The organism is Streptomyces sp. NPDC006309, assembly GCF_040613095.1.
GTDB lineage: Bacteria > Actinomycetota > Actinomycetes > Streptomycetales > Streptomycetaceae > Streptomyces.
This window is the reverse complement of the sequence record NZ_JBEXRO010000003.1, coordinates 70,680-128,350: the sequence shown is the minus strand read 5'-3', so window position 1 is coordinate 128,350 and position 57,671 is coordinate 70,680. Positions and strand designations below refer to the sequence as shown.

47 protein-coding genes, 1 tRNA gene and 1 riboswitch (2 of these 49 cut by a window edge) are annotated in these 57,671 nt (G+C 72.3%); of the genes, 29 read left to right on the top strand and 19 right to left on the bottom strand.

Translation table 11 applies throughout. From position 1 onward, the window contains the following. Together ABZ117_RS05345 and ABZ117_RS05340 are read right to left on the bottom strand one after the other, a co-directional pair. A protein-coding gene (locus tag ABZ117_RS05345) for a hypothetical protein (RefSeq protein WP_356817593.1) crosses the window boundary here: on the bottom strand, nucleotides 1–124 show its beginning. The gene continues 215 nt to the left of window position 1, outside the view; the window shows 124 of its 339 coding nt (coding positions 1–124); its start codon is at nucleotides 122–124; the stop codon falls past the left edge of the window. Between the two features lie 21 nt (nucleotides 125–145). Continuing rightward, nucleotides 146–1,837 carry a sodium:solute symporter family protein gene (locus ABZ117_RS05340; RefSeq protein ID WP_356817592.1) on the bottom strand — a complete coding sequence of 564 codons (1,692 nt, stop codon included), beginning with the start codon at nucleotides 1,835–1,837 and terminating at the stop codon, nucleotides 146–148. A gap of 197 nt (nucleotides 1,838–2,034) precedes the next feature. Here ABZ117_RS05340 and galT point away from each other — a divergent pair, with 197 nt between their 5' ends. Genes galT through galK form a run of 3 tightly spaced genes read left to right on the top strand, consistent with a single transcriptional unit; the run spans nucleotide 2,035 to nucleotide 5,209 of the window. Then, nucleotides 2,035–3,096: a galactose-1-phosphate uridylyltransferase gene (gene galT / locus ABZ117_RS05335; RefSeq protein WP_356817590.1), complete on the top strand. Its 1,062-nt coding sequence runs from the start codon at nucleotides 2,035–2,037 to the stop codon at nucleotides 3,094–3,096. Beyond that, nucleotides 3,093–4,055, top strand: coding sequence for a UDP-glucose 4-epimerase GalE (galE, locus tag ABZ117_RS05330; protein ID WP_356817588.1), 963 nt, complete (start codon nucleotides 3,093–3,095; stop codon nucleotides 4,053–4,055). Before galT ends, galE begins: the two co-directional genes overlap by 4 nt. Next, nucleotides 4,055–5,209 (top strand): galactokinase, encoded by a 1,155-nt coding sequence (galK, locus tag ABZ117_RS05325; protein WP_356817586.1) that lies wholly within the window; start codon nucleotides 4,055–4,057, stop codon nucleotides 5,207–5,209. The genes galE and galK overlap by 1 nt, the downstream gene beginning before the upstream one ends. A 153-nt stretch (nucleotides 5,210–5,362) precedes the next feature. On the opposite strand, the gene ABZ117_RS05320 is transcribed toward galK, so the two are convergent. Together ABZ117_RS05320 and ABZ117_RS05315 are read right to left on the bottom strand one after the other, a co-directional pair. After that, a complete protein-coding gene (locus ABZ117_RS05320; RefSeq protein WP_356817584.1) occupies nucleotides 5,363–5,806 on the bottom strand; it encodes an N-acetyltransferase in 444 nt (147 codons plus the stop codon). Between the two features lie 104 nt (nucleotides 5,807–5,910). Beyond that, nucleotides 5,911–6,063: a hypothetical protein gene (locus tag ABZ117_RS05315; protein ID WP_356817582.1), complete on the bottom strand. Its 153-nt coding sequence runs from the start codon at nucleotides 6,061–6,063 to the stop codon at nucleotides 5,911–5,913. 60 nt (nucleotides 6,064–6,123) lie between these two features. Between ABZ117_RS05315 and ABZ117_RS05310 the strand changes: the two genes are divergently transcribed. Then, nucleotides 6,124–6,891: a response regulator transcription factor gene (locus ABZ117_RS05310; RefSeq protein WP_356817580.1), complete on the top strand. Its 768-nt coding sequence runs from the start codon at nucleotides 6,124–6,126 to the stop codon at nucleotides 6,889–6,891. Here the strand turns inward: ABZ117_RS05310 and tamR are convergent. Next, on the bottom strand, nucleotides 6,850–7,347 hold the full coding sequence (gene tamR / locus ABZ117_RS05305) for a MarR family transcriptional regulator TamR (RefSeq protein ID WP_356817578.1): 498 nt from the start codon (nucleotides 7,345–7,347) through the stop codon (nucleotides 6,850–6,852). The two genes, ABZ117_RS05310 and tamR, sit on opposite strands and share 42 nt — an antisense overlap. 89 nt (nucleotides 7,348–7,436) lie before the next feature. Between tamR and ABZ117_RS05300 the strand changes: the two genes are divergently transcribed. Continuing rightward, nucleotides 7,437–8,249, top strand: coding sequence for a trans-aconitate 2-methyltransferase (locus tag ABZ117_RS05300; RefSeq protein ID WP_356817576.1), 813 nt, complete (start codon nucleotides 7,437–7,439; stop codon nucleotides 8,247–8,249). A gap of 43 nt (nucleotides 8,250–8,292) precedes the next feature. Here the strand turns inward: ABZ117_RS05300 and ABZ117_RS05295 are convergent, their stop codons facing one another. Then, nucleotides 8,293–8,979: a TetR/AcrR family transcriptional regulator gene (locus ABZ117_RS05295; protein ID WP_356817574.1), complete on the bottom strand. Its 687-nt coding sequence runs from the start codon at nucleotides 8,977–8,979 to the stop codon at nucleotides 8,293–8,295. After that, nucleotides 8,976–9,983, bottom strand: a complete 1,008-nt coding sequence (locus ABZ117_RS05290; RefSeq protein WP_356817572.1) for a fatty acid desaturase — start codon at nucleotides 9,981–9,983, stop codon at nucleotides 8,976–8,978. The genes ABZ117_RS05295 and ABZ117_RS05290 overlap by 4 nt, the downstream gene beginning before the upstream one ends. Nucleotides 9,984–10,285: 302 nt before the next feature. Between ABZ117_RS05290 and ppc the strand changes: the two genes are divergently transcribed. Then, nucleotides 10,286–13,018 carry a phosphoenolpyruvate carboxylase gene (ppc, locus tag ABZ117_RS05285; protein ID WP_356817570.1) on the top strand — a complete coding sequence of 911 codons (2,733 nt, stop codon included), beginning with the start codon at nucleotides 10,286–10,288 and terminating at the stop codon, nucleotides 13,016–13,018. A gap of 260 nt (nucleotides 13,019–13,278) precedes the next feature. Here ppc and pth read toward each other — a convergent pair whose 3' ends face one another. The 6 genes from pth to ABZ117_RS05255 form a co-directional block, all read right to left on the bottom strand. Further along, nucleotides 13,279–13,881, bottom strand: a complete 603-nt coding sequence (gene pth, locus ABZ117_RS05280; protein WP_356817568.1) for an aminoacyl-tRNA hydrolase — start codon at nucleotides 13,879–13,881, stop codon at nucleotides 13,279–13,281. 75 nt (nucleotides 13,882–13,956) lie between these two features. Beyond that, a complete protein-coding gene (locus ABZ117_RS05275) occupies nucleotides 13,957–14,547 on the bottom strand; it encodes a 50S ribosomal protein L25/general stress protein Ctc (protein WP_356817566.1) in 591 nt (196 codons plus the stop codon). Nucleotides 14,548–14,752: 205 nt separating this feature from the next. Then, entirely contained in the window at nucleotides 14,753–15,733 is a 981-nt protein-coding gene (locus ABZ117_RS05270; protein ID WP_356817564.1) for a ribose-phosphate diphosphokinase, read from the bottom strand. 152 nt (nucleotides 15,734–15,885) lie between these two features. After that, complete coding sequence (gene glmU, locus ABZ117_RS05265; protein ID WP_356817562.1) at nucleotides 15,886–17,334, bottom strand: bifunctional UDP-N-acetylglucosamine diphosphorylase/glucosamine-1-phosphate N-acetyltransferase GlmU; 1,449 nt, start codon at nucleotides 17,332–17,334, stop codon at nucleotides 15,886–15,888. Between the two features lie 112 nt (nucleotides 17,335–17,446). Next, nucleotides 17,447–17,521 (bottom strand) — tRNA-Gln (locus ABZ117_RS05260). Between the two features lie 29 nt (nucleotides 17,522–17,550). Beyond that, nucleotides 17,551–18,408: a helix-turn-helix domain-containing protein gene (locus tag ABZ117_RS05255; RefSeq protein ID WP_356817560.1), complete on the bottom strand. Its 858-nt coding sequence runs from the start codon at nucleotides 18,406–18,408 to the stop codon at nucleotides 17,551–17,553. Between the two features lie 167 nt (nucleotides 18,409–18,575). Here ABZ117_RS05255 and ABZ117_RS05250 point away from each other — a divergent pair, with 167 nt between their 5' ends. Further along, complete coding sequence (locus ABZ117_RS05250; RefSeq protein ID WP_356817558.1) at nucleotides 18,576–19,889, top strand: histidine kinase; 1,314 nt, start codon at nucleotides 18,576–18,578, stop codon at nucleotides 19,887–19,889. 112 nt (nucleotides 19,890–20,001) lie between these two features. Here ABZ117_RS05250 and ABZ117_RS05245 read toward each other — a convergent pair whose 3' ends face one another. Both ABZ117_RS05245 and ABZ117_RS05240 read right to left on the bottom strand, forming a co-directional pair. Continuing rightward, nucleotides 20,002–20,535: an SUKH-3 domain-containing protein gene (locus ABZ117_RS05245; protein WP_356817556.1), complete on the bottom strand. Its 534-nt coding sequence runs from the start codon at nucleotides 20,533–20,535 to the stop codon at nucleotides 20,002–20,004. Nucleotides 20,536–20,665: 130 nt separating this feature from the next. After that, nucleotides 20,666–21,181, bottom strand: coding sequence for a YwqJ-related putative deaminase (locus ABZ117_RS05240; protein WP_356817554.1), 516 nt, complete (start codon nucleotides 21,179–21,181; stop codon nucleotides 20,666–20,668). Nucleotides 21,182–21,468: 287 nt separating this feature from the next. Here ABZ117_RS05240 and ABZ117_RS05235 point away from each other — a divergent pair, with 287 nt between their 5' ends. From ABZ117_RS05235 to ABZ117_RS05225, 3 genes are all read left to right on the top strand, one after another. Further along, nucleotides 21,469–22,509: an HNH endonuclease gene (locus ABZ117_RS05235; RefSeq protein ID WP_356817552.1), complete on the top strand. Its 1,041-nt coding sequence runs from the start codon at nucleotides 21,469–21,471 to the stop codon at nucleotides 22,507–22,509. 10 nt (nucleotides 22,510–22,519) lie between these two features. Beyond that, nucleotides 22,520–25,312 (top strand): SUKH-4 family immunity protein, encoded by a 2,793-nt coding sequence (locus ABZ117_RS05230; protein WP_356817550.1) that lies wholly within the window; start codon nucleotides 22,520–22,522, stop codon nucleotides 25,310–25,312. A gap of 216 nt (nucleotides 25,313–25,528) precedes the next feature. After that, complete coding sequence (locus ABZ117_RS05225) at nucleotides 25,529–26,416, top strand: cellulose-binding protein (RefSeq protein ID WP_356817549.1); 888 nt, start codon at nucleotides 25,529–25,531, stop codon at nucleotides 26,414–26,416. A 17-nt stretch (nucleotides 26,417–26,433) separates the two neighbouring features. Here ABZ117_RS05225 and ABZ117_RS05220 read toward each other — a convergent pair whose 3' ends face one another. The 3 genes from ABZ117_RS05220 to ABZ117_RS05210 all read right to left on the bottom strand — a co-directional run bounded on the left by ABZ117_RS05220 (nucleotide 26,434) and on the right by ABZ117_RS05210 (nucleotide 30,150). Continuing rightward, complete coding sequence (locus ABZ117_RS05220; RefSeq protein WP_356817547.1) at nucleotides 26,434–28,071, bottom strand: cation acetate symporter; 1,638 nt, start codon at nucleotides 28,069–28,071, stop codon at nucleotides 26,434–26,436. Continuing rightward, on the bottom strand, nucleotides 28,068–28,475 hold the full coding sequence (locus ABZ117_RS05215; RefSeq protein ID WP_356817545.1) for a DUF485 domain-containing protein: 408 nt from the start codon (nucleotides 28,473–28,475) through the stop codon (nucleotides 28,068–28,070). The genes ABZ117_RS05220 and ABZ117_RS05215 overlap by 4 nt, the downstream gene beginning before the upstream one ends. A gap of 178 nt (nucleotides 28,476–28,653) precedes the next feature. Continuing rightward, the gene (locus tag ABZ117_RS05210; RefSeq protein WP_356817543.1) at nucleotides 28,654–30,150 is read right to left on the bottom strand and encodes an MFS transporter; all 1,497 of its coding nucleotides are present in this window, start codon (nucleotides 30,148–30,150) and stop codon (nucleotides 28,654–28,656) included. Between the two features lie 445 nt (nucleotides 30,151–30,595). Here ABZ117_RS05210 and ABZ117_RS05205 point away from each other — a divergent pair, with 445 nt between their 5' ends. The 4 genes from ABZ117_RS05205 to ABZ117_RS05190 all read left to right on the top strand — a co-directional run bounded on the left by ABZ117_RS05205 (nucleotide 30,596) and on the right by ABZ117_RS05190 (nucleotide 38,687). Further along, nucleotides 30,596–31,384 carry an ABC transporter ATP-binding protein gene (locus ABZ117_RS05205; protein ID WP_356817541.1) on the top strand — a complete coding sequence of 263 codons (789 nt, stop codon included), beginning with the start codon at nucleotides 30,596–30,598 and terminating at the stop codon, nucleotides 31,382–31,384. After that, the gene (locus tag ABZ117_RS05200) at nucleotides 31,381–33,960 is read left to right on the top strand and encodes an FtsX-like permease family protein (protein WP_356817539.1); all 2,580 of its coding nucleotides are present in this window, start codon (nucleotides 31,381–31,383) and stop codon (nucleotides 33,958–33,960) included. The genes ABZ117_RS05205 and ABZ117_RS05200 overlap by 4 nt, the downstream gene beginning before the upstream one ends. Nucleotides 33,961–34,259: 299 nt before the next feature. Then, nucleotides 34,260–37,790: a transcription-repair coupling factor gene (gene mfd, locus ABZ117_RS05195; protein WP_356817538.1), complete on the top strand. Its 3,531-nt coding sequence runs from the start codon at nucleotides 34,260–34,262 to the stop codon at nucleotides 37,788–37,790. Between the two features lie 180 nt (nucleotides 37,791–37,970). Further along, nucleotides 37,971–38,687 carry an HNH endonuclease family protein gene (locus tag ABZ117_RS05190; protein WP_356817536.1) on the top strand — a complete coding sequence of 239 codons (717 nt, stop codon included), beginning with the start codon at nucleotides 37,971–37,973 and terminating at the stop codon, nucleotides 38,685–38,687. Nucleotides 38,688–38,739: 52 nt separating this feature from the next. Here ABZ117_RS05190 and ABZ117_RS05185 read toward each other — a convergent pair whose 3' ends face one another. After that, nucleotides 38,740–39,453 (bottom strand): hypothetical protein, encoded by a 714-nt coding sequence (locus tag ABZ117_RS05185; protein ID WP_356817534.1) that lies wholly within the window; start codon nucleotides 39,451–39,453, stop codon nucleotides 38,740–38,742. A gap of 220 nt (nucleotides 39,454–39,673) precedes the next feature. Here ABZ117_RS05185 and ABZ117_RS05180 point away from each other — a divergent pair, with 220 nt between their 5' ends. From ABZ117_RS05180 to ABZ117_RS05110, 15 genes are all read left to right on the top strand, one after another. Beyond that, nucleotides 39,674–42,274, top strand: a complete 2,601-nt coding sequence (locus ABZ117_RS05180) for an N-6 DNA methylase (RefSeq protein ID WP_356817532.1) — start codon at nucleotides 39,674–39,676, stop codon at nucleotides 42,272–42,274. 162 nt (nucleotides 42,275–42,436) lie between these two features. Beyond that, nucleotides 42,437–43,111: a hypothetical protein gene (locus ABZ117_RS05175; protein WP_356817530.1), complete on the top strand. Its 675-nt coding sequence runs from the start codon at nucleotides 42,437–42,439 to the stop codon at nucleotides 43,109–43,111. A 38-nt stretch (nucleotides 43,112–43,149) separates the two neighbouring features. Next, the gene (locus ABZ117_RS05170; RefSeq protein ID WP_356818138.1) at nucleotides 43,150–44,643 is read left to right on the top strand and encodes a protein kinase; all 1,494 of its coding nucleotides are present in this window, start codon (nucleotides 43,150–43,152) and stop codon (nucleotides 44,641–44,643) included. A 131-nt stretch (nucleotides 44,644–44,774) separates the two neighbouring features. Next, a complete protein-coding gene (locus tag ABZ117_RS05165; protein WP_356817528.1) occupies nucleotides 44,775–45,602 on the top strand; it encodes a glycoside hydrolase domain-containing protein in 828 nt (275 codons plus the stop codon). Nucleotides 45,603–45,736: 134 nt separating this feature from the next. Further along, entirely contained in the window at nucleotides 45,737–46,390 is a 654-nt protein-coding gene (locus tag ABZ117_RS05160) for a SurA N-terminal domain-containing protein (protein ID WP_356817526.1), read from the top strand. Between the two features lie 213 nt (nucleotides 46,391–46,603). Continuing rightward, nucleotides 46,604–47,587, top strand: coding sequence for a nucleoside triphosphate pyrophosphohydrolase (locus ABZ117_RS05155; protein ID WP_356817525.1), 984 nt, complete (start codon nucleotides 46,604–46,606; stop codon nucleotides 47,585–47,587). A 298-nt stretch (nucleotides 47,588–47,885) separates the two neighbouring features. Beyond that, nucleotides 47,886–49,157, top strand: coding sequence for a cytochrome P450 (locus ABZ117_RS05150; RefSeq protein ID WP_356817523.1), 1,272 nt, complete (start codon nucleotides 47,886–47,888; stop codon nucleotides 49,155–49,157). Between the two features lie 162 nt (nucleotides 49,158–49,319). Continuing rightward, nucleotides 49,320–50,402, top strand: coding sequence for a transglycosylase family protein (locus tag ABZ117_RS05145; RefSeq protein WP_356817521.1), 1,083 nt, complete (start codon nucleotides 49,320–49,322; stop codon nucleotides 50,400–50,402). Nucleotides 50,403–50,584: 182 nt separating this feature from the next. Continuing rightward, a riboswitch (cyclic di-AMP (ydaO/yuaA leader) is annotated at nucleotides 50,585–50,764 on the top strand. 4 nt (nucleotides 50,765–50,768) lie between these two features. Further along, nucleotides 50,769–51,488 carry a transglycosylase family protein gene (locus tag ABZ117_RS05140; protein WP_356817520.1) on the top strand — a complete coding sequence of 240 codons (720 nt, stop codon included), beginning with the start codon at nucleotides 50,769–50,771 and terminating at the stop codon, nucleotides 51,486–51,488. A gap of 334 nt (nucleotides 51,489–51,822) precedes the next feature. After that, nucleotides 51,823–53,112 carry a phosphopyruvate hydratase gene (gene eno / locus ABZ117_RS05135; protein ID WP_356817518.1) on the top strand — a complete coding sequence of 430 codons (1,290 nt, stop codon included), beginning with the start codon at nucleotides 51,823–51,825 and terminating at the stop codon, nucleotides 53,110–53,112. A 141-nt stretch (nucleotides 53,113–53,253) separates the two neighbouring features. Next, nucleotides 53,254–53,730: a septum formation initiator family protein gene (locus ABZ117_RS05130; RefSeq protein ID WP_356817516.1), complete on the top strand. Its 477-nt coding sequence runs from the start codon at nucleotides 53,254–53,256 to the stop codon at nucleotides 53,728–53,730. Nucleotides 53,731–53,780: 50 nt separating this feature from the next. Continuing rightward, nucleotides 53,781–54,317 carry a DUF501 domain-containing protein gene (locus ABZ117_RS05125; RefSeq protein ID WP_356817514.1) on the top strand — a complete coding sequence of 179 codons (537 nt, stop codon included), beginning with the start codon at nucleotides 53,781–53,783 and terminating at the stop codon, nucleotides 54,315–54,317. After that, the gene (locus ABZ117_RS05120; RefSeq protein ID WP_356817512.1) at nucleotides 54,314–55,282 is read left to right on the top strand and encodes a Ppx/GppA phosphatase family protein; all 969 of its coding nucleotides are present in this window, start codon (nucleotides 54,314–54,316) and stop codon (nucleotides 55,280–55,282) included. The genes ABZ117_RS05125 and ABZ117_RS05120 overlap by 4 nt, the downstream gene beginning before the upstream one ends. 444 nt (nucleotides 55,283–55,726) lie before the next feature. Then, complete coding sequence (locus tag ABZ117_RS05115) at nucleotides 55,727–57,106, top strand: NAD(P)/FAD-dependent oxidoreductase (protein ID WP_356817510.1); 1,380 nt, start codon at nucleotides 55,727–55,729, stop codon at nucleotides 57,104–57,106. Nucleotides 57,107–57,334: 228 nt separating this feature from the next. Next, a protein-coding gene (locus ABZ117_RS05110) for a hypothetical protein (RefSeq protein WP_356817508.1) crosses the window boundary here: on the top strand, nucleotides 57,335–57,671 show its 5' portion. Its footprint extends 431 nt past the window's final position; the window shows 337 of its 768 coding nt (coding positions 1–337); the start codon lies at nucleotides 57,335–57,337; its stop codon lies off the right edge, out of view.

Genomic DNA, 57,671 nt, shown 5'->3' with positions numbered 1-57,671 from the left:
TGCGGCGCAGGTCGAAGATGCGGGCCGCCGTGGCGGACTTGCCCTCCAGCTCGGTGACTTCCCGCTGGACGTCCTCCTCCGAGAAGCCGGGGCGCTCGGGGTGACGGTCGGAGTGCTCGGTCATGGTTTCCTCGATCCTCCCGCGTCAGAACGAGAACGGGATGTAGCAGGCGGCGGCCAGGACGACCGCGCCCCAGCCCAGCAGGGCCGGCCTGCGGTACCAGGCGTCGTCGCCCGCGGCGGGCGGTTCGGACATGCCGGGGGAGCGGGTGCCGTAGACCAGGCCCTGGAGCTGCTCCGCCGGCTTCGGCTCGGTGAACAGGGACACCGCGACCATCACGACCGCGCCGGCGACGAAGCCCGCGATCGCGGAGACGAAGTTGGCGCCCTGGTCGGTGGGGATGGAGATGATGCCCTTCTTGTAGAGGATGAAGTAGTTGACCATCGCCGTCACGGTGCCGGCCAGCAGGCCCCAGAACCCGGACTTGGCGGACGCGCGCTTCCAGAACATGCCGACGATGAAGACGACGAACATCGGCACGTTGAAGAAGGAGAACAGCGTCTGGAGGTAGCTCATGATGTTCGAGAACGACGACGCCAGGAAGGCCGTGCCGACGGACGCGGCCACGCCCACCGCGGTGATCAGGCGGCCGAAGCGGACGTAGTAGGCGTCCTCACGGCCGCGCACCACGTACTTGGCCCAGATGTCGTTGGTGAACACCGTGTTGAAAGACGACACGTTCGCGGCCATACCGGCCATGAAGGCCGCCAGCAGGCCGGTCACGGCGATGCCGAGCACGCCGTTGGGCAGCAGCTCCTGCATCAGGTAGGGGATGGCGTCGTTGTACTGGTAGCCGGAGGCGGCGGACCCGAAGTTCGGGATGAGCGCGGCGGCGACCAGGCCCGGGATCATCACCAGGAAGACGATGAAGATCTTCGGGTAGGCGGCGATCAGCGGGGTCCGCTGCCCGGCGGAGAGGTTCTTCGCGGACAGGGCGCGCTGCACCTCGGCGAAGTTGGTGGTCCAGTAGCCGAAGGAGAGCACGAAGCCGAGGCCGAGGACGATGGTGAGCCAGTTGGCACCCAGCGGGTTGGTGCTGCCGATGCCGGTGCCGCCCCAGGCCGTGGTGAAGTTGCCGCCGTGGGTGGCGGTCAGCTTGTCGGTCAGCCCGCCCCAGCCGCCGACCTTCTTGAGGCCGAGGATGGTGATCGGGATGAGGGCGGCGAGGATCACGAAGAACTGGAGCACCTCGTTGTAGATCGCCGAGGACAGGCCGCCCAGGGTGATGTACGCGAGCACGAAGGCGCCGGCGACGACGATGGCGACCCACTGCGGCCAGCCGAGCAGGGCCTGGACGACGATCGCGAGCGCGTAGAGGTTGACGCCCGCGATCAGGATGGCGGCGAACGCGAACAGGATCGAGCTGAGCAGATGGGCGGCCCGGTCGAAGCGCAGCAGCAGGAACTCGGGGACCGAGCGGACCTTGCTGCCGTAGTAGAAGGGCATCATCACCAGGCCGAGGAAGACCATGGCGGGGATGGCGCCCACCCAGTACCAGTGCACGGTGTAGGCGCCGTACTGGGCGCTGTTGGCGGCCATGCCGAGGATCTCGGTGGCGGCCAGGTTCGCGGAGATGAAGGCCAGGCCCGTGATCCAGGCGGGCAGCGAGCGGCCGGAGAGGAAGAAGTCGAGGCTGGTCTTCACGGACCGGCGGGCGGCGAAGCCGATGCCGAGGACGACGACGAAGTAGATCGCCAGGATCGTGTAGTCCAGCCAGTTGGTGGGGAGCCGTAGCTCCGCCGCCAGGTAGGTGGGGGACTCTGTGGGGGTTTGCATGAGAACTCGCTTCGTTGCGCGAACTGATCCAGAGCGGAACCTACGCCGCCGTGTTCAGTATTTGAACACTTCGACTGGTGTTCTTTGTTTGATTGTGATCGAGCCGAGAGATGTCGAGTTGTGATCTGTTATGTTTGATTGTGTTGAGTCATTGGGTGCGGGCACGCCCCGGCGGGGCGTCGAGCAAGGAGTCCGGCGTGAAGAAGACCTCGACCCGGCTGGCCGACGGTCGTGAGCTGATCTACTACGACCTCGGTGACGACACCGTGCGCGACGCGGCCGACCGCCGCCCGCTGGACCGTACGGTCACCACCTCCGAGATCCGCCGCGACCCGCTGCTCGGCGACGCGGTCGCCGTGGCCTCCCACCGCCAGGGCCGCATCTACCACCCGCCGGCCGACGAGTGCCCGCTGTGCCCGACCCGGGGCGAGCGGCTCAGCGAGATCCCGGACTCCTCGTACGACGTCGTCGTCTTCGAGAACCGCTTCCCGTCCCTCGCCGGCGACTCCGGCCGCTGCGAGGTCGTCTGCTTCACCTCCGACCACGACGCCTCCTTCGCGGCCCTGACCGAGGAGCAGGCGCGCCTGGTGCTGGACGCGTGGACGGACCGCACCTCGGAGCTGTCGCATCTGCCCTCCGTCGAGCAGGTGTTCTGTTTCGAGAACCGTGGCGCCGAGATCGGTGTGACCCTCGGTCACCCGCACGGACAGATCTACGCCTACCCCTTCACCACCCCGCGCACCGCGCTGATGCTCCGCTCGCTCGCCGCGCACAAGGAGGCGACCGGCGGGGAGAACCTCTTCGACGCGGTCCTGGAGCGGGAACTCGCCGGGGAGCGGGTCGTCCTCGAGGGTGAACACTGGGCGGCCTTCGTGCCGTACGCGGCGCACTGGCCGTACGAGGTCCACCTGTACCCCAAGCGCCGCGTCCCCGATCTGCTCGCGCTCGACGAGGCCGCGCGCACAGAGTTCCCCCAGGTCTATCTGGAACTCTTGAGGCGCTTCGACCGGATCTTCGGCGAGGGTGAGCCTCCGACGCCGTACATCGCGGCCTGGCACCAGGCCCCCTTCGGCGCGCTGGAGGAGTTCGACGGTGTCACGCGCGACGACTTCGCGCTCCACCTCGAGCTTTTCACCATCCGCCGCACTTCCGGCAAGCTGAAGTTCCTCGCGGGTTCCGAGTCCGGCATGAACGTGTTCATCAACGACGTGCCGCCGGAGCGCGCGGCCGAGCGACTGCGAGAGGTAGCGAGTTCATGAAGTACCTGGTGACGGGTGGCGCGGGATACGTCGGCGGGGTCGTGGCCCGGCATCTGCTGGAGGCCGGGCACGAGGTCACCGTCCTGGACAACCTCTCCACCGGCTTCCGCGAGGGCGTGCCCGCCGGCGCCGCCTTCGTCGAGGGCGACATCCGCGACGCCGCCAAGTGGCTCGACCCCTCCTACGACGGCGTGCTGCACTTCGCCGCGTCCTCGCAGGTCGGCGAGTCGGTGGTGAAGCCGGAGAAGTACTGGGACAACAACGTCGGCGGCAGCATGGCCCTGCTCGCCGCGATGCGCGACGCGGGCGTGCGCTCGCTGGTCTTCTCCTCCACGGCGGCCACCTACGGCGAGCCGGAGCAGGTCCCGATCACGGAGGACGCGCCGACGCGGCCGACCAACCCCTACGGCGCCTCCAAGCTCGCCGTCGACCACATGATCACCAGCGAGGCGCACGCCCACGGCCTGGCCGCGGTCTCGCTGCGCTACTTCAACGTCGCCGGCGCCTACGGCACCCAGGGCGAGCGCCACGACCCCGAGTCGCACCTGATCCCGCTGGTCCTCCAGGTCGCCCAGGGCCGCCGCGAGGCGATCTCCGTCTACGGCGACGACTACGCGACCCCCGACGGCACCTGCGTGCGCGACTACATCCACGTCGCCGACCTCGCCGAGGCCCACCTGCTGGCCCTGACGGCGGCCCGGCCGGGCGAGCACCTGATCTGCAACCTCGGCAACGGCAACGGCTTCTCCGTCCGCGAGGTCATCGAGACCGTCCGCCGGGTCACCGGCCACCCGATCCCCGAGGTGGCCGCCCCGCGCCGGGGCGGCGACCCCGCGGTCCTGGTCGCCTCGGCGGACACGGCCCGCGAGAAACTGGGCTGGAACCCGTCCCGCGCGGACCTCGCGGGCATCGTCGCGGACGCGTGGGAGTTCGCGCAGAGCATCACGAGGGAGCACTAGTGGGGGCACAGCAGGTCGCGCAGCGCTACGCCGAGCTGTACGGGGCGCCGCCGGAGGGCGTGTGGGCGGCCCCCGGCCGGGTCAACCTGATCGGTGAGCACACCGACTACAACGACGGTTTCGTCATGCCGTTCGCACTGCCGCACCAGGCGCTCGCGGCGGTCTCCCGCCGGGACGACGGGCTGCTGCGCCTGCACTCGGCGGACGTCGGGGGCGGCGTCGTCGAACTGCGGCTGGACGCCCTCGCGCCCGGCGGCGACGAGAACTGGACGGCGTACCCGGCGGGCGTGGTCTGGGCGCTGCGCGAGGCGGGCCACGAGATCACCGGCGCCGACGTCCACCTGTCGTCCACCGTGCCGACGGGCGCCGGCCTGTCCTCGTCCGCCGCGCTGGAGGTCGTCATCGCCCTGGCGCTCAACGACCTGTACGGCCTCGGCCTGAAGCGCTGGAAACTGGCCCGCCTGTGCCAGCGCGCCGAGAACGTCTACGTCGGCGCCCCCACCGGCATCATGGACCAGACGGCGTCGGCGTGCTGCGAGCAGGGCCACGCGCTCTTCCTCGACACCCGTGACCTGTCCCAGCAGCAGATCCCCTTCGACCTCGCGGCCGAGGGCCTGCGCCTGCTGGTCGTGGACACCCAGGTCAAGCACGCCCACAGCGGCGGCGAGTACGGCAAGCGCCGGGCCGGCTGCGAGAAGGGCGCGGCCCTGCTCGGCGTCGACGCCCTGCGGGACATCCCCCACGCCGGCCTGGACGCGGCCCTGGCCCGTCTGGGCGACGAGGAGGAGGTCGTCCGCCTCGTCCGCCATGTCGTCACCGAGGACCACCGGGTCGAACGCGTCGTCGGCCTCCTCCGCTCCGGCGGCACCCGCGCGATCGGCCCCCTCCTCACCGAGGGTCACGCCTCCCTGCGCGACGACTTCCGCATCTCCTGCCCGGAGCTGGACCTGGTCGTCGACACCGCCCTCGCCCACGGCGCGCTGGGCGCCCGCATGACCGGCGGCGGCTTCGGCGGCTCGGCGATCGTCCTGGCGGAGGCGACCGACGTGGACGCACTGACCAAGGCGGTCGAGGAGGCCTTCACCACGGCGTCCTTCACAGCCCCCCGCGTCTTCGAAGCCGTCCCGTCCCCGGGAGCCCACCGGGTCCTCTGACCCCCGCCCCGGCCCCGCACCCCACCAGGCGTACGGGGCCGGCGCGGACCGCCGGGGCGCGGGAAGCCGTCGCCGGTGGCGACGTGGCACCAGGGCCGGGGGGCGTGCCCCTGCGGCAGACGCCGACCGGCTTCGCCCGCCGGCTCGGCACCGTCAGGTCAGGCGCTTGGTCAGCGTGTACTCCGTGATGCCCGGGGGGTAGTCGGGGACCGTGCCCACCACCTCGTAGCCCTGGCGGCGGTAGAAGCGCGGGGCCTGGAAGTCCCAGGTCTCCAGGCGGGCCGCCGTGCAGGCGCGGTCGGTGGTGGCGAGGTGTTCGGCCTCGGCGAGGAGGCGGGTGCCGAGGCCCGCGCCGCGGTGGCGGGCGTCGACCCACAGGTAGGTGATGTGCAGCCAGCCCGCCCAGGTATGGCCGACCAGACCGCCCGCCGGCTCGCCGGTGCCGTCCAAGGCCCATACGTGCAGCGGTGCCTCGCGTTCGGCGGGGGTGCCGCGCAGCGCGGCGATTACCGGGGACGCCGCGGCGTTGGTCTCCCGCAGCCGTGAGCGAAGCAGATCACGTCGCTCTCTGTCGACTTCCGCCTCAATACGAAACATGCGGCACACGATAAGCGCGCCGGACGGCCAGTTCTGCAAATCGTCTTCCGCTGTGTGCGCGCATCCGTACTCTGAGGAGCAGCACCGGTGGGGGCCGGTGCCGTTCAGGGGGCGAGACAGGCGGGTACGGCGTCCGCGGTGGGGGCAGCGGGCTCCGCGACGGCGGCGGCCGTGCGGCGTGCGACCTCGGCCGCGGGTGCCGTGCCCGCGTACGCCGTCGTGCTCCGCACCTTTCCGGGCTTTCCGGACCGGCTCATCCGGAGTCTTCCGGACCTTGGTATCCCCTGCTCCGCGCGGAGCCTGGGGAAGGGGGTTTCGTGGTTCGCATCCGAGTCCTGGTCGTGGACGACCACCGCATCTTCGCCGAGTCGCTGGCCGCGGCCCTGGCCGCCGAGCCCGACGTCGAGGTCTCCGCCGCCGGCAGCGGCCCGGCCGCGCTGCGCTGCCTGGAGCGCGCGGCCGGCGAGGGCCGCCGTTTCGACGTCCTCCTGGCCGACGCCGACCTGGGCGGCAACCTGCCCGGCACCGGCCCGGCCGTGCCGGTGCGGGACGGTGACGCGGACGGCCTGGTCGACGGGATCTCGCTCGTCGCCGGGGTCCGGGCCGCACAGCCGCGGGTACGGATCGTCGTGCTCGCCGAGAAGGACGACCCGCGCCGCGCGGCCCTCGCGTTGCAGGCGGGCGCCGCCGGCTGGGTCGCCAAGGACTGCTCGCTGTCCCGCCTGCTGACGGTGATACGCGGCGTGCTGCGCGACGAGACCCATCTGCCGCCGGCGCTGCTGACCGGCGTCCTCCGGGAGCTGACGGCCGCACGCCGGCACCGCACGGAGAGCGAGCGGCTGGTGGAGTCCCTCACCCCGAGGGAGCGGGAGGTGCTGCGCTGCATGGTGGCCGGGCTCGGCCGCAAGGCCGTCGCCGAGCGGCTGTTCCTCTCCCCGCACACCGTCCGCACCCATATGCAGAACGTCCTCGGCAAACTCGGCGTCCACTCCACGCTGGCCGCGGTGGCGCTGGCCCGGCGGGCCGGGGTGGGGCCGGCCGACCTATCCGGGGACGTTGTCGAACGGGGCGGTCAGCTGGCGTAGCAGGCCGGCGAGTTCGCCGCGCTGGGCGCGGGTCAGCTCGCCGAGGATCGCCCGCTCCTGCTCCAGCAGGCCGGCCAGCGCCTGGTCGGCGCGGTCCCGGCCCTCGTCGGTCAGCCGGACCAGCACGCCGCGCCGGTCGCTGGGGTCGGGCAGCCGTTCCACCAGGCCCTTCTTGGCCAGCCGGTCGATCCGGTTCGTCATCGTGCCCGAGGTGACCAGGGTCTGGGTCAGGAGCTGGCCGGGGGAGAGCTGGTACGGCGTCCCGGCGCGCCGCAGCGCGGTCAGCACGTCGAACTCCCAGGGCTCCAGCTGATGCTCGGCGAAGGCGAGCCGGCGGGCGCGGTCGAGGTGCCGGGCGAGTCGGCTCACCCGGCTGAGTACTTCCAGCGGCTCCACGTCGAGGTCCGGACGCTCCCGGCGCCACGCTGCGACCAGCCGATCGACCTCGTCCTCCATGGAGATCAGTGTAGTGGTTGTGTCGACGTGAAGTCTCTTGATGTCGAGTGTCTTGACGTTGAGATAAAGGTCCCGGGAGAGTGGGCCCCATGACGACGCCCGCCTGGGACCCCGCCCAGTACCTCCGCCACGCCGGCCACCGGGCCCGCCCCTTCACCGACCTCCTCGCCCGGATCCCGGACCCGCCCGCCGCCCGGCCGCGCATCGCCGACCTCGGCTGCGGCCCCGGCAACGCCACCGCCCTGCTCGCCGGCCGCTGGCCCACCGCGCACATCACCGGCTACGACAACTCGCCCGCGATGCTCGACCGGGCCCACGTCGAACACGAGGGACCCACCGCCCAGGGCGGCCGGCTCGACTTCACCCACGCCGACGTACGCACGTGGACGCCCGCGGAGCCGTACGACCTGATCGTCTCCAACGCCACCCTCCAGTGGGTGCCCGGACACGCCGACCGCTTCGCCGACTGGATCGCCGCCCTGAACCCCGGCGGCACCCTCGCTTTCCAGGTGCCCGACAACACCGACGCCCCGCTGCACGCCCTGATGCGCGACCTCGCCGCCACGCCCCGCTGGCGGGCCCGCCTCGCCGGCGTCCTGCGCCGCCCGGACTCCGTCCACACCCCCGGCGCCTACCTGGACCGCCTGGCCCGCCTCGGCTGCGCCACCGACGTGTGGCAGACGACGTACCTCCACGTCCTCACGGGTGAGGACCCGGTGCTCGACTGGGTCAAGGGCACCGGCCTGCGGCCCGCCCTCACCGTGCTCGCCGACGATCCCGGGGCGCGGGACGCGTTCCTCGCCGAGTACCGCGACCTGCTGCGCACGGCCTATCCGCGCACGCCGTACGGCACCGTCCTGCCGTTCCGGCGGCTGTTCGCCGTCGCCCGCCGGACGGCCTGAGCGCGGACCCGGGCGCGGCGGGAGCACCCAGACCCACGCAGGGTCAGCACTTGCGGTGGCCTATCAGCCGCGGCTTCTGCTCCAGCCCGTCCAGGCCGTGCCAGGCCAGGTTCACCAGATGCGCCGCCACCTCCGCCTTCTTCGGGCGGCGCACGTCCAGCCACCACTGGCCGGTCAGCGCGACCATGCCGACCAGCGCCTGCGCGTACAGCGGGGCCAGCTTCGGCTCGAAGCCGCGGGACTTGAACTCGCGGCCCAGGATGTCCTCCACCTGCGTGGCGATGTCCGAGATCAGCGAGGCGAAGGAACCCGTGGACTGGGGAATCGGGGAGTCACGGACCAGGATGCGGAAACCGTCCGTGTACTCCTCGATGTAGTCCAGGAGCGCGAAGGCCGCCTGTTCGCACAGCTCACGCGGGTGACCGGCGGTGAGCGAGCTGGTCACCATGTCCAGCAGGCGGCGCATCTCGCGGTCGACCACCACCGCGTACAGGCCCTCCTTGCCGCCGAAGTGCTCGTACACCACCGGCTTGGACACCCCGGCCTTCGCCGCGATCTCCTCCACGGACGTGCCCTCGAAGCCCTTGGCCGCGAAGAGGGTGCGACCGATCTCCAGCAGCTGCTGGCGGCGCTCCGCACCGGTCATACGGGTCCTGCGGGTCCGCCGCTGCTTGTCATTGCCCGGATTACCCGGATTACTGCTGGAGTCGGTCGCCACGGCGTCAATCATGCCGCCTCGGCGGATTCCTTCCGGCGCCGGGAACCGTCCTCCCCGGTGTCACGGCGGGAATCGATACGCGAGCGTGACGGCCAGCGCACGTCGTACGCCCAGCCGAGCCGCTCGAAGATGCGGATGAAACGGGCCGACGAGTCGATCTGGCCGCGCATCACCCCGTGCCGCGCCGAGGTGGGGTCGGCGTGGTGGAGGTTGTGCCAGGACTCACCGCAGGACAGCACCGCCAGCCACCACACGTTGCCCGACCGGTCACGCGACTTGAACGGCCGCTTGCCGACCGCGTGGCAGATCGAGTTGATCGACCACGTCACATGGTGCAGCAGCGCCACCCGCACGAGTGACCCCCAGAAGAACGCGGTGGCCGCGCCCCACCAGGACTGCGTCACCAGACCGCCGATCAGCGGCGGCAGCCCGAGGGACACCAGGGTCCACAGGATGAACTGGCGGGAGATCATCCGGATGGCCTTGTCCTTGATCAGATCCGGCGCGTACTTCTCCTGCGACGTCCGCTCCTCGTCGAACATCCAGCCGATGTGAGCCCACCACAGCCCCTTCAGCAACGCCGGCAGCGTCTCACCGAACCGCCACGGCGAATGCGGGTCGCCCTCGGCGTCGGAGAACTTGTGGTGCCTGCGGTGGTCGGCCACCCAGCGCACCACCGGGCCCTCCACCGCCATCGAGCCCGCGATCGCCAGCGCGATGCGCAACGGCCGCCGGGCCTTGAACGAACCGTGGGTGAAGTACCGGTGGAAACCGATGGTGATGCCGTGGCATCCGAGGAAGTAGAAGAAGACCAGCAGGCCCAGGTCGAGCCAGCTCACCCCCCGGCCCCAGGCCAGCGGCACGGCCGCCACCAGTGCCACGAACGGCACGACGATGAACAGGAGCAGCGTGATCTGCTCGATCGAACGCTTCTGCTCGCCGCCCAGCGTGGCGGGGGGAGCGGGTGTGTCGGTGGCCTTACGGGCTTCTTCGATCACATCGGAACGTGAGGTCATGCGGTCCCCTGTGGGGTCGAGGGTCAAGACGGGCAGGCGCGGACCGCCGGGACCGGGTGGACTCGCCGGCTCCCTACCGTTCCGTAACCTACGGAGTCGTAAGTATGGCAGTGTGCCGCGCCGCGGCAAGAGCCCCGGCCCCTGCGCGTCCACACGGACACCTATCCTTGGATGCGGTCGGACAGCGCGGTCCGCTGACGTTCCCCTTTCCCGGACGCTCCGGCCCGTATGCGGCGCCCGCCGCCTGGCAGCCGGCCGGGTTCCCCTCCAGACGAGCTTCAACACTGCAAGGAGCCGCACCTGTGAGCAGTGCCGACGACCAGACCACCACGACCAGCACCGAACTGCGCGCCGACATCCGCCGCCTGGGTGATCTCCTGGGAGAGACCCTCGTCCGGCAGGAGGGCCCCGAGCTCCTCGAGCTGGTCGAGAAGGTGCGCCGCCTCACCCGGGAGGACGGCGAAGCCGCCGCCGAGCTGTTGCGCGGCACGGAACTCCAGACCGCGGCCAAGCTGGTCCGCGCCTTCTCCACCTACTTCCACCTGGCCAACATCACCGAACAGGTGCACCGCGGCCGGGAACTGCGGGCCAGGCGCGCCGCCGAGGGCGGCCTGCTCGCCCGCACCGCCGACCGGCTGAAGGACGCCGACCCCGAGCACCTGCGCGAGGCCGTGCAGCACCTCAACGTCCGCCCGGTGTTCACCGCCCACCCCACCGAGGCCGCACGCCGCTCCGTCCTCAACAAGCTCCGGCGTGTCGCCGCGCTCCTGGACACCCCCGTCCTCGACTCCGACCGCCGACGCCACGACACCCGCCTCGCCGAGAACATCGACCTGGTGTGGCAGACGGACGAGCTGCGCGTCGTACGGCCCGAACCCGCCGACGAGGCCCGCAACGCCATCTACTACCTCGACGAACTGCACGCCGACGCCGTCGGCGACGTCCTGGAGGACCTCACCGCCGAACTCGAACGCGTCGGCGTCAGGCTCCCCGACGACACCCGCCCCCTCACCTTCGGCACCTGGATCGGCGGCGACCGCGACGGCAACCCCAACGTCACCCCCCAGGTGACCTGGGACGTCCTCATCCTCCAGCACGAACACGGCATCAACGACGCCCTCGCCACGATCGACGAGCTGCGCGGCCTGCTCTCCAACTCCATCCGCTACGCCGGAGCCACCGAGGAACTGCTGGACTCCCTCGGCACCGACCTGGAGCTGCTCCCCGAGATCAGCCCCCGCTACAAGCGCCTCAACGCCGAGGAGCCCTACCGGCTCAAGGCCACCTGCATCCGGCAGAAGCTGGAGAACACCAAGCAGCGCCTCGCCAAGGGCACCCCGCACGAGCCGGGCCGCGACTACCTCGGCACCGGCGAACTCCTCGCCGACCTGCGGATCATCCAGACCTCCCTGCGCGAGCACCGCGGCGGCCTGTTCGCCGACGGCCGCCTCGCCCGCACCATCCGCACCCTGGCCGCCTTCGGCCTCCAGCTCGCCACCATGGACGTCCGCGAACACGCCGACGCCCACCACCACGCCCTCGGCCAGCTCTTCGACCGGCTCGGCGAGGAGTCCTGGCGCTACGCCGACATGCCCCGCGACTACCGCGGCAAGCTCCTGGCGAAGGAACTGCGCTCCCGCCGGCCCCTGGCGCCGACCCCCGCACCCGTGGACGCGGCCGGCGAGAAGACCCTCGGCGTCTTCCGGACCGTCAGGAAGGCCCTGGAGGTCTTCGGCCCCGAGGTCATCGAGTCCTACATCATCTCCATGTGCCAGGGCGCCGACGACGTCTTCGCCGCCGCCGTCCTCGCCCGCGAGGCCGGCCTCCTCGACCTGCACGCCGGCTGGGCCAAGATCGGCATCGTGCCGCTCCTGGAGACCACCGACGAGCTGCGCGCCGCCGACACCATCCTCGAGGACATGCTCTCCGACCCGTCCTACCGGCGCCTGGTCGCGCTGCGCGGCGACGTCCAGGAGGTCATGCTCGGCTACTCCGACTCCTCCAAGTTCGGCGGCATCACCACCAGCCAGTGGGAGATCCACCGCGCCCAGCGCCGCCTGCGCGACGTCGCCCACCGCTACGGCGTCCGGCTGCGCCTCTTCCACGGCCGCGGCGGCACCGTCGGCCGCGGCGGCGGCCCCTCCCACGACGCCATCCTCGCCCAGCCCTGGGGCACCCTGGAGGGCGAGATCAAGGTCACCGAGCAGGGCGAGGTCATCTCCGACAAGTACCTCATCCCCGCCCTGGCCCGCGAGAACCTGGAACTGACCGTCGCGGCCACCCTCCAGGCCTCCGCCCTGCACACCGCGCCCCGCCAGTCCGACGAGGCCCTCGCCCGCTGGGACGCCGCCATGGACGTCGTCTCCGACGCCGCCCACGCCGCCTACCGCCGCCTGGTGGAGGACCCCGACCTGCCGGCGTACTTCTTCGCCTCCACCCCCGTCGACCAGCTCGCCGACCTGCACCTGGGCTCCCGGCCCTCCCGCCGGCCCGACTCCGGCGCCGGCCTCGACGGCCTGCGCGCCATCCCGTGGGTGTTCGGCTGGACCCAGTCCCGGCAGATCGTCCCCGGCTGGTTCGGCGTCGGCTCCGGCCTCAAGGCCCTGCGCGAAGCCGGCCTGGACACCGTCCTGGACGAGATGCACCAGCAGTGGCACTTCTTCCGCAACTTCGTGTCCAACGTCGAGATGACCCTCGCCAAGACCGACCTGCGGATCGCCCGGCACTACGTCGACACCCTGGTCCCCGACGAGCTGCGGCACGTCTTCGACACCATCAGGGCCGAGCACGAGCTGACGGTCCGCGAGGTCCTGCGGGTCACCGGCGAGACCGAACTCCTCGACGCCCACCCGGTCCTCAAGCAGACCTTCACCATCCGCGACGCCTACCTCGACCCGATCTCCTACCTCCAGGTCACCCTGCTCAAGCGGCAGCGCGACGCCGCCGCGGCCGGGGCCAACCCCGACCCGCTGCTCTCCCGCGCCCTGCTCCTCACCGTCAACGGCGTGGCGGCCGGCCTGCGCAACACCGGCTGACAGCCCCCGCCCCGGCACAAGGACGCCCCCGAGGCCGCAAGGGCTGGCTCTACCGATCCCCGCAACACCCTGGCGTTCAGGGAGTTGCGGGGATCGTGGGTTTCGAGGCGGCCGCGCCCATCACCGTGACCCGCCCGCACCACCAAGCGGCCGCGGAGGTGACTGTGGCAGGCATGGCCGGGATCATTGGCCGTCCCGCCACGGCCGGTCAACTCCCGCGACGCCCCGGCCGGACAGGCCGGGAATCGGAACCCACGGCCTCAGGAGTTGTACGTGCCCTGCGCCCGCTCCAGCCCCTCGATCACCAGGGCCTCCACCGCGTCCGCCGCACGGTCCACGAAGTAGCCCAGCTCCTTGCGCTCCCCCGGGGAGAAGTCCTTCAGCACGAAGTCCGCGACCTGCATCCGCCCCGGCGGCCGGCCGATCCCGAACCGCACCCGGTGATAACCCGGCCCCATCGCCTTCGTCATCGACTTCAGACCGTTGTGCCCGTTGTCGCCGCCGCCCAGCTTCAGCCGCAGCGTGCCGTAGTCGATGTCCAGCTCGTCATGGACCGCCACGACGTTCGCCGGCGGCACCTTGTAGAAGTCCTTCAGCGCGTTCACCGGACCGCCGGACAGGTTCATGTACGACATCGGCTTCGCCAGGACCACCCGGCGGTTCGCCGGCCCCACCGGACCGATCCGCCCCTCCAGAACCTGCGCCTGCGCCTTGCCCGCCCGCTTGAACTTCCCCCCGATCCGCTCCGCGAGCAGGTCGGCCACCATGAAACCGACGTTGTGCCGGTTCATGGCGTACTCCGGCCCGGGATTACCGAGCCCGACGATCAGCCAGGGCTCGCTGGCGGGAGTGGTCACGTCCATCTCTCCTCGATACACGCCAGCCGCCGCTCCCGGCGAGGGAAGCGGCGGCTGACCGGTTGACGACGACGGCGAGGATCAGGCCTCGGCCGCCTCCCCGTCCTCGGACTCGCCCGCGGACTCCTCGGCCTGCGCGGACAGGACCTGGAGGACGACCGTGTCACCGTCGACGGCCAGCGTGGTGCCGGACGGGAGCGGGATGTCCTTGGCGAGGATGGAGGCACCGGCCTCCAGGCCCTCGACGGAGACGGTGACCGACTCGGGGATGTGCGTGGCCTCGGTCTCCACCGGCAGGGTGTTCAGCACGTGCTCCAGCAGGTTGCCGCCCGGGGCCAGCTCGCCCTCGGTGTGCACGTAGATCTCGACGTTGACCTTCTCGCCCCGCTTCACCAGCTGGAGGTCGACGTGCTCCAGGAAGCCCTTCAGCGCGTCACGCTGCACGGCCTTCGGGATCGCCAGCTCGTTCGACTTGCCGTCGATGTCCAGCGAAATCAGGACGTTCGCCGTACGCAGCGCCAGCGTCAGCTCGTGACCCGGGAGGGTCAGGTGCAGCGGGTCGGAACCGTGGCCGTACAGCACACCGGGAACCTTGTTGTCACGGCGGATACGACGGGCGGCACCCTTGCCGAACTCGGTGCGGGTCTCGGCGGCGAGCTTGACCTCGGACATGCGGATCACTCCTCGTAGAACTAGGAACGGACGTGGTCACCCGGCCACGAACGGCCTGCTACGAAGAGCGCGTCGATAACGGACCACCGTGTTCGCGGAAACGGACACGGCCTCCCTCGCCGAGCAACTCGTGCAGTTTACTCGGAAAGGGAGGCCGCACCCAAAAGGATCAACGGCTAACGCCGGCGACGACCGTGCAGAAACCTCACTGCTCGTCGAAGAGGCTGGTCACCGAGCCGTCCTCGAACACCTCACGCACCGCGCTCGCGATCGTCGTGGCGATCGACAGCACCGTGATCTTGTCCAGACCCACCGCCAGCTCACCCGGCGTCGGCAGCGTGTCCGTGAACACGAACTCGCTCACCCGCGAGTTCTTCAGCCGGTCCGCCGCCGGACCCGACAGCACACCGTGCGTCGCCGTCACGATGACGTCCTCCGCACCGTGCGCGAACAGCGCGTCCGCCGCCGCACAGATCGTCCCACCCGTGTCGATCATGTCGTCGACCAGGACACACACCCGGCCCTCGACCTCACCCACGACCTCATGGACGGTGACCTGGTTCGCCACGTCCTTGTCACGCCGCTTGTGCACGATCGCCAGCGGCGCACCGAGCCGGTCGCACCACCGGTCCGCCACCCGCACCCGGCCCGCGTCCGGCGAGACCACCGTCAGCTTGTTCCGGTCCACCTTGCGGCCCACGTAGTCCGCCAGCAGCGGCAGCGCGAACAGATGATCCACCGGACCGTCGAAGAAGCCCTGGATCTGGTCCGTGTGCAGATCCACGGTCAGCAGCCGGTGCGCACCCGCCGTCTTCATCAGATCCGCGATCAGACGCGCCGAGATCGGTTCACGGCCCCGGTGCTTCTTGTCCTGCCGCGCGTAACCGTAGAACGGCACGATCACCGTGATGGAACGAGCCGACGCGCGCTTCAGCGCGTCGATCATGATCAGCTGCTCCATGATCCACTTGTTGATCGGAGCCGTGTGGCTCTGGATCAGGAAGCAGTCCGCACCACGAGCCGACTCCTGGTAACGGACATAGATCTCACCGTTCGCGAAGTCGAAGGCCTTCGTCGGGACGACCCCGACACCCAGCTGCTGGGCGACCTCCTCGGCAAGCTCGGGGTGGGCGCGGCCGGAGAAGAACATCAACTTCTTCTCGCCGGTCGTCTTGATCCCGGTCACAGCACTGTCTCCTCAGAGGTTGTCTCAGCCAGCGGCTGCTCTTCGACCTCTCGGCTGGGCGTGAGAGGCCGTATCAGCTGGTAAGGGTGCGGGCGCACATGTGCGGATGTGCACTTATCACGGTACGCCGTGTTCGGGGCACCCGTTCGCGCTCAGTCCTCGCTCTCACCCCGCCGGGACGCCACCTCGGCCGCCTTCGCCGCCGCACTCCCCGGACGCTTCCGCGCCACCCAGCCCTCGATATTCCGCTGCTGGCCACGGGCCACGGCCAGCGAACCCGGCGGCACATCCTTCGTGATCACCGACCCGGCAGCGGTGTAAGCACCGTCCCCGACCGTGACAGGAGCCACAAACATGTTGTCCGAACCCGTCCGGCAGTGCGACCCCACCGTCGTGTGGTGCTTGTCCTGACCGTCGTAGTTCACGAACACACTCGCCGCCCCGATGTTCGTGTACTCACCGATCGTCGCGTCCCCCACGTACGACAGATGCGGAACCTTCGTCCCCTCACCGATCGACGCGTTCTTCGTCTCCACGTACGTCCCGATCTTGCCCTTCGCACCCAGCCGCGTCCCCGGACGCAGATACGCGTACGGCCCCACGACCGCCCGCGCACCGATCCGCGCCCCCTCGGCCACCGAGTTGTCCAGACGCGCCCCCGCACCCACCAGCGTGTCCCTCAGCCGGCTGTTCGGCCCGACCTCGCACCCCTCACCGAGATGCGTCGACCCGGCCAGCTGCGTCCCCGGATGCACGACGACATCCCGCTCGAAGGACACCGTCACATCCACCCACGTGGTCGCCGGATCCACCACCGTCACCCCGTCCAGCATCGCCCGCGTCAGCAGCCGGTCGTTCAGGATCCGCCGCGCCTGAGCCAGCTGCACCCGGTTGTTGATCCCGGCGATCTCCCGGTGATCACCGGCCACCGACGCCCCCACCCGGTGCCCGGCCTCCCGCAGGATCCCCAGCACGTCCGTGAGGTACTCCTCACCCTGACTGTTGTCCGTCCGCACCCTCTTCAACGCGTCCGCCAGCAACGGCCCGTCGAACGCGAACACCCCGCTGTTGATCTCCCGGATCGCCCGCTGCTCCCCGGTCGCGTCCTTGTGCTCCACGATCGCGGTGACCGCCCCCGTCGCCCCGTCCCGCACGATCCGGCCGTACCCGGTGGCGTCCGGCACCTCGGCCGTCAGCACGGTCACCGCGTTGCCTTCCGCCCGGTGCGTCTCCGCGAGCCGCCGCAGCGTGTCCCCGGTGAGCAGCGGGGTGTCCCCGCACACGACGACGACCGTGCCGTCCACGGTCCCGCCCAGCTCCTCCAGGCCCATCCGTACGGCGTGTCCGGTGCCGTTCTGCTCCGCCTGCACGGCCGTGCGCACATCCGGGTCGATCTCCGTCAGATGCGCGGTGACCTGCTCCCGGGCGTGGCCCACCACGACGACCAGGTTCTGCGGGTCCAACTCGCGCGCGGAGGCCAGCACATGACCGACCAGGGAGCGGCCGCAGAGCTCGTGGAGGACCTTGGGTGTGGCCGACTTCATACGGGTGCCCTCACCCGCGGCGAGAACGACGACGGCGGCCGGGCGGATGGCGCTCACGGGGTTGCCCTTCGGCTCTGGATGGGTGGGGGTGACAGCCGCAGGATACCGGGGCGGGTTGGGGGGGAAATGAGTGCGGGCCCTGACGGTGAGGTCAGGGCCCGGTGACGTGTGGCTCCCCTGCCAGGACTCGAACCTGGAACAAATCATCCAAAGTGACCCGTGTTGCCGATTACACCACAGGGGAGTGTATAAGCCGCCTAAACGGACATTCGGTCAGTCCGTGGAGGCCGCGGCACCTACTATGCCGCACCACCAGCCCTCGATGCGACGGTACAAGTCGGCACCCTTCAGGACTTTGATCACGAGACAGCCGCGGTAGCCGTCACCGGTGTTCTTGCGGACCGTCCTGGGGTTGTGCTTCTTGAGGGTGGTCTTGTTGAAGGCGGAGGAGCCGGCGCCGACGAGGTCCGCCCAGTACCGCTCGGCCCCGGCCACATCGGCGTTCTCATGGATCGTCACCGTGTAGCGGATGCGGTCGTGCTCCACTCCGACGAGGCGCAGCCAGGCGAGGAACACCCTGATCATGCCGGGGTCGCTGTTGACGAAGACGACGCACTCCCGGCGGTCGTAGGGCTTGTCCTTGCCGCCCTCGGCCCAGTAGAGGCCGACGCCGATCAGGAACAGCTCGCGGTCGGAGAGTTCGCCGACGGCCGCCGCGGCCCGCTGCTTGGTCGCGGCGCGTTCGCGGTCCTGCGCCGCCCGCACGGCCGCGAGACCCTCGTTCATCAGGGCTCGCTGCTCCTCGGGCGTGTAGCGCGGCTCCGGCTTCGGCAGGTCCCGCACCCACAGGGAGACCGAGCTCCGCGAGCATCCCAGCTCCGCCTGGATCCGGTCGTACGTCCAGCCTTCGCGCCGTAGGTCCCGCGCCCGCTCCCGCAGGCCGTCCTTCGCGTTCGGCCGCCGCGTCCATTCCGGCGGCGGCTCCCCCTTCACCAGCTGGTTGAGGGTGTCGTTGTTGAAGACCTTCAGCTCGTCCCGGATCTGCCGGAGGCTGTGACCCGCCCGTCGCAGGGCGACCGCCCGCTCGCGCAGGGACTCGAAGTCGGTGGGTGTGCCGGGTGTGGGTGTCATACACATACCGTCCGGGTGGAATGTCGGGTTCCGGGGGTGGACGGGGATGGTTCACCAGTTCGGGGGATAGCGGTGGGTTTCGAGGCCGTTCGGTTACGGAGTGTGGTGTGTGGAGGTAGGGGAAACTCACCGGAAAAGCCGCACCTCCCGCCCGTAGGCTGGGATGTATGACCATCACGGGGGAAGACCACGCCAGGGCTCTGACCGGCCCCTGGTGGTGGGCCAGGTGGCGCAGTGCGGTGCTCGACGGGAGTGTCGCGCTGGTGTCCGCCGTGGAGTGCGGTGCGGAGGGGATCCCGTTCGCCCGGGACGCGGGCGTCCCGGTGTGGGTGGGGATCGTGTTCGGGGTGATCGCCGGGTCGGTGCTGCTGCTGCGGCGGAAGTGGCCGATCGCGGTGGTGCTGGTGGCGATCGCGATCACGCCGGCGCAGATGGGCTTCCTGCTGGGCGTCGTGGGCCTGTACACGCTCGCCGCGTGCGAGCTGCCGCGGCGGGTCCTCGCCGCGCTGGCGGGGATGTCGCTGCTGGGTACGGCGGTGGTGACGTTCGTGCGGGTGCGGCAGGACATGGCGCGGGGGGATCTGACGCTCGGTGACTGGTTCCTGCCGTTCGCGGCGGTGACGACGGCGCTGGGTCTGACGGCTCCGCCGCTGCTGCTGGGTCTGTACGTGGGGGCGCGGCGGCGGTTGATGGAGAGTCTGCGGGAGCGGGCGGATTCGCTGGAGCGGGAGTTGCAGCTGCTCGCGGAGCGGGCGGAGGAGCGGGCCGAGTGGGCGCGTAACGAGGAGCGGACGCGGATCGCGCGGGAGATGCACGACGTGGTCGCGCACCGGGTGAGTCTGATGGTGGTGCACGCGGCGGCGCTTCAGGCGGTGGCGCGGAAGGATCCGGAGAAGGCGGTGCGGAATGCCGCGCTGGTGGGGGACATGGGGCGGCAGGCGCTGACCGAGTTGCGGGAGATGCTCGGGGTGTTGCGGGCGGGGGACGGCGGGGGCCGGCGGGCCGCTCCGGCGTCGTCGCTGGCGGCCGTGGGGGAGGCGGCCGCGGCGGCGGCTTCGCGCGTGGCCGAGGCGGAGGGGGCGATGGAGGGTCCCTGGCTGTCGGAGCTGGAGGAGCTGGTGGGGCAGTCGGCCGCCGCGGGGATGGTGGTGGATCTGTCGGTGCAGGGCGAGGTGCGGTCGTACGCGGCAGAGGTGGAGCAGACGGCGTACCGGGTGGTGCAGGAGGCGCTGACGAACGTCCACAAGCACGCGGCGGGCGCGAAGACGTATGTGCGGCTGGCGCATCGGGTGTCGGAGATCGCGATGCAGGTGGAGAACGAGCCGCCGCCGGAGCCGGCGTCGGCGTCGGCGGGGCTGCCGTCGGGCGGGAACGGGCTGGTGGGGATGCGGGAGCGGGTCGCGGCGCTGGGCGGGGTGTTCGTGTCGGGGCCGACGGACGGGGGCGGGTTCCGGGTGTCGGCGGTGATTCCGGCGGTGTAGGGCGGGCTGCCGCCGGGGTTTCCTGCGGTGTGCGGTGTGCGGTGTGCGGTGTGCGGTGTGCGGCGGGCGTCGGCCGTGATGCCGGTGGTGTGGGGCGGGTGCGGGCCGGTGTTCAGCCCGCGGTGAGGCGTACGGGCGGGATGCCGGTGATGAGGGTGGTCAGGGCGTGGTCGATGTCGGGGCCGAGGTACCAGTCGCCGGTGTGGTCGACGGTGTAGACGCGGCCTTCGCTGTCGATGGCGAGGACGGCGGCGGTGTCGGTCTCCTCGCCGAGGGGGCACAGCTCGGTGCCGAGGGCGCGGCCGAGGTCGCCGAGGGTGCGGGCGAGGTGGAGGCCGTGCAGGGGGTCGAGGCGGAGGGCGGCGGGGGCGATCTGGCGGCCGGGGCCGGTGGGGCTGATGTCGAGTCCGCCGAACTCGGCCCAGGCCTCGACGGCCGCGGGGAAGACGGCGTGCCGGTGGCCTGCGGGTGAGGTGTGTTCGCGCAGGGTGTCGGCCCAGATCTCGGCCTGCTTTATGTCCCAGCGTCCGGGGTGCCAGCCGGCGGCGCGCAGGGCGGCGTCGACGGGTACGGAGAAGCGTGTGGAGGACCCTGCCGGGGTGCGGGGGGCCGGGGGCTGGGGGGTGGAGGCGCGGTCGGGGTGCATCTGCCCTTAGTTCGTCGTGCTCGCGGGGTCGTGCCGGTGCGGTGAGTTGGCGGCGGCTCTGGCGGCGGGTTCTGTCGTGGTGGCCGGGGTGGCCGGGGTGGCCGGCCGTCGGTCGTGGTGGGTGGGGTGGTCAGCCGTCGGCCGGGGTGGGGTCGACGATGCGGACGCCGAAGTGGGCGCTGAGGGCGGTGCAGGCGCGGCAGGGGGCGGCGAAGCTGCCGTGGAGGGGGTCGCCGTCCTCGCGTATGCGGCGGGCGGTGAGCTTGGCGTGTCTGAGGGCCTTGCGGGCCTCGCCGTTGGTCATGGGTCTGCGGGCGGCGCGTTTGCTGCGGGCGGCGTCGGCGGTGGTCAGGTGCCGGGAGATGAGGATGGTCTCGGCGCAGCGTCCGGTGAAGCGGTCGCGCTGGGCGCTGGTGAGGGTGTCGAGGAAGTCCTGGACCAGGGGGTGCAGGGCGGCGGGCCGGTCGCCGCGGGCGGCGGTGCCGGTGAGGGTGGCGCCGCGGACGGAGAGGGCGGCGGCGACGGTGGGCAGGATGCCGTCGCGGCGGTGCCGGAGGGTGGGGGCGGGGGGTGTGCCGGTGCCGCTCCAGCCGATGCGGGGGTCGCCGGCCCGTACGTCGGTACTCCCGGTCTGCAACGCGTTCATGATCGTTCTACCTCCCCTGGCGTCCCCCTGAAGGACACAGGGTGCCAAATGCCGTGGCCCGTGGGGAAGCTGGGGCGCCGCGACACGCCCGTGCGAAGGCGTGCGGTGACGGTGGGGTGACGGCTGGTCACGGATCCGGGGCAGGGGGTGAGGCGTGCGGGGTGCGGGGGTGGTGGCGGGGATGCGGTGGGCCGGTGACCGTGGTGGGCGCACCGCATAGGCTGTCGCCGTCCGCGATCGACACCGCCGTTCAGGCGCCACAGACAACGCCGCAGGGGGCAACCGCCATGACGACAGGTCGGCTCGGGCTGGGGGCTCCGCCCAGCCGCCAGGCCGGGGGACGAGCGGCGCCGCCGAACGCGGCCTACGCCGGGCAGGTCGTGCACTTCCCGGACCCGGTGCGGGCGGCGCGTCACCCGAGAGGAGTACGGGTCGACGAGCGCGGCTATCCGGATTTCTCGCCGTACGCGCGCGTGGCGGTGGAGATCGCCGAGCCTCCGGAGGGGTTCGGGGTGGACGAGCTGCGGCTGACGGACTACGTGTCGGCGAACGCCGCGCTGGCGGCGCAGGGCCACGCGTTGTGGGACACGGTGCCGGCTGTGGCGACGCCGCACGGCTGGACGTGGCATCACGTGGCGGGCACGCGGCGGCTGGAGCTGATACCGGTCGAGGTGAAGGCGTTGCTGCGGCACCACGGTGGGGTGGCGACGGCGCCGGTGGACCACGGCAAGCGGGGGACGCGGCCGTTGCAGGAGGTGCGGCCGGCGCACTTCCGCCTGCCGAAGTCGGGTGTGGCGGTGCCGGAGGCGCAGGTGCAGGGGCTGGAGGAGGATCTGGGCTACCGGCTCCCCGGCGCGTACCGCTCGTTCCTGAAGGCGGCGGGCGGTTGCGCGCCGGTCGGCACGGCGCTGGACGCCGAGCTGGGGCTGCTGCTGGACCAGCCGTTCTTCACGGTGCGGGACGAGGCGGCGGTCAACGACCTGGCGTACGTGAACAAGTGCCTGCGCGACCATCTGACGAAGGACTACCTCGGTGTCGTCTTCGTGCAGGGCGGTCTGCTCGCGGTGAAGGTGAAGGGCGAGCGGGCCGGTTCGGTGTGGTTCTGCGCGTACGACGATGTGCGGGACGTGGATCCGTCGTGGTCGCCGGCGGAGCGGGTGGAGCGCCTGCTGCTGCCGTGCGGTGACGACTTCGACGCCTTCCTGTCCCGGCTGGCCGGCCATCCGCCGGAGCTGGAGACGGTGGCGGACCTGATGGTCGACGGCGGTTTCGCGCGTGCCGTCCCGGTGTCTTCCGGTCCGGCGTCGCCGGGCCCGGCGGGGGAGTGAGCTGACGACGATGGTGACGTACGCGCAGGCGCAGGAGCGCGCCGAGGAGTGGGTCAACGGCGATGTGCCGGCGTACCAGCACCGTGAGGTGCGGGTACGGGAGTTCGAGCTGGGTTTCGTGGTGTGGGGTGAGGACCGGGCGGAGGGGCCGCGGTCCGACGCGGGCGGCCAGCGTCTGGTCATCGCCCGGGACAGCGGGGAGGCGACGCTGTGGCCGGCCCTGCCGGTGGGTGAGGTGATCCGCCGGTACGAGGAGGAGTACGGCCGCCCCGACGGGCCGGAGGACGCGGTGCCGGCGGCTGCCGCCCGGGTGGACCTGAACCAGACGTCGTTCCTGCTGACTCCGCCGGAGTGGTTGCAGGAGGCGGCGGACAGGCTGGGGGTGGGATCTGGCTCCGGTGCGGATGCGGTTGCGGCTGGTACCGCGGGTTCGGCTCCGGGTCCGGCTTCTGCCGGGGTGGGTTCTGACGGGGCGCCGGGTGCGGTGTCCTTCGGTGGGGACGCGCAGACGCGGGCCGGGGTGCCCGGGCCGGTGGACGTGCCCGCGGGGGCCACGCCCTGGGCCGGCACCGACACGAACGCGGACGCCGGCGAGGACGACCGCTCCGTGCCGCTGCCCGCGACGGTGTTCGCGCCGCCGCTGAGTGACCAGGGCGCCCCGCCGCGCCCGCCGATGGCCGCGCCGGACGCGCCGACGGCGCTGATGTCGGGCGGCAGCCGACTGCCGCCGACGACGGTCGCACCGGCGCTCGACGCGTCCATCGCGCCGGGCGCGCCGGACGTTCCGCCGGGCGCCCCCGAAGACGCGTCCGCGGCCGGCGCCACGCCGGGCACCGGGCAGCGCGGTACGCCTCCGCCCCCGCCGGGCGCGCCGGCGTACGGCACCCCGCCGGCGCCGGCGGCTCCAGGTACGCCGCCCGCGCCCCCCGCGCCTCCCGTGGTGCCCGGCGCGCCGGGCGGGCCGTCGTACGGCTACCCGGAGGGCGCCGGTCCGCAGGACGCCGCGGGGTACGGCTACCCGCTGGCGCCCGCCGGGCCGGGCGCGCCGGGGCGGCAGCTCGCGCCGAACGCCGGGGACATCGCCGACGCCGCCACGAGCAAGGCGGCGCCGCCGCCGAAGAAGGCGCGCGGTGGAGTGGGAGCACCTCCGCCCCCGCCGGGTGTTCCCGGTCTGCCGGGTGCCCGCCCGGGGAACATGGCGACGCCGCCCGCGGGCGGGTATGTGCCGACCCGGCTCGTCCCGGCGCTCGGGCCGGAGGAGCCCGGGGGACCGGAGGAGTTCGCCGGGGCCGAGGGGCAGGGCGGCGCGGGCGCGCCGAACGCTCCGGACGCCCCCCGTCCGCCTGTGGTGCCCCCGGGTGCTCCGGGCGGTACGCCTCCGGGTGGCGTCCACCACGCGGCCACGATGCTGGCCGAGCCCGGCCAGGTGGGCGGGGCCGGCGCCCCCCGTCCGCCGGGCGGCCCGGCCGCTCCGCCCGGCGCCCCCGCGGTTCCGGGCATGCCCGGCCACCCCGGCGCACCCCAGCCTCCGGGCGCTCCCGGTGCCCCCGGTGGGGCTCACGGTGCCATGCACCATGCCGAGACCGTGCTGTCCGCTCCGCCGCCGTCCGGCCCGGGCATGCCCCCGCCGCCCTCCGGCCCCATGCCCCCGCCGCCCGCCCCCGGCATGCCCCCGCACGCTCAGGGAGCCCCGCCGATGTCGCCCGGTGCGATGCCCCCGCCGGGTGCGATGCCTCCGCCGGGTGCGATGCCTCCGCCCGGTGCGATGCCTCCGCCCGGTGGGCCGTTGCCGGGGCAGGCCGGGGCGTACGGGTATCCGCAGAACGGGCTGCCGACGGTCGGCCCCGGCTATCAGGCGGTGCTGCGCTACCGCGCGCAGGACGGTTCGGAGCAGCAGCTGATCCGGCGTTCGGCGCCGGGTACGCCGCACCCGGAGTGGCAGATCTTCCATGAGCTGCGGGCGATGAACGTACCCCCGGACCAGGTGCTGGAGTTGCACACGGAGCTGGAGTCGTGCGAGCTGCCGGGTGCCTACTGCGCGCGGATGATCCGGGAGCAGTGGCCGCAGGCGAGGATCGCGAGCATCGCGCCGTACGGTACGGACCACGCGAGCCGGCAGCAGGGCATGCGGCAGCTGCTGGCGCACCAGGGCGAGTTGCATCAGGTGGCGGACGGTCCCGCGCGGCCGGCGCCGGTGCGGGCGCCGCTGCCGCCGGTGCCGGCCGTCCCGCCCGTCCCGCCGGAGGGGATCGCGCAGGAGCTGGCCGCGGCGTTCGGGCCGGGGGTCTTCCGGTTCGAGCAGCAGGCCGTTTCCCGGCAGGGTGTGCCGCCGGTCGTGGCGCACACGCTGGTGGTGGCGGGGCTGCCGCTGGACATGGGCCCGTTCTTCTGGGCGCAGGCGCAGCCGGGCCGTCCGGTGCCGACGCTGGCGGAGCTGGCGGCGGAGCGCAGGGTGCAGCCGGCCGCGGACGCGGGCTCGTACCTCGTCATGGGCACGGACTTCGGCAAGGCGGTCTGTGTGCAGTACGGGACGGCGAACATCGTGGCCGTTCCCGTGGAGGCGGGGCCGGGCGGGGCGCCGGTGCCGCCGCAGTTCGTGAACACCGGGCTGCCGGAGTTCGTCCGCTGCCTGGCCCTGCTGGGCCGGATGTGGCGGCTGCGGTACGGGCTGAACCAGGAGCAGGCGGGCCGCTGGACCGTCGACTTCCAGGCGCAGCTCGCGGCCCTGGACCCGGCGGCGCTCGGGTCGCCGGAGAGCTGGTGGTCGGTGCTGCTGGAGCAGATGTGGGACGGACTGCTGTAGCGGAGTCCGGCCGGGTGTGAGCCCTCGTGCCCTTCACGCGCGCGCGTGAAGGGCACGAGGCGTTTTCCGGCGGTGTGGGGCGGCCGTCGGTGCGGTGTGCGGGACACCGGCCGTGACGGGACTGCGGAGTGTCGCGTTATGAACACTTACGCCCTATCCATCAAGATGTGCGCGAAATCGTCCTGTCGTGTATGTCCGGTGGAGAGGGGTTCCAGGATGAGCAGCGCAGCGATGCCGCCGCACGGCTTCGTGACCGTCCGGGGGCGCGGCTACCGCCCCGACCAGGTTGACGCCTACCTGGAGGCGCTCTCCGAGGACCGCGACGCCGCCTGGGTGCGTGCCGCCCGGCTGACGGTGCTCGCCCGGGAGATGGAGGAGGAGGTCGTACGGCTGCGGGAGACCGTGGCGCAGCTCGCGCCGCAGACGTACGAGACGCTCGGGGAGCCCGCGCGGCGCCTGTTCCAGCTCGCGCTGGAGACGGCTGCTGAGCTGCGGGAACGTACGCGGCGTGAGACGGGGCAGGAGGTCGCGCGGGCCGAGGAGCGGGCCGAGGGCGTGCGCCGGGAGGCGCGGGAGGCCGCGGACGCGGTTCGCGCGCAGGCCGACGAACAGGCCCGCCAGTGCCTCCTGGACGCGCGTGCCGAGGCCGACGTTCATCGGGTGGGTGCCCGGCGCGAGGTGAAGGAGGGGCGCGGGCAGGCGCTGGGGGCGTTGCGCGAGACGCGGCAGCGCATCACCGCGATGCTCGCCGAGCATGCCCGGGAGCAGACCGAACGCTGGGCCGAGGCCGAGCGCGAGGAGGCCGTACGGGTGACGGCGCTGGACGCCCGGCACGCCGAACGGGTGAGCCGGGCGGAGGGGGAGCTGGCCGCGGCCGAGCGGGCTCTGACGGAGGCCGGGGAGTACGCGCGCCGCCGCGAGGAGGAGGCGCACGCGCGTGCCGCGGAGATCGTCGCCGACGCGCGCGTGCACGGGGAGCGCATCGCCCGGGAGACCGAGCAGGTGCTGCGTGAGCACAGTGCGACCTGGGACGACGTCCAGGCGCACATGGACTCCGTACGCGACAGCCTCCTGTCACTGACCGGCAGGGTGGCGATGGAGTAGCGGTGGGCGCGGTGTCGTCAGTTGTCCTTCCGTACCGCCCCCGCCAGGATCCGGGCCTCCACCGCCTCGTACTGGTGCCGCTGCCGTTCCGCACCCGTGCGGCCGGACAGCACCGTGCCCAGCCAGCCGAGGAGGAAGCCGGCCGGGATGGAGACGAGGCCGGTGGTGGTGAACGGGAACCAGTCGAAGTGGGCGTGCGGGAACGCCGAGGTGGGTGAGCCGGAGACGAGCTTGGTGCCCGGCATGAGCAGCAGCACGGTCAGCGAGCCGCCGATCAGGGTGCTCAGCAGTCCGCCGCGGGTGTAGCGGCGCCAGAAGAGGCCGTAGACCAGGGCGGGTGCGAGGGCGGAGGCGCCCAGGCAGAACGAGAGCGTGACCAGGGGCTGGAGGCTGTGGTGCTGCACCAGGGTGGCCAGCAGGATCGTCGGCGCTCCGATGCCGAGCGCCGAGACGCGCGCCAGGGTCGTCTCGCGGCGGGCCGGCATCTCCTGCACCCGGGCCGCGAACACGTCGTGGGCGAGGGAGTTGGCGCAGGCGAGGATCATCCCGGCCACCGAGGCGAGCAGGGTCAGGAAGATCGCGGCGGTGACGAGGGTGAACAGGAACGTTTCCGCCGTGGACACGTCGGTGCCGAACACCGCGCGCGAGCCCAGCAGGTACGCCGTGTTGCCCCGCGGGTCGGCCGCGGCGATCGCCGTGCGGCCGACCAGGGCCGTCGCGCCGAACCCGACCACCGTGATGACCAGCACGAACAGGGCGACGATCGACACCGCCCAGGACATCGCGCGGCGCACCTGGCGGGCGCTGGAGGCGGTGTACATGCGCATGGTGACGTGCGGCAGGCAGGCGCCGCCGAGTACGACGGTCAGCTCGGAGGCGATCATGTCGACGCGGGACGCGGGGGTGGTGCCGAACTCCAGCCCGGAGCGCAGGAACGCGGGCCCGGCGCCGCTCCGCCGTGCCGCGGCGGTGAACAGGGCGCCCGGGTCCCCGTCGAAGCGGCGCAGCACGAGGGCGGCGACCAGGACGCCGGAGCCGACGAGCAGCACGATCTTCAGGATCTGGATGAGGGCGGTGCCCTTCATGCCGCCGATCGCGGCGTAGGCGATCATCAGGGTGCCCACTCCGACGACGCATCCGGTCTTCAGGGACTCGCTGGAGAAGCCCAGGATGAACGCCATCAGCTGTCCGGTGCCGGCGAGCTGGACGAGCATCAGCGGCAGCAGCGCGGTGATGGTGACCGCGCAGGCCGCGACGCGCACGCGGCGGCCGGGCAGCCGGCGGGCCAGCGCGTCGCCCATGGTGAACCGGCCGGCGTTGCGCAGTGGTTCGGCGAGCAGGAACATCAGCAGCAGCAGGGACAGGGCCGTGCTGAGGGCGAGGACGACACCGTCGTAACCGCACAGGGCGATCACGCCGCCGGTGCCGAGGACGGTGGCCGCGGAGATGTAGTCGCCGGCGATGGCGAGGCCGTTGCGCAGCGGGGACAGGGAGCCGTAGCCGGTGTAGAACGCGTCGAGGTCGTCCCCGTCGGGGCCGGTGAGCACGCACAGCAGCAGGGTCACCGTGGCGACGGTGGAGAAGGCCACCAGGGACATCGCCCGGGCGGAGTCGCTGAATCCGGAGAGGGCGGCGGTGCCGGCGGCGCCGGTCATCGGTGCGCTCCTCGCCGTGCGTCCAGTTCGGTCTGCCTGCGGATGCGGTCGGCGAGCGGGTCGACGTAGCGGCGCGCGGTGGTCTCGTACAGGCCGATCGCCAGCCAGGTGACGGGGAGTTGGAGGAGGGCGAGCAGCAGGCCGGCGGGGATGCCGTCGGCGACCGTGCGTGTCAGGACCCCGGGGGCGCACGCGGACAGGACGAGGAACAGTGTGAAGTAGCCCAGCGCGGTCAGCGTGGCGGTGCGGCGCTGCCGGCGGTAGGCGCCGCGCAGGACGCGCAGGTCGCTGTGGTGGCCGAGGGGTTCGCGGAGCGGGCGGCGGGCCGGGCGGGGCGGCTCGGGGGGTACGGGCGGTGCGGGCTGCCGGGGGCGGGCGAGGCGGGGCGGCGGGTCGTAGGACATCCCGGTGCTCCTTGCGTGGCTCGGGTCCGTGACGACGGACCGCAGGGAGGGGGAGAGCTGAGCCACGCACGCTACTCGCGCGGTCCGGACCGCGCGGCGTTTTCTCCGAACTGGCCGGTCGGTATGTGCTCACTGCACCGGGACGGCCCGCGACACCGGGGCCCGCCCGCGGCGCCGTTCACTCCTCGAGCACCGGGAACCGTCGTGGTGCCACCAGCAGCAGGAGGACGAACGCCAGTGCCGCCGCTGCCGCCGCACCGAGGTACACCGCGTGCACCGCCTCCGCGATCGCCCGCCGGGTGCTCTCCGGGGCCGTACCGGCGCGCAGCGCACGCGTGACGGAGTCCAGGTCGCCCGCCCCGCCCAGCCGCGCGGCCAGCACGCCGTTGGCGACGGCGCCGAACAGCGACGCGCCGACGGTCTGCCCGGTCTGCCGGCAGAAGAGCACGGACGCGGTCGTGGTGCCCCGCTCCGACCAGCCCACCGTCGACTGCACGCCGACGATCAGCGGCAGTTGGAACAGGCCCAGCGCCCCGCCGAGCAGCAGCATCAGCAGCGTCGGCTGCCACCACGAGCCGGGGTACGGCAGGAAGGGGAACGCGGACAGGATCAGCGCGGCCAGGCCGATGCCGAGCAGCGCGGTGTCGCGGAAGCCGATCCTGCGGTAGACGTGCTGGCTGAGCGCGGCCGTCACCGGCCAGCTCAGCGTCCACACCGACAGCACGAACCCGGCGGCCACCGGCGCGAGTCCGAGCACCGACTGCGCGTACGTCGGCAGGAACACCGCCGGTGCCACCATCAGCAGGCCCAGCGCGCCGAGCGCCAGATTGACGGCGGCGATCGTCCGGCGCCGCCACACCCACCCCGGGATGACCGGCTCCGCGGCCCGCCGTTCCACCGCGACCACCACGGCGGCCAGGGCGAGGCCGGTGCCGAAGAGGGCCAGGGACGGCGCCGACAGCCACGGCCAGGCCACCCCGCCCTGCACCAGCGCGGTCAGCAGCACCCCGCCGCACGCGAACACCGCCAGCGCGCCGGCCCAGTCCACGCGCGCGTGCCGCGCGTGCCGCCGTTCCGGTTCGTGCAGGTGACGGACGATCAGCCACAGGGCGGCGGCGCCGACCGGCAGGTTGACCAGGAAGATCCAGCGCCAGTCGGTGTAGGCGGCGAGCACCCCGCCCAGCCCGGGACCGGCCACCGCGGCCACCGCCCACACCGTGGACAGCCTGGACTGGATCTTCGGGCGCTCCGCCAGCGGGTACAGGTCGGCGGCCAGGGTCTGCACCGTGCCCTGCAACGCCCCGCCGCCCAGGCCCTGCACGATCCGGAACGCGATCAGCGCCGCCATGTTCCAGGCCGCCGCGCACAGCAGCGAGCCCAGCAGGAACACGGCCGCGCCCACCACCAGCACCGGTTTGCGGCCGAAGGTGTCGGAGAGCTTGCCGTAGACGGGGAGCGTGACGGTGACGGCGAGCAGATAGCCGGAGAACAGCCACGAGAAGACGGAGAACCCGCCCAGGTCGCCGACGATCTGCGGTACGGCCGTGGCGACGATGGTGGAGTCGAGCGCCGCCAGTGCCATCGCCAGCATCAGGGCGGCGACCACCGCACCCCGCCGGCCGGTGTCCGACTGCCCCGCGGTCCCGCCGCGTATCGCCGGTGTCGTGCTCCCCACCGAGACTCCCCTCCCGTGGTCCCCGCCGGGCGACGTTCCGTGTCCCCTGCATCCGTCGCCGGACGACAGCCTCCCACGGCGGGCGGGATCCCGGCCGTGATCCGGCACGAGGGCGGAGACATCCCGCGCCGAAGGGTGGAGGCGACCCCGGGAACGGCTCCACCCTGCGGTGGACCACCCCTAGGGGTATCTCCGTACCGCGGCTCGGGGAGGGGTCGTCCCGGCGGAGGACGACCCCGGCCGGGGACGGTCCCTAGTCTGGCTTCGACGCCGCTGGGGGGCGGCGTACCGCACCGGCGGGGGTGGGGTTTACCCCCCGGAAAGACGGGGCCCCGCACCAGCGCGCGCCACCACCGCCGGCCGCGAGACTCGACGGCATACCCAGGACGGCCGCCCGGCACACCCGGGCATCTCATCGACCTGCCAACGACATAGGAGACATACCGTGACATCGGCTGTGACCATTCCCAGGCACGGGGGCACTGGAGGGCGTACGGCCGTTGCCGCGCGGGCACGGCAGGTGGTGAAGGCGTACGGGTCCGGCGAGACCCGCGTCGTCGCCCTGGACCACGTCGACGTGGACATCACCCGCGGCCGATTCACCGCGATCATGGGCCCCTCCGGGTCCGGCAAGTCCACCCTGATGCACTGCCTCGCCGGCCTCGACACGGTGACCAGCGGACACATCCACCTGGACGAGACCGAGATCACCGGGCTGAAGGACAAGAAGCTCACCCAGCTGCGCCGGGACCGGATCGGCTTCATCTTCCAGGCGTTCAACCTGCTGCCGACGCTGAACGCGATCGAGAACATCACGCTGCCCATGGACATCGCCGGCCGCAAGCCCGACCGGGCCTGGCTGGAGCGGGTGGTGGAGACCGTCGGGCTCGCCGGACGGCTCAAGCACCGGCCGACCCAGCTCTCCGGCGGCCAGCAGCAGCGCGTCGCCGTGGCCCGCGCGCTCGCCGCCCGCCCCGAGATCATCTTCGGTGACGAGCCGACCGGAAACCTCGACTCGCGCGCCGGAGCGGAGGTCCTGGGCTTCCTGCGCCGCTCCGTGGACGAACTGGGGCAGACCATCGTGATGGTCACCCACGACCCGGTGGCCGCCTCCTACGCCGACCGCGTGCTCTACCTCGCCGACGGCCGCATCGTGGACGAGATGCACCACCCGACGGCCGACCAGGTCCTGGACCGTATGAAGGACTTCGACGCCCGGGGCCGTACGTCATGACCGTCCTGAAGACCTCGATGCGCAACTTCTTCGCACACAAGGGCCGCATGGCGCTGTCGGCGGTCGCCGTCCTGCTGTCCGTGGGCTTCGTGTGCGGCACCCTGGTGTTCACCGACACGATGGACACCACCTTCGACAAGCTGTTCCAGGCGACCGCCTCGGACGTCACGGTCAGCGCCCAGGGCTCCTCCGACAGCGGTCGGACCGTCTCCCGTACCGGCAAGCCGCCCGTCATGCCGGCCTCCGTGCTCGGCCGGGTCCGCGCCGCCCGGGGCGTCGCGTCCGCCGAGGGCACGGTGTTCTCCACCTCGGCGACCGTCGTCGACGCCGCTAAGGACAAACTGTCACCGAGCAACGGCGGGCCGACCATCGTCGGCGGCTGGAACAGCAACGACGCCCGCACGATGGACATCACCTCCGGTGCGGCGCCCAGGGGCCCGGACCAGGTGATGGTCGACGCCGACACCGCCGGCAAGCACCACCTGGGTCTCGGTGACGAGATCGGCGTGATCACGGCCGTCGGCACGCACCATGCGCGCGTGTCCGGCATCGCCGCCTTCCGGGTCACCAACCCCGGCGCGGCCCTGTTCTACCTGGACACCCGGACCGCCCAGCAGGTCATCGTCGGCCGGACCGGCGTCTACACCGACGTCAACGTCACCGCCGCCAAGGGCGTGACGGACGCCCGGCTGAAGAAGAACGTCACCGCCGCCCTCGGGCACACCTACGAGGTGCGGACCGCCAAGGAGGTCGCCGACGCCAACCAGAAGAGCATCGGGAGCTTCCTGAAGGTCATGAAGTACGCGATGCTCGGCTTCGCCGGAGTCGCCTTCCTGGTCGGCATCTTCCTGATCATCAACACCTTCTCCATGCTGGTCGCCCAGCGCACCCGGGAGATCGGCCTGATGCGCGCCATCGGCTCCTCCCGCAAACAGGTCAACCGCTCCGTGCTGGTCGAGGCGCTGCTGCTCGGCGTGATCGGCTCCGTGCTCGGTGTCGGCGCGGGCATCGGCCTCGCCGTCGGCCTGATGAAGCTCATGGGCCAGATGGACATGCACCTGTCCACCGACGACCTGACGATCGCCTGGACCACCCCGGTGACCGGCCTGCTGCTCGGCGTCGTCGTCACCGTGCTCGCCGCCTACCTCCCCGCCCGGCGCGCCGGCAAGGTCTCCCCGATGGCCGCCCTGCGCGACGCGGGCGCCCCCACCGACGCCAGGGCGGGCACCGTCCGGGCCGGCATCGGCCTGCTCCTCACCGCCGCCGGCGCCTGGAGCCTGTACGCCGCCGCCACCGCCGGCCGGGCCACGACCGGCTCGGGCTGGCTCGGCCTCGGCGTGCTGCTCACCCTGATCGGGTTCGTCGTCATCGGCCCGCTGCTCGCCGCCGGCCTGGTCCGCGTCCTCGGCGCGGCCCTCCTGCGGGTCTTCGGCCCCGTCGGCCGGATGGCCGAACGCAACGCCCTGCGCAATCCCCGCCGCACCGGCGCCACCGGCGCCGCCCTGATGATCGGCCTCGCCCTCGTGGCCTGCCTGTCGGTGGTCGGCTCCTCCATGGTGGCCTCCGCCACCGACCAGCTGGACAAGACCGTGGGCGCGGACTTCATCATCGAGGAGGACCACGGCCAGGTCATCGACGCGCAGGCCGTCGAAGCCGTCAAGCGCGCACCCGGCCTCGCGCGGGTCACCGAGTACAAGGTGCTGGACGCCTCCCTGACCACCCCCGACGGCCGCACCACCGGCAAGGAGACGATCCACGCCGCCGACCCGGCCTACGCGCGCGACGTACGCACCAAGACCGTGGCCGGCCGGCTCGCCGACGCCTACGCGCCCGGCTCGATGTCCGTCTTCGAAGGCTTCGCCAAGGACCACGGCGTCGTACTGGGCTCCACCGTCGCCGTGCACTTCGAGGGCGGCAGGACGGCGAGACTCACCGTCCGCGCGATCACCAGCGACGACGTCGTCATCGACAAGGGCGCGATGTACGCGTCCATCGCCACCGCCGCGCGGTACGTGCCCGCCGACCGGATGCCACTGGACCAGATGGTCCTCGCCACCGCCGAGGACGGCCGGGAGAAGGCCGCCTACCAGGCGCTGAAGTCGGCCCTGCACGAGTTCCCGCAGTACACCGTGCGTGACCAGACCGACTACAAGCAGGAGCTGAAGGACCAGATCGGCCAGCTGCTGAACATGATCTACGGCCTGCTGGCGCTCGCGATCATCGTCGCCGTCCTGGGCGTGGTGAACACCCTGGCCCTGTCGGTGGTCGAGCGGACCCGGGAGATCGGCCTCATGCGGGCCATCGGCCTCTCCCGCCGTCAGCTGCGCCGCATGATCCGCCTGGAATCCGTGGTCATCGCCGTCTTCGGCGCGCTCCTCGGCCTCGGCCTGGGCATGGGCTGGGGCGCCACCGCCCACCGGCTCCTCGCCCTGGAGGGTCTCACCGTCCTGGAGATCCCCTGGCCGACGATCACCGCGGTCTTCGTGGGCTCCGCGTTCGTCGGCCTGTTCGCCGCGCTGGTCCCGGCGTTCCGGGCGGGCCGGCTGAACGTCCTGAAGGCCATCGCGACGGAGTAGCCCGTACCGCGCCGACGGCCACCGCATACGGGGGTTGCGGTGGAGGAACCCGGTGCCGGGACGCCTTCGGGCGCCACCGGCACCGGGTTCTCCGCCGTCGCGCGGGCCGCCGGGCGGCGGGCCGCCCACAGGGGTTGTCCACAGCCGTCGTCCACAGCCGTCTTCCACGGTGGTTGTCCACAGGGGTTGTCCACAGCTCCCGCACCGCCGGGCGAGGCGTCGTACGCTGGACACCCCCGGCCGCTCCAAGCGTCGGGCTCTTCGCGTTGCCCCCACGACCCGGACGGAAAGCCCCCTCCATGAGCCTGCACGGTCTGCTCGACGCCGTCGTCAAGGACCCCGCCCTCGCGGAAGCGATCGGCGCGGCAGCGGACGGCAACCGCACGCACGTCGACCTCGTCGGCCCCCCGGCGGCCCGCCCCTTCGCGGTCGCCGCCCTGGCCCGCGACGCCGGCCGCCCGGTGCTGGCCGTGACGGCGACCGGCCGCGAGGCCGAGGACCTCGCGGCGGCCCTGCGCTCGCTGCTGCCCCCCGACGGCGTCGTGGAGTACCCCTCCTGGGAGACCCTCCCGCACGAGCGCCTCAGCCCCCGCAGCGACACCGTGGGCCGCCGCCTCGCCGTCCTGCGGCGCCTCGCCCACCCCAGCACGGACGACCCCGGGGCCGGCCCCGTCTCCGTCGTCGTCGCGCCCGTACGTTCCGTGCTCCAGCCGCAGGTCAAGGGGCTGGGCGACCTGGAACCGGTGGCCCTGAGGACCGGCCGGACCGCCGACCTGAACCAGATCGTCGAAGCCCTCGCGGCCGCCGCCTACGCGCGCGTGGAGCTGGTCGAGAAGCGTGGCGAGTTCGCCGTCCGCGGCGGCATCCTCGACGTGTTCCCGCCCACCGAGGAACACCCCCTGCGCATCGAGTTCTGGGGCGACGACGTCGAGGAGATCCGCTACTTCAAGGTCGCCGACCAGCGCTCCCTGGAAGTCGCCGAGCACGGCCTGTGGGCGCCCCCGTGCCGCGAGCTGCTCCTCACCGACGAGGTCCGCACCCGGGCGCGTGCCCTCGCCGAGGAACACCCCGAGCTGGGCGAGCTGCTCGGCAAGATCGCCGAGGGCATCGCGGTGGAGGGCATGGAGTCCCTCGCGCCGGTCCTGGTGGACGACATGGAACTGCTCCTCGACGTGCTGCCCAAGGGCTCGATGGCCGTCGTCTGCGACCCCGAGCGGGTCCGCACCCGCGCCGCCGACCTCGTGGCCACCTCCCAGGAGTTCCTCCAGGCCTCCTGGGCGGCCACCGCCGGTGGCGGCGAGGCTCCGATCGACGTGGGCGCCGCCTCCCTGTGGTCCATCGCCGACGTCCGCGACCGCGCGCGCGAGCTGGACATGATGTGGTGGTCGGTGTCCCCGTTCGCGGCCGACCTGGAACCGGACGCCGACACCCTCAAGCTCGGCATGCACGCCCCCGAGGCCTACCGCGGCGACACCGCCCGGGCCCTCGCCGACACCAAGGGCTGGCTCGCCGACGGCTGGCGCACCGTGTTCATCACCGAGGGCCACGGCCCGGCGGCCCGCACGGTCGAGGTGCTCGGCGGCGAGGGCATCGCCGCCCGCCTCGACTCCGACCTCGGCACGCTCAGCCCCTCCGTCGTGCACGTCTCCTGCGGCTCGCTCGAGTACGGCTTCGTGGACCCGGCGCTGAGACTGGCCGTGCTCACCGAGACCGACCTCTCCGGCCAGCGCACCGCGAGCCGCGACGGCGCCCGCATGCCGGCCCGCCGCCGCAAGACCATCGACCCGCTCACCCTGGAACCGGGCGACTACATCGTCCACGAACAGCACGGCGTCGGCCGCTACATCGAGATGGTGCAGCGCACCGTGCAGAGCGCCACCCGCGAGTACCTCGTCGTCGAGTACGCGCCCGCCAAGCGCGGCCAGCCCGGTGACCGGCTGTACATCCCGACCGACCAGCTGGAGCAGATCACCAAGTACGTCGGCGGCGAGGCGCCCACCCTGCACCGGCTGGGCGGTGCCGACTGGACGAAGACCAAGGCGCGCGCCAAGAAGGCCGTCAAGGAGATCGCGGCCGACCTGATCAAGCTGTACAGCGCACGCATGGCCGCCCCCGGTCACGCCTTCGGCACGGACACCCCCTGGCAGCGCGAGCTGGAGGACGCCTTCCCCTACGCGGAGACCCCCGACCAGCTCACCACCATCGCCGAGGTCAAGGAGGACATGGAGAAGTCGGTCCCCATGGACCGCCTGGTCTGCGGCGACGTCGGCTACGGCAAGACCGAGATCGCCGTACGGGCCGCCTTCAAGGCCGTACAGGACGGCAAGCAGGTCGCCGTCCTGGTGCCCACGACCCTGCTGGTGCAGCAGCACTTCAGCACGTTCTCCGAGCGGTACGGGCAGTTCCCGGTCAACGTGCGGGCGCTCTCCCGCTTCCAGACCGACACCGAGGCCAAGGCCGTCCTGGAGGGGCTGAAGGACGGCTCCGTGGACCTCGTCATCGGCACCCACCGCCTGTTCTCCTCCGAGACCAGGTTCAAGGACCTCGGCCTGGTCATCGTCGACGAGGAGCAGCGCTTCGGCGTCGAGCACAAGGAGCAGCTGAAGAAGCTCCGCGCCAACGTCGACGTGCTGACCATGTCGGCCACGCCCATCCCGCGCACCCTGGAGATGGCGGTCACCGGCATCCGCGAGATGTCCACGATCACCACCCCGCCGGAGGAGCGCCACCCGGTGCTCACCTTCGTCGGACCGTACGAGGAGCGGCAGATCGGCGCCGCCATCCGCCGCGAACTGCTGCGCGAGGGCCAGGTCTTCTACATCCACAACCGGGTCGAGTCCATCGACCGCGCGGCGGCGAAGCTGCGGGAGATCGTCCCCGAGGCCCGTATCGCCACCGCCCACGGCCAGATGTCCGAGGCGGCCCTGGAACAGGTCGTCGTCGACTTCTGGGAGAAGCGGTTCGACGTCCTGGTCTCGACCACGATCGTGGAATCCGGCATCGACATCTCCAACGCCAACACCCTGATCGTGGAACGCGGCGACACCTTCGGCCTGTCCCAGCTGCACCAGCTGCGCGGCCGGGTCGGCCGGGGCCGCGAGCGCGGCTACGCCTACTTCCTGTACCCGCCGGAGAAGCCGCTGACGGAGACCGCCCACGAGCGGCTCGCGACGATCGCCCAGCACACGGAGATGGGCGCCGGCATGTACGTCGCGATGAAGGACCTGGAGATCCGCGGCGCCGGCAACCTGCTCGGCGGCGAACAGTCCGGGCACATCGCGGGCGTCGGCTTCGACCTGTACATCCGCATGGTCGGCGAGGCCGTCGCCGACTACCGGCGCCAGCTGGAGACCGGCGGGACCGAGGAGGAGCCGCCGCTCGAGGTCAAGATCGAGCTGCCCGTCGACGCCCACGTCCCGCACGACTACGCCCCCGGCGAGCGGCTGCGCCTCCAGGCCTACCGGGCCATCGCCTCCGCCAACAGCGAGGAGGACATCAAGGCCGTCCGCGAGGAACTCACCGACCGCTACGGCAAGCTGCCCGAGCCGGTGGAGAACCTGCTGCTGGTGGCCGCCCTGCGCATGCTCGCCCGCGCGTGCGGCGTCGGCGAGATCGTCCTCCAGGGCGCCAACATCCGCTTCGCGCCGGTGGAGCTGCGCGAGTCGCAGGAGCTGCGGCTCAAGCGGCTCCACCCCGGCACGGTCATCAAGCCCACCGCCCACCAGGTGCTGGTCCCGCGCCCCAAGACCGCCAAGGTGGGCGGCAAGCCGGTGGTCGGCCGCGAACTGCTGGCCTGGGTCGGAGAGTTCCTCACCTCGGTCCTCAGCTGACCCGCGGGCGCGGGCGGCCCTACGGGCTCTCCACGCCCGGCACCGCCCGCCCGTAAAGCCCACTCGGCCGGAAATCGCCCCTTCAGGCCCCATCCGACGGTCCCCGAAGGGGCGTTACCGTGGGGCGGAACGATCCGTCCGCGTCCGGGGGGCGGTTCAGGGTGAGCGAGGGGGCGCAGCGTGACACGTCTGAGGGGCGGGGCGGTCACCGCCGTGGCCGTGCTGGTCGCCGTGACCGGCTGCAAGGTCGAGCAGACGGCCGGTTCCGGCGGACCGCAGCGGACCACGGGCGGGGGACCGGCCATGGCCGCCGCCGGCTCACTGACCGTCAAGGGGCGGGCTCCGAAGACCGGTTACTCCCGGGAGCGGTTCGGCACCGCCTGGGCGGACACCGACTCCAACTCCTGCGACACCCGCGACGACATACTCAAACGCGACCTGGAGAAGGTCAGGTTCACGGGCGGCGGCTGCAAGGTCTCCTACGGGCTGCTGGCGTCCGACCCCTACTCCGGCAAGGAGATCACCTACCGGCGCGGTCGCAGCCAGGTCGACATCGACCATGTCGTGGCCCTCTCGGACGCCTGGCAGAAGGGCGCCGAGTACTGGGACCCCGGCAAGCGCATAGCCCTCGCCAACGACCCCCTCAACCTCCTCGCGGTCGACGCGAGCACCAACCGCAGCAAGGGGGACGGCGACGCGGCCACCTGGCTTCCCCCCAACAAGGCCTACCGCTGCGCCTACGTCGCCGCGCAGGTCGCCGTCAAGAAGAAGTACGGCCTGTGGGTGACCGCCGCCGAGAAGTCCGCGATGCGGAAGGTCCTCGCCACCTGCCCGGACCAGAAGCTGCCCGCCGGCGGCAACCCCATCAGCGCACCGGAACGCTTCCGCGCCCGCTGACCGGCCCGGTGGCCGGGCATACCAAAGCAGCCCGGCCGCCGGCGCCGTGGCTTTACGCGCCCGTCTTGCCCTTGAGGGAGCCCAGGACCCGGGTCGTCAGCTTCTTCGCGATCGCGGCGCCGTTGTCGCCGCCCGCCGTCGACAGCACGGTGACCACGGCGTTGCCGGAGCGGGCCGCGATGAGGGTGGTGCCGTTCTCCCAGGCGCCGCTCGTCAGCGTCATCGTGTACGCCTCGTCGCCGAGTCCGGTCGTGGACCGCCCGGCGAGCTTCACCTTGGCGTGCGCGTCGGTGTCCGTGAAGGAGGCGCACTCGGTGGCCACGGACCGCAGGTTCTTCATCACCGTCTTCGCCGTGGCGCCCTGGAACGCGTCGACCTCCTGGGCCACTTCCTCGGTCTTGTCCTGGTTCACGTAGTCGTTCTGCGCGAAGGACGCGCCGCCCTTGAAGCCGGACACCTGTATCCAGGACGTGCCCTCCAGCCGGGTGCAGTCCGGCTTCCCCTTGTTCCCGGCGGACGCGGGGACGAACTGGCTGCCGCTGTCCGAGGCGCCGTCGGCCTCGGCCGTGAACCCGGCCGGGAAGGCGGACGCGGGCGCCAGCACACCCTTGAGCTGCGTACCGGTGAGCAGACCGGCGTTGGGGTTCGTCGACTTGGCCGGCTTGGCGCTCGCGGTGTCGGAGGAGGAACCCGACGAACAGGCGGACAGGGCCAGGGGAAGTGCCGCAACCGCGAGCGTGGTGACGACACGGGACGAGAGGCGCATGACAGTCCTTCAGAACGGTGGGTGATACGGGGGGCACAGCAGGGGGGTGGCGGGGGCCGCGGAGACGAGGAGTGACCGCTCGGCCGCGAGGCCAATAAGATCAAAGCTTGTGAACCGAGTCAACACGATCCACAGCCATCACTGTGTACACGTCGTGAAGCCCCGGATCATGCGTACGTCGGTATGCTCGATCACACACGGGACGAGGGGAGCGGCAGCCGTGCACGACAACGCGACTGAGGTGACCGCAGCCGGTATCGCACGGCTCGCCGGAGTGGGCCGAGCCGCCGTGAGCAACTGGCGCCGCCGGCACCCGGACTTCCCCAAGCCGGTCGGCGGCAGTGAGACCAGCCCGTCCTTCGCGCTCGCCGAGGTCGAGTCCTGGCTGCGCGCCCAGGGGAAACTGGCCGAAGTGCCGTTGCGGGAGCGGGTCTGGCAGCAGCTCGCCGGCCACCCCGACGGCCCGCTGACGGCCCTCGTGCACGCCGGCTGTGCGCTGCTGCTGATCCACGAACGCCCCACCGTCTGGCTCGACGCGAGCGCCGGTTCCGACGCGCGGCTCGCGGCGATGCTGCCGGGCGCGCTGGAGCAGGTGCTGACCCCGCGCCTCGGCGGCGCGAGCGCCGGGCCGGACGCCGGGTCGGGCGCCGGGTCGGGCGCCGAGAGTGTGAACACCGCGCTCACGCGATCCGCTGTGAACCCGGCATCGACGCCCCCGCCTGTGAACGCCTCACCGGCTGCGCCGCCTGTGAACCCCTCACCGGTGGCGCCGCCTGTGAACCCCTCACTGGTGGCGCCGCCTGTGAACGCCTCACCGGCTGCGCCGCCTGTGAGCGCCTCGTCGGCCGTGCCACCTGTGAACACCTCACCCACGCCGTCACCGGTGAACGCCGTACCGACACGGCCGCCCGTGAACGCCGTACCGACGCCACTGCCCGTGAACGCCGTACCAAGGGTTCACAGCACGCCGAGCGTTCACGGCTCAACCTCCTCCGCGCAAGCCACTGCGTCCCCTCACGCCACCCAGTCCCCTCAAGCCGCCGCGTCCCCCCAGGCCACTGCGCCCCCTGAAGCCGCTGCCTCCCCTCAGGCCACCCCGGCCGCCCCCGCCGTCCGCACCCCCGCCGTCCGAACCCCCACCGGCCCCCAGCTCCTCCCCTCCGTCCCCCTCCTGCGGGGTGCCGCCGAGCTGGCCGCCGAGGTGGGGGCGCGGCAGGCGTTCGAGTTCCTGCTGGGGCGGCACCTGGACGCCAACCCCCGCCAGTACACGCTCACCCCCGCCGAACTCGCCGGCCTCATGGCGGACCTCGCCGGCCCGGCCCGTACCGTCCTGGACCCGGCCTGCGGCACCGGCGCCCTGCTGCGCGCCGTGGACACGCGCCCCGGGCAGGAGCTGTACGCCCAGGACAGCGCCCCCGACCTCGCCGCGCTCAGCGCGCTGCGGCTCGCGCTGCACACCCGGGCCGCCGTACGCGGCGCCGTGGGCGACAGCCTGCGCGCCGACGCCCACCCGGAGCTGCGCGCGGACGCGGTCCTGTGCCATCCGCCGTTCAACGAGCGGAACTGGGGCCACGACGAACTCGCCTACGACCCGCGCTGGGAGTACGGCTTCCCGGCGCGCACCGAGTCCGAGCTGGCCTGGGTCCAGCACGCGCTGGCCCGGCTGACCGACGGCGGCACCGCCGTCCTGCTGATGCCGCCGGCCGCCGCCTCCCGCCGCTCCGGGCGCCGCATCCGCGCCGACCTGCTGCGCCGGGGCGCGCTCAGGGCCGTGGTCGCGCTGCCGGTCGGGGCCGCACCGCCGTACAACATCCCGCTGCACCTGTGGGTGCTGCGCCGGCCGGACCGTACGCCGGCGGCGCCGGAGGTGCTGCTCGTGGACACCGGAAGGTTCGCCGCCGGGGGGCGCGGCGGGCCGGACTGGGCGGCGGTGCGGGAGGCCGTCGTGGACGCCTGGCGGGTGTTCGGGCGGGCGGGCCGGCTGGCTGAACGGCCGGGCCTCGCCCGGTCAGTGCCGGTGATCGCGCTTCTCGGCGACGACGTGGACCTGGCCCCCGCCCGTCATCTGCCGCCACCGGCGGTGGCCGGCGGCGCGGCGCACCTCGCGGAGGTGCGCGAGCGGCTCGGCGAGACCCTGCGCCTGAGTGCCGGGCTGACCCCGCCACCGGCGGATCGGGCACCGTCCGGTCCCTCACCGTCCGGTCCCTCATCGTCCGGTCCCTCATCGTCAGATCCCTCATCGTCCGGTTCGGCCCCGGCCGCGCGCCGGCCGGTCACCACCATCGGTGAACTCGCGCGCGGGGGCGCGCTGGTGCTGCGCACGGGCGGGAACGGCGGCCACGCGCGCGTGCCCGTCCTCACCGACCACGACGTCCTCGCCGGGACGGGCCCCTCGGGCACGCTCCCGGAGAGCGAGGAGGAGGCCGTACTGACCGAGACCGGTGACATCGTCGTACCGGTGCTGGGCGGGGGTTCGGTGGCGCGGGTGATCGACGAGGCGACAGCGGGCGCCGCCCTCGGGCGCAACCTCGTGCTCCTGCGCCCCGACCGGGCGGCGCTCGACCCCTGGTTCCTCGCCGGCTTCCTGCGCGGTACGGCCAACAACCGCCAGGCCAGCAGCTATGCCTCCACCGCGACCCGGCTGGACGTGCGCCGGTTGCAGCTGCCCCGGCTCCCGCTGGAGGAACAGCGGCGCTACGGCGCGCGCTTCCGCGCACTCGACGAGTTCGAGCGGGCCCTGCGCCACGCGAGCCGGCTCGGGGAACAGCTCGTGCGCGGGATGTACGACGGCCTCACCGACGGCACGGTCCTGCCCGGCTGATTCCGGGGCGGGTGGCCGTCGGACAACGGTTCGGTACAACCCGGACCGCATGTCCCCGCCGGGCCATATGCTCGACGCGACATGCGCACGTCCGGCGTCCGTCCGCCCCGCGGGGGGTCGCCGGCCGGGCGTGCACGCCCACTTCAGGCATCAGGAGCAGCCATGCAAGGCCACGGCTACGGACAGCCGGTGAAGCAGCCGCCGCACACCGCGTGGCTGGTTCTCCTGCGCGTGCTGTTCGTGGCGCTCGGGATCCTCACCATCGGCTTCCTGGCGTGGACGATGCTGCTCCGGCTGGCGGCCGTCACCCGCCGGTCGCTGGACTGGGGGCTGTTCGTGGCGGCGCTGGCGGCCGACATCCTCAGCATGGCGCTGCTGGCGGCCGAGCCCGGCGACGACATCCACACGGCCGGCGGCTACACGGGCATCCTGCTGCTGCTCGGCACGCTCGCGGCCACGACGGCGTACTACCTGGCCGCGGACGTCCGCCACTTCCTGATGCGGCAGCAGGCATACCAGGGGCAGCAGCAGGCGTACCGGGCGCCGCAGCAGGCCCCGGCGTACGGGTACCCGGCCGTCGCGACGCCGTACACCGCGGCGACCGTACCCACCCTGCCGACGGCGGCGACGCCCCCGCACCCCACGCCCATGACGCCCACGCACCCGGCCGCCCCGCACACCCCGCCCCCGGTGCCGCACCCGGCCGTGCCCCGGCCGCCGCTGGCCACCCCGCCACCGCAGCGTCCGGCGCCCGCCCGGATCGACCAGGTGCGGGCCGAGCTGGACGAGCTGAGCGACTACCTCCGCCGGCACGACGGCCATGAGGGCGGACGGTGAGCGTGGCGACGGGGCGTGTCGTCGCGGGCCGTTACGAGCTGTCGACGCTCATCGGCCAGGGTGGCATGGGCCAGGTCTGGACGGCGTACGACCAGCGGCTGGACCGGCGCGTGGCGGTGAAGCTGCTGCGGCCCGACAAGGTGGCGGGCCAGGAGGCGGACGAGCTGCGCCGGCGCTTCCTGCGCGAGTGCCGGGTGACCGCGCAGGTGGCCCACCCCGGCCTGGTGACGGTGCACGACGCGGGCACCGAGGGCGAGGAGCTGTTCCTCGTCATGCAGTACGTCGACGGCGCCGACCTCTCCGACCACCTCGCCGAGCACGACCCGTACCCGTGGCAGTGGGCGGTCGCGGTGGCCGCGCAGCTGTGCGCCGTGCTGAGCGCCGTGCACGCCGTGCCGATCGTGCACCGCGACCTCAAGCCGCGCAACGTGATGGTGCAGCAGGACGGCATGGTCACCGTCCTCGACCTGGGCGTGGCCTCGGTCATGGACACCGACACCACCCGCCTCACCCACACCGGTTCCCCGATCGGCTCGCCCGCCTACATGGCGCCAGAACAGGCGATGGGCGGCGCGGTCGGCCCGTACACCGACCTGTACGCGCTGGGTGTGCTGATGCACGAACTGCTCAGCGGTGACGTGCCGTTCGCCGGCTCCACGGCGCTCGGTGTGCTGCACCGGCACTTGTACGAGCCGCCGCTGCCGGTGCGCCGGATCCGCCCCGAGGTCCCCGAGGCGCTGGAAGCCCTGGTGCTGCGGTTGCTCGCGAAGGACCCGCAGCACCGGCCCGCGTCCGCTCAGGAGGTGTACGAGGACCTGGCGCCGCTGCTGCCCGCGCGCGGAATGCCCACCGGGGCGCCCCTGGATCCCACCCGTCCCTTCCTGCGCCCGCACGCCCCCTGGCCGGACCGCGCGCGCACCCCCGCGCCGCAGCCCGCCCCCGTCACGCCGACGCCCGCGGTGGCGGGGAAGCCCGACGTCGCCGCCGCCGTCGACGACGTCAAACGGCTGCTGGGAGAGGGCCGTATCACGCAGGCCGTCGACATCCTGGGCGCGATCCTGCCGGCCGCCGCGCACCAGCACGGCGAGCACTCCCCGGTCGTCCGCACGCTGCGCAAGCAGTACGCGGCGACGCTCATGGACGACGGCCAGTACCGGCGCGCGCTGCCCGAACTGCGCCGGCTCGCCGACGAACGCGCCGCCGAGGCCGGCCAGGCCGACCCGCAGTCCCTGCGCTACCGCTACGAGGCCGCGCAGTGCCTGGAGCAACTGGGCGAACCGGCGGCGGCGCTCGCCGAGTACCGCGCGCTGCTGCCGTACTACGAGAACCAGTACGTGTCCGGGGACCCGGGGCTCGCCCACGACGTGCGCCGGCGCATCGGCCATCTGCTGCTCGCCCTCGGCGACCGGCCGGCCGCCCACGACACGCTCGCGCGGCTGCTGATGGACGTGGAGCGGCTGCACGGCCCCGGCCACCCCACGGCCGTGGAGGTCCGGCGGACCTTGCAGTGGCTGGGGCAGGTGCGCGGGTAGATCCTGCCGCTCCCCGGGTGCCGCTCGAGCACCCCGGGGGCGCGGCTTTTCCCGGCGGCGGACCAGCCGCCCGATACCTTGCGGTTCGTTTTCGACAGGCACGCGCGCGTGCACGATGAAGGGTGGGGTTCATGGCCGGCCACCGGCAGTCCAAGAAGCGCAGATACATCACGTGGGCGGTGGCCGGCGCGGCCGTCGTCACCGGGGCCGGGATCGCCGCCCAGGCGTCCATGGCCGCCACCACCTGGCCGGCCCAGAAGACCTTCACGGGGCGCGCGTTCGACACGTGCACCGCTCCCTCGCTGTCCGCCATGAAGGCCTGGCACACCGGCTTCTACGGCGCGGCGGCCGTCTACGTGGGCGGGAAGAACCGCGGCTGCGCCCAGCCCAACCTCACCGCCTCCTGGGTGAAGTCGGTCAACTCCCTCGGCTGGAAGCTCATCCCGCTCTACGTCGGCGCCCAGCCGCCGTGCCAGTCGGGTGCCGACCCCGAGAAGATGACCGCCACCACCGCCGCCTCGCTCGGTGCGAAGGACGCCGCCGACGCCGTGGCCAAGGCGTCCGCGCTCGGCATGAAGGCGGGCAGCGCGGTCTACCTCGACATGGAGGCGTACGACATCACGAACAAGTCGTGCAACGACGCCGTGCTGACGTATGTGCGCGCCTTCGACAAGGGCCTGCACGCCAAGACCTACCGGGCCGGTTACTACGGCTTCAGCAGCTCCAGCGCCAAGGCGACAGCCACCGCCGCGGACCGTACGGACCTGCCGGGCAACCTCTGGTACGCGCTCTGGGACAAGCAGAACACGACGACCGCGGACTGGCCGTGGGACTCCACCCGGTACACCCAGCACAGCCGCGCCCACCAGTACCTGGTCAACAGCAAGGAGTCGCACGGCGGCGTCACGCTGACCGTCGACCGGGACGCGTGGGACGCGCCGGTGGCCCTCGTCGGCTGACCCGGCGGCAGACCCCGCGGCGGGCGGCGGTGCCCGAAGGGCGTGTGAATCGTTGGTCGAATGGGTTGGCCGCAGCCTGCCCACTGCCTACCATCGATCATCGCAAGTCATTGCAATCTCCCCTGGAGGTTTCCTTGCACCGCCGCCGTCGCACCGCGCTCGTCCTCACCGCCGCGATCGCCGCCGCGGCACCCCTGCTGACCGCCTGCGGAAACGACGCGCACCCGGGCGCGGCGGCCGTCGTCGGGGGCGGGCGGATCACCGTCGCCCAGCTGGAGAACCGGGTCGACGAGGTACGCGAGGCGCAACGGGCCGCGGTGCCGGACGACGCCCAGTACCAGCAGGTCGTCTCCTCCACGAGCAGCCTGACCCGCGACACCCTGCACAACATGATCCTCGACCGGGTGCTGCACCGCGCCGCCCGGGACGAGGGCGTCACGGTCAGCCGCAAGGAGATCCAGCAGATGCGCGCGGGCCTGGAGCAGCAGACCGGCGGCGCCAAGGGCCTGGAGACGGCCTGGCTCCAGAAGTACGGCATCGCCCCGGAACGCCTCGACGACAACCTGCGCCTCCAGCTGGAGGCGCAGAAACTCGCCGCGAAGCTGGGCACCGACACCAGCCGGCCGGAGTTCTGGAAAGCCCTGTCCGCGGCGTCCCGGGAACTGCACGTCGACCTCAACCCGCGCTACGGCTCCTGGGACGTGCAGAAGAGCAGCCGCGTGGACGCCCGCACGCCGTGGGTCCGGGAGGTCACGACGACGGACGGACAGCCACCGGCCACGGCATAGGCGGCCCCGGCACAGGCCGGCCCCGGCACAGGCCGGTACCGGCACAGGCCGGTACCGGCTTAGTCGGGCCACGGCACAGGACCGTACCGGCTTGGTCCGACCACGGCGCGCAGGCGGGCCCCGGCACCGGGTCACCGGTCCTACGATCGCAGGACTCCTCGGCCCTGTGGACAACGCAATCCGTTCGCTCCCGCCGTGGGTTACGTTCGGATCGTGAACGAAACCAGCCGCGAGACCGCTGCCGCCCCCGGCCGCGTCGTCCTGCTCACCACCAGCCACCGCGTCGCCCCCGGCCTGCTGTCCTGGCCCGCCTGGCAGGCCCTGCGCGCCGCCGACGCCGTGCTGTGCGCGGACGGCGCGCATCCGCAGCTGCCGTATCTGCGGGAGGCGGGGATAGCGGTGGCGCGGACGGCGCCCACCGCGCAGGAGCTGGTCGACGCGTGCGCCGGCGGACGGACGGTGGTGGTCGTGGCCACCGGCGAGGGCGAGCCGGCCCTCACCGACGGCCTGGCCCGGCTGGCCGGCACCGGCCGGACCGCCATGCCCGACCTGGAGCTGCTGCCCGCCTCGTACGACCTGCCGGGCGCCCGCCTCCTGGACCTCGTGCAGGTCATGGACCGCATCCGTGCGGAGTGCCCGTGGTCGTCCCGGCAGACCCACGAGGGCCTGGCGAAGTACGGCATAGAGGAGGCGTACGAACTGGTCGAGGCGATCGAGGCCGGTGACCGCGAGGAGCTGCGCGAAGAACTGGGTGACGTCCTCCTCCAAGTCGTCTTCCACTCCCGGATCGCCGAGGAGCACCCGGACGCGCCGTTCTCCGTCGACGACGTCGCCGGCGGCATCGTCGCCAAGCTCGTCCACCGGCACCCGCACGTCTTCGGCGACGAGACGGCCGAGACCCCGGAGGACGTCAAGGAGCACTGGCTGCGCACCAAGGCCGAGGAGAAGCGGCGCACCTCGGTCACGGACGGCGTACCCCTCGGCCAGCCCGGCCTGGCCCTCGCCGCCAAGCTCGCCTCCCGCGCCCGCACGGCGGACCTGGACGTCCCCCTGCCGCGCGGCGAGGGCATCGGGTACGAACTGCTGGCGCTGGCGGTCCGCGCCGAGGCGGCCGGCGTCGACCCCGAGGCGGCGCTGCGGGCGGCGGCGCGGGTGTACCGGGACGCGATACGGGCCGCTGAGGGCCTGTCCGCTTAATGTCATCGCCCCAATGATGTCCTCGCCCCGACGGACGGGTGCGAGGCGCGCGGGGGCCGGTGCGGAACGGGAGAAGGAGCCGCCCACGCCAAGCGACACCAGGTCCGCTGCCACACCGGCAAGGCCCGAACGGGGAAGCAGGGGAGTAACGGGGAAGCCAGGGGAGTAAGGGGGGAGGGGCAGGGGATTGGGGAAAGAGGGTCGCAGGGCAGCCGCCGCTGAGCCGGAACGGCATGCTGCAAGCGCTTGCGGCGTCACCCCGCCGCGCGTCCCCCGGTGAGCCGGATACCGTCGGGGAGTGACCGACCAGCTCCGCCCCGACGGCCCGGCGCCCGCCCTCTTCACGTGGGAGTTCGCCACCGACCCCTACCCCGCCTACGCCTGGCTGCGCGAGCACGCCCCCGTGCACCGCACGCGGTTGCCGAGCGGGGTCGAGGCCTGGCTCGTCACCCGGTACGCCGACGCCCGGCAGGCCCTGGCCGACCAGCGGTTGAGCAAGAACCCGGCGCATCACGACGAGCCCGCGCACGCCAGGGGCAAGACCGGCATCCCCGGCGAACGCAAGGCCGAACTGATGACGCATCTGCTGAACATCGACCCGCCGGACCACACCCGGCTGCGCAGGCTGGTCAGCAAGGCGTTCACCCCGCGCCGGGTCGCCGAGTTCGCGCCCCGGGTGCAGCAGCTGACCGACGACCTCATCGACCGGTTCGCGGCATCGGGATCCGCCGACCTCATCCACGAGTTCGCCTTCCCGCTGCCCATCTACGCCATCTGCGACCTGCTCGGCGTCCCGCGCGAGGACCAGGACGACTTCCGGGACTGGGCGGGCATGATGATCCGGCACGGCGGCGGGCCCCGGGGCGGCGTCGCCCGGTCGGTGAAGAAGATGCGCGGCTATCTCGCCGAGCTGATCCACCGCAAGCGCGCTGCCCTGCCAGCCGACCCGGCGCCCGGCGAGGACCTGATCTCCGGCCTGATCCGGGCCTCCGACCACGGCGAGCACCTCACCGAGAACGAGGCCGCCGCGATGGCCTTCATCCTGCTGTTCGCCGGCTTCGAGACGACGGTCAACCTCATCGGCAACGGCACCTACGCCCTGCTCACCCACCCCGAGCAGCGCCTGCGGCTCCAGGAGTCCCTGGCGCGCGGGGAACGGGACCTGCTGGAGACCGGCGTGGAGGAACTGCTGCGCTACGACGGCCCGGTGGAGCTGGCCACCTGGCGGTTCGCCACCGAGCCGCTCACCATCGGCGGGCAGGACATCGCTCCGGGCGATCCGGTGCTCGTCGTGCTGGCCGCGGCCGACCGGGACCCGGAGCGGTTCGCCGGCCCGGACGTGCTCGACCTCGCCCGCCGCGACAACCAGCACCTCGGCTACGGCCACGGCATCCACTACTGCCTCGGCGCGCCGCTCGCCCGGCTGGAGGGCCAGACCGCGCTCGCCACCCTGCTCACCCGCCTGCCCGACCTGCGTCTCGCCGCGGACCCGGCCGAGCTGCGCTGGCGCGGCGGGCTCATCATGCGCGGCCTGCGCACCCTGCCGGTGGAGTTCACACCCACCGCCTGAGACCCACCGCGCCACCGGAAATGACAGACGTTCAACTTTGTGATCTTCACGTGATCTGTGCGGCATTAACTTGTGACAAGTGATCGTCTGCCGATACGTTCACCCCTCAGCGCGGCGGGCACTGTTCGCCGCCGGTCCTGCTGTCGCTCGAAAGGCTTCTGCATGCTCTCCGGGAACGGCCGACACCGTCGCCCCCGCCAGGCTCCGGCCCTCCTCGTCGCGGCCGGCGTGACCGGTTCCGCCATCGCCATTCCGCTCCTCGGTGCCGCGAGCGCCCACGCGGCCGACGGCACCACGTGGGACAAGGTGGCCGAATGCGAGAGCGGCGGCTCCTGGAGCGCGGACCCCGGCAACGGGTACTTCGGCGGCCTCCAGATCTCGCAGGACGACTGGGCCAAGTACGGCGGCAGCCAGTACGCGGCCAGCGCCGACCAGGCCAGCCGCTCCCAGCAGATCGCCGTCGCCGAGAAGATCCTCGCCGCCAAGGGCACCACTCCGTGGGCCACCTGCGCCCTGCTGTCCGGGCTGACCTCGGACTCGGGCTCCGTGGACGTCGACACCGGCGTCGGCGGCACCGGCGGCAGCGGTGACACCGCTGACGCCGGGGGTTCGACCGGCACCTCGGACCCGACCGGCTCGCCGGGATCGACCGGTACGTCCGGCAGTGCCGGTACTTCCGGCACCTCCGGCACGTCCGGCTCGCCGGATTCGCCGTCCTCCACCGGTGCCGGCTCGGACGCCGGCACCGGCTCCGGCTCCTCCTCGGATCCGGCCACCACGCCGACCGCGAAGCCGGGCAAGGGCGCAGGCAAGGCCACCGGGACCAAAGCTCCCAAGTCCGACAAGTCCACTCCGTCGGACGCCGGAACCCCGCAGGCCGGCGGCAGCCCGGCCACGGCCACCCCCGGCGCCGGAAATCCGGACAATCCCCAGCAAGCCGCCGGTTCCTGGAGTCTGGTCGACACCGGCAGCCTGGACGCCGGCGGGCGCCACCGTGGCACGAGTGCGGACGAAACCGTGACAAACGGTCAAAGCCCCGCACTGGCCGGCCGGCACGCCTCCCGGGAGCCGGGCGCCTACACCGTCCACGAGGGCGACACCCTCGGCTCCATCGCCGACTCCCTTGACGTCGACGGCGGATGGCGCGCGCTCTACGCCGGCAACAAGAAGGCCATCGGCGCGGACCCGAACCACATCAGTGCCGGTCAGACCCTCGAAGTCGGGGGCGAAACGGACGCGAAATAGCGAGAATTGACGCCTCATTTGGCGGCTGATGTCCGTTTTGGCGAGAGTGTGGGATGAGTCTCAGAAGCCCTGATCGTCTTTGAAATTCCGGCGATCACGTGTCTACGGTCGAGATCGCTCGTCACCACGAGCCCCGGCAGCCGCAACGCCGAATCCTGCCAGCGGTTGCCCGGGAACAGTCGTCGCGTCAAGCGCCGCAGGCAGGAGCGGGGGACCCAAGGTAAGTGCCGGGACCAGCAGTCGAAGAGGCTGGCACCGGCTGGGGGTGAAGCCGCACCTCGCGTGAGAGCGAGAGGTGCGGCCGGGCAACTCAACCGGCCCGAACCCGACAGCTCACCTCGCAGGCGTCGGTGAGGGGATAGATTCATGCTGTTTTCCGCCAAGGGCAAGCACCGTCGTCCGTCCAAGGCCGTTCGTGCCATCACGCTCGCCGGTGTCACCGGCGCCGCCGTCGCCGCCCCGCTGATGGCGACCGGCACCGCCTCCGCCGCCACCACCTCCGAGTGGGACGCCGTCGCCCAGTGCGAGTCCGGCGGCAACTGGGCCATCAACACCGGCAACGGTTACTACGGCGGCCTTCAGTTCTCCGCCTCCACCTGGGCCGCGTACGGCGGCACGCAGTACGCCGCCACCGCCGACCGGGCCGGCAAGGCGCAGCAGATCGCCGTCGCCGAGAAGGTCCTGGCCGCGCAGGGCAAGGGCGCCTGGCCGGTCTGCGGCACGGGCCTGTCGGGCGCGTCCTCCGGCGGCTCCGCCCCGAGCACCACCTCGGACTCGGCCGGCACCACCACCCGCTCCACCGACCAGCAGACCGCCTCCCGCTCCGCCGAGCGCCCGGCCGCGTCCGCGAGCCAGACCCCGAGCCAGGCCCCGAGCCAGAACAAGAGCAAGACCGTCACTACCCCGACCGGCAAGACGGTCAAGAAGGGCGACGGCGAGTACAAGGTCGTCACCGGTGACACCCTCAGCTCCATCGCCACCGCGCAGCACGTGCGGGGCGGCTGGGCGAAGCTGTTCGAGCTGAACAAGGACATCGTCCAGGACGCCAACCTCATCTACCCGGGTCAGCAGCTGCACCTGAAGTGACCCCCGGCTCCCCGCGAGCCACAGCCCCCTCACACCCGGCCCGCATACCGAGTGCCCCGTGAGGGGGGTCCCGCCCCACGGGCTCCCCGCCCGGTGCGTGTTCCCCCGTACGCACCGAGGCGGGGCTTTTTTCTGCCCGCCGCCCTTCCCCCGCGTCCCGGCCTCTTTTCGACGGGCCCTTTGTTTCGGCAACAAACAAAAGGTACGGTCACCTTGTCCACGGGACGGTCGGTCGGTGGCTGACGCCCCCGGGACGGTTAGGCTCTAGTCGCAAGGCACAGCCGTAAGGCACCCAGCCCGCACTTCCAGCGTCACATCCAAGAAGGAGATGCTCGTGCCGTCCATCGACGTCGTCGTAGCCCGGGAAATCCTGGACTCCCGAGGCAACCCCACGGTCGAGGTCGAGGTCGGCCTCGACGACGGCAGCACGGGTCGTGCCGCCGTTCCGTCCGGCGCCTCGACCGGCGCCTTCGAGGCCATCGAGCTGCGCGACGGTGACCCGAACCGCTACCAGGGCAAGGGCGTCGAGAAGGCGGTCCTCGCCGTGATCGAGCAGATCGGCCCGGAGCTGGTGGGCTACGACGCCACCGAGCAGCGCCTGATCGACCAGGCCATGTTCGACCTGGACGCCACCGACAACAAGGGCTCCCTCGGCGCCAACGCCATCCTCGGCGTCTCGCTCGCCGTCGCCCACGCCGCCTCCGAGGCCAGCGACCTGCCGCTCTTCCGCTACCTGGGCGGCCCGAACGCGCACCTGCTGCCGGTGCCGATGATGAACATCCTGAACGGCGGCTCGCACGCCGACTCCAACGTGGACATCCAGGAGTTCATGATCGCCCCGATCGGCGCGGAGTCCTTCTCCGAGGCCCTGCGCTGGGGCACCGAGGTCTACCACACGCTGAAGAAGGTCCTGAAGGGCAAGGGCCTGTCCACCGGTCTCGGCGACGAGGGCGGCTTCGCCCCGAACCTCGGCTCCAACCGCGAGGCCCTCGACCTCATCCTCGAGGCGATCAAGGAGGCCGGCTACACCCCCGGCGAGCAGATCGCCCTGGCCCTCGACGTCGCCGCCTCCGAGTTCTACAAGGACGGCTCGTACGCCTTCGAGGGCAAGTCCCGCTCCGCCCAGGAGATGACCGAGTACTACGCCGAGCTGGTCGAGGCGTACCCGCTGGTCTCCATCGAGGACCCGCTGTTCGAGGACGACTGGGAGGGCTGGAAGACCATCACCGACCAGCTCGGTGACAAGGTCCAGCTCGTCGGTGACGACCTGTTCGTCACCAACCCCGAGCGCCTCGCCCGGGGCATCGAGGAGGGCGCCGCCAACGCCCTGCTGGTCAAGGTGAACCAGATCGGCTCGCTGACCGAGACCCTCGACGCCGTCGAGCTGGCCCAGCGCAGCGGCTACAAGTGCATGATGTCCCACCGCTCCGGCGAGACCGAGGACGTCACCATCGCCGACCTGGCCGTCGCCACCAACTGCGGCCAGATCAAGACCGGCGCCCCGGCCCGCTCCGAGCGCGTCGCCAAGTACAACCAGCTGCTGCGCATCGAGGAGATCCTCGACGACGCCGCGGTGTACGCGGGCCGCTCGGCCTTCCCCCGGTTCCGCTCCGCGAACCAGTAGGCACAGCGCTCCGCGAACCAGTGAGCACAGCAAGGGCTGAGCCTGCCCGGGCTATGCCCTAGCCAGTCGTACGTACGTCCCCGTACCCGGTCCCGTACCGTGTCCGGGGACGTACGCGCGTGTGACGGGAGGCGGGAAACAATGGCCGTGAAGGACCGTGACCGGTTCTCCACCGCGACCAGGCTGCGGCTGCTCGGCGAGCAGACGGCGGCCCGGGTCTACCGCTCCCAGACGAAACGGCAGGCCCGCCGCTCCCGGCTCACCGGACGCGCGGCGCTGCTCGCGCTCGTGCTGTGCTCGCTGGTCGTCGCCCTCGCCTATCCGATGCGGCAGTACGTCTCCCAGCGCGCGGAGATCGCCGACGTCCAGCGGCAGCAGCGGCAGGCCCGCGAGCGCGTGGAACAGCTGCGCGACCTCAAGGCCCGCTGGCAGGACGACGCCTACGCCGAGCAGCAGATCCGCCGCCGGCTGCACTATGTGATGCCCGGCGAGACCGGGTTCGTCGTCATCGACCCGGGCGCGGCCAGGCAGTCCCGCGCCGACCTCCGGGCCGCCCACCGGCCCTGGTACGCGAACGTCTGGGACGGTGTCGACAAGTCCGACGCCTCCGACCAGTGAGCCGGCGTCAGAGCCGGCACAACGACGAGAAAGCCACCCTGAAAGCAGTCATGGAAACCCCTCCGCCGCCCACTCCGCGCACCGAGCCCACCGACGCGGACGTCGAGGCCTTCAAGCAGCAGCTGGGCCGCCCGCCCCGGGGCCTGAGGGCCATCGCGCACCGCTGCCCCTGCGGTCAGCCGGACGTCGTGGAGACGGCACCGCGCCTGCCCGACGGCACCCCCTTCCCGACGCTGTACTACCTGACGTGCCCGAAGGCGTCCTCCGTCATCGGCACGCTCGAGGCGAACGGCGTCATGAAGGAGATGACCGAGCGGCTCCAGCGCGATCCCGAACTGGCCGCCGCCTACCGGGCCGCGCACGAGGACTACATCCGGCGCCGCGACGAGATCGAGGTCCTCCAGGGCTTCCCGAGCGCGGGCGGCATGCCGGACCGGGTCAAGTGCCTGCACGTGCTCGTCGCCCACTCCCTGGCCGCCGGCCCGGGCGTGAACCCGCTCGGCGACGAGGCCCTGGCGATGCTGCCGCAGTGGTGGCGCAAGGGTGCCTGCGTGACACTCGACGACACCGAGGAGGACGCGAAGTGACCCGCGTCGCCGCCATCGACTGCGGCACCAACTCCATCCGCCTGCTGGTCGCCGACGCCACCGGGGCCGCCGACGGCGCCCCCGGCGCGGGCCCGGCGGCCGAACTGGCCGAGCTGGACCGCCGTATGACGATCGTGCGGCTCGGCCAGGGGGTCGACCGCACCGGCCGGCTCGCCCCCGAGGCGCTGGAGCGCACCTTCGCCGCCTGCCGCGAGTACGCGGACGTCATCAAGGAGCACGGCGCCGAACGCGTCCGTTTCGTCGCCACCTCCGCCTCCCGGGACGCCGAGAACCGGGCCGACTTCGTCCGGGGCGTCGTGGACATCCTCGGGGTCGAGCCGGAGGTCATCACCGGTGACCAGGAGGCCGAGTTCTCCTTCACGGGAGCGACGCGGGAACTGCGGGGCCGCGACGACCTGGCCCTGCCCTACCTGGTGGTGGACATCGGCGGCGGCTCCACCGAGTTCGTCGTCGGCGACGACCGCGTACGCGCGGCGCGGTCCGTCGACGTCGGCTGCGTGCGGATGACCGAACGGCACCTGGTGCACGACGGCAAGGTCGCCGACCCGCCCACCGAGGGGCAGATCGCCGCCATGAGGGCCGACATCGAGGCCGCCCTGGACCTCGCGGAGCAGACGGTCCCGCTGCGCGAGGCGCGCACCCTGGTGGGCCTCGCCGGCTCGGTCACCACGGTGTCCGCGATCGCCCAGGAGCTGCCCGCGTACGACTCCGCGCGCATCCACCACTCCCGCGTCTCGCGCGACCGCGTCCGCGAGATCACCGGGTGGCTGCTGCGCGCCACGCACGCCGAGCGCGCCGCGATCCCGTCGATGCACCCGGGCCGGGTCGACGTCATCGGCGCGGGCGCGCTCGTCCTGCTCGCGATCATGGAGCGGACGGGCGCCGAGGAGGTCGTGGTGAGCGAGCACGACATCCTCGACGGCATTGCGTGGTCGGTGGCGTAGCTCTCTTTTATTACCGAACGGTAGCCATCTGCTGAGCAGGCTGGATAACGTTTGAGCGGCTTGGAGGGCCCCGCGAGGGGCCCTCGGTCATAGGTGCGCGAAAAGGTTCGTGAAGTTCTTCACAAGGAATTCCCTCATGCCGGATGTCAGACAGGGACCCATAGGCCCTTCCGGGGCCCCAAGGGCCGTTTGAACATGTTCAGATGAGAGGTGTGCGGGTGGCCTCGAAGGGCGTGTTCCGGAGGTGTCACGCGACCCTCACGACCGCCGTGTCACGCAGGAGAGGCAGCTCACGCGGCATTGACAACGGCATCGGCCGCCCCGCGGTTCCCCCGCCCGCGCATGACCTGCGTCACGCGAGCCGCGGAGTTTAACACAGGCCCCGTCAGACCTTGTGAAGGGGCGCACGAGCGACCCCCCTTCGGCGGGTGGATACTCGATGGCATGAGCACCACGGAGCGTCCCAGGATCCTCGTAGTAGGCGGTGGGTACGTAGGCCTGTACGCAGCTCGGCGCATTCTCAAGAAGATGCGCTACGGCGAGGCGACCGTCACGGTCGTCGACCCCCGGTCGTACATGACCTACCAGCCCTTCCTCCCCGAAGCCGCCGCCGGCAGCATCTCCCCTCGGCACGTCGTCGTCCCGCTGCGACGCGTGCTGCCGAAGGCGGAGGTCCTCACCGGCCGGGTCACCACCATCGACCAGGACCGCAAGGTCGCCACGATCGCCCCGCTGGTGGGCGAGGCGTACGAGCTGCCCTTCGACTACCTGGTCATCGCCATGGGCGCGGTCTCCCGCACCTTCCCGATCCCCGGCCTCGCCGAGCAGGGCATCGGCATGAAGGGCATCGAGGAGTCCATCGGCCTGCGCAACCACGTCCTGGAGCAGCTGGACAAGGCCGACTCCACCGACGATGAGGAGATCCGCCGCAAGGCGCTCACCTTCGTCTTCATCGGCGGCGGCTTCGCCGGCGCGGAGACCATCGGCGAGGTCGAGGACATGGCCCGGGACGCGGCCAAGTACTACAAGAACGTCTCGCGCGAGGACATGCGCTTCGTCCTCGTCGACGCCGCCGACAAGATCCTTCCCGAGGTCGGCCCCAAGCTCGGCCAGTACGGCAAGGAGCACCTGGAGAGCCGCGGCGTGGAGATCTACCTCTCCACCTCGATGGACTCCTGCGTCGACGGCCACGTGGTGCTGAAGAATGGCCTCGAGGTCGACTCCAGCACCATCGTGTGGACCGCCGGCGTCAAGCCGAACCCGGCCCTCGGCCGCTTCGGCCTGCCCCTCGGCCCCCGCGGCCACGTCGACTGCGAGCCCACGCTCCAGGTCAAGGGCACCGACTACATCTGGGCCGCCGGCGACAACGCCCAGGTCCCGGACCTCGTCGGCCGCAAGGCGGGCAACGAGAACGCCTGGTGCCCGCCGAACGCCCAGCACGCGCTGCGCCAGGCCCGCGTCCTCGGCGACAACGTGATCTCCGGTATGCGGGGCTTCCCGCAGAAGGAGTACGAGCACGCCAACAAGGGTGCGGTCGCCGGTCTCGGCCTGCACAAGGGCGTGGCGATGATCGTCATGGGCAAGATGAAGATCAAGCTCAAGGGCCGTCTCGCCTGGTACATGCACCGTGGCTACCACGGTCTGGCGATGCCGACCTGGAACCGCAAGATCCGCGTCTTCGCCGACTGGACCCTCGGCATGTTCCTCAAGCGCGAGGTCGTCTCCCTGGGCGCCATGGAGAACCCGCGCGAGGAGTTCTACGAGGCCGCCAAGCCGGCGCCGGTCGCCGCCGCCAAGACCGAGGAGAAGGCCAAGGCCTCCTGACCTCGGGGTCACCCCGTACAGCCCGAAGGGGCCGCCTGCCATCCGTGGTGCGGGCGGCCCCTTCGGCGTGCCCGGGCGGCTTCTTCGGCGTGCCCGGGCCGTCGTTCGGCGTGCCTGGGCGGCCGTTCGGCGGGTGCGGGCGGCCGGGCAGACGGTTTTCCCCGTCAGTCAGGTGATCCCCGGGCTCGCCGCCATGCCGGTGAGCGCACCGGGTGGTACACGACGCAGGTGAGCATCCAACCGCCTCCGGGCCCGCCCTCCGGCCCGCCGTCCGGCCCCCTGGGTCCGCCCACCGTCACCCCGCCGCCGCGGCGCCCCTGGTGGCGCAGGTCCGGCGTGCTGGCCGGCGCGGCGGTGGCGGCCGTCGCCGTCGCCGCGGTGGCCGCGCTGGTGCTGACGCGTCACGGCGGCCGGGGCACGCCGTCCGCCGGCACACCGGCGCAGGCCCGGGACATCACCCGCCGGGTGGCCCTGGCGCCGGCGGACTGGGGGCCCGACGCCGTACGGGACGACCCCTACGAGAACGACGACAAGGTGGTGCTCGTCGCCGACGACAGCTGCAAGG

Coding starts and splice junctions, on each gene's coding strand:
- ABZ117_RS05340 (WP_356817592.1), bottom strand. CDS start 1,837: ATGCAAACCCCCACAGAGTCCCCCACCTACCTGGCGGCGGAGCTACGG.
- galE (WP_356817588.1), top strand. CDS start 3,093: ATGAAGTACCTGGTGACGGGTGGCGCGGGATACGTCGGCGGGGTCGTG.
- ABZ117_RS05320 (WP_356817584.1), bottom strand. CDS start 5,806: ATGTTTCGTATTGAGGCGGAAGTCGACAGAGAGCGACGTGATCTGCTT.
- ABZ117_RS05315 (WP_356817582.1), bottom strand. CDS start 6,063: ATGAGCCGGTCCGGAAAGCCCGGAAAGGTGCGGAGCACGACGGCGTAC.
- tamR (WP_356817578.1), bottom strand. CDS start 7,347: ATGGAGGACGAGGTCGATCGGCTGGTCGCAGCGTGGCGCCGGGAGCGT.
- ABZ117_RS05300 (WP_356817576.1), top strand. CDS start 7,437: ATGACGACGCCCGCCTGGGACCCCGCCCAGTACCTCCGCCACGCCGGC.
- ABZ117_RS05295 (WP_356817574.1), bottom strand. CDS start 8,979: ATGATTGACGCCGTGGCGACCGACTCCAGCAGTAATCCGGGTAATCCG.
- ABZ117_RS05290 (WP_356817572.1), bottom strand. CDS start 9,983: ATGACCTCACGTTCCGATGTGATCGAAGAAGCCCGTAAGGCCACCGAC.
- pth (WP_356817568.1), bottom strand. CDS start 13,881: ATGGACGTGACCACTCCCGCCAGCGAGCCCTGGCTGATCGTCGGGCTC.
- ABZ117_RS05275 (WP_356817566.1), bottom strand. CDS start 14,547: ATGTCCGAGGTCAAGCTCGCCGCCGAGACCCGCACCGAGTTCGGCAAG.
- ABZ117_RS05255 (WP_356817560.1), bottom strand. CDS start 18,408: ATGACACCCACACCCGGCACACCCACCGACTTCGAGTCCCTGCGCGAG.
- ABZ117_RS05250 (WP_356817558.1), top strand. CDS start 18,576: ATGACCATCACGGGGGAAGACCACGCCAGGGCTCTGACCGGCCCCTGG.
- ABZ117_RS05245 (WP_356817556.1), bottom strand. CDS start 20,535: ATGCACCCCGACCGCGCCTCCACCCCCCAGCCCCCGGCCCCCCGCACC.
- ABZ117_RS05240 (WP_356817554.1), bottom strand. CDS start 21,181: ATGAACGCGTTGCAGACCGGGAGTACCGACGTACGGGCCGGCGACCCC.
- ABZ117_RS05235 (WP_356817552.1), top strand. CDS start 21,469: ATGACGACAGGTCGGCTCGGGCTGGGGGCTCCGCCCAGCCGCCAGGCC.
- ABZ117_RS05230 (WP_356817550.1), top strand. CDS start 22,520: ATGGTGACGTACGCGCAGGCGCAGGAGCGCGCCGAGGAGTGGGTCAAC.
- ABZ117_RS05225 (WP_356817549.1), top strand. CDS start 25,529: ATGAGCAGCGCAGCGATGCCGCCGCACGGCTTCGTGACCGTCCGGGGG.
- ABZ117_RS05220 (WP_356817547.1), bottom strand. CDS start 28,071: ATGACCGGCGCCGCCGGCACCGCCGCCCTCTCCGGATTCAGCGACTCC.
- ABZ117_RS05215 (WP_356817545.1), bottom strand. CDS start 28,475: ATGTCCTACGACCCGCCGCCCCGCCTCGCCCGCCCCCGGCAGCCCGCA.
- ABZ117_RS05200 (WP_356817539.1), top strand. CDS start 31,381: ATGACCGTCCTGAAGACCTCGATGCGCAACTTCTTCGCACACAAGGGC.
- mfd (WP_356817538.1), top strand. CDS start 34,260: ATGAGCCTGCACGGTCTGCTCGACGCCGTCGTCAAGGACCCCGCCCTC.
- ABZ117_RS05185 (WP_356817534.1), bottom strand. CDS start 39,453: ATGCGCCTCTCGTCCCGTGTCGTCACCACGCTCGCGGTTGCGGCACTT.
- ABZ117_RS05175 (WP_356817530.1), top strand. CDS start 42,437: ATGCAAGGCCACGGCTACGGACAGCCGGTGAAGCAGCCGCCGCACACC.
- ABZ117_RS05165 (WP_356817528.1), top strand. CDS start 44,775: ATGGCCGGCCACCGGCAGTCCAAGAAGCGCAGATACATCACGTGGGCG.
- ABZ117_RS05145 (WP_356817521.1), top strand. CDS start 49,320: ATGCTCTCCGGGAACGGCCGACACCGTCGCCCCCGCCAGGCTCCGGCC.
- ABZ117_RS05140 (WP_356817520.1), top strand. CDS start 50,769: ATGCTGTTTTCCGCCAAGGGCAAGCACCGTCGTCCGTCCAAGGCCGTT.
- ABZ117_RS05130 (WP_356817516.1), top strand. CDS start 53,254: ATGGCCGTGAAGGACCGTGACCGGTTCTCCACCGCGACCAGGCTGCGG.
- ABZ117_RS05125 (WP_356817514.1), top strand. CDS start 53,781: ATGGAAACCCCTCCGCCGCCCACTCCGCGCACCGAGCCCACCGACGCG.
- ABZ117_RS05115 (WP_356817510.1), top strand. CDS start 55,727: ATGAGCACCACGGAGCGTCCCAGGATCCTCGTAGTAGGCGGTGGGTAC.